The organism is Tsukamurella hominis, assembly GCF_965137015.1.
Taxonomy (GTDB): Bacteria; Actinomycetota; Actinomycetes; order Mycobacteriales; family Mycobacteriaceae; genus Tsukamurella; species Tsukamurella hominis.
On record NZ_CBCRZG010000003.1, the window covers coordinates 277,207 to 332,402 of the forward strand.

55 protein-coding genes and 2 riboswitches (2 of these 57 only partly in view) are annotated in these 55,196 nt (G+C 71.9%); of the genes, 27 read left to right on the forward strand and 28 right to left on the reverse strand.

Annotated elements, in window-relative coordinates:
• A protein-coding gene (locus tag ACM9LD_RS06060) for a LytR C-terminal domain-containing protein (protein ID WP_415675839.1) crosses the window boundary here: on the reverse strand, window positions 1-140 show its 5' portion. 328 nt of this gene lie to the left of the window's left edge; only the first 140 of its 468 coding nucleotides appear in the window; the start codon lies at window positions 138-140; its stop codon lies off the left edge, out of view.
• A 19-nt stretch (window positions 141-159) separates the two neighbouring features.
• The gene (locus ACM9LD_RS06065) at window positions 160-486 is read right to left on the reverse strand and encodes a DUF3263 domain-containing protein (RefSeq protein WP_415675840.1); all 327 of its coding nucleotides are present in this window, start codon (window positions 484-486) and stop codon (window positions 160-162) included.
• Window positions 487-657: 171 nt separating this feature from the next.
• Between ACM9LD_RS06065 and ACM9LD_RS06070 the strand changes: the two genes are divergently transcribed.
• The 3 genes from ACM9LD_RS06070 to ACM9LD_RS06080 are packed head-to-tail and all read left to right on the forward strand — an operon-like array spanning window position 658 to window position 2,274.
• The gene (locus tag ACM9LD_RS06070) at window positions 658-1,248 is read left to right on the forward strand and encodes a peptide deformylase (RefSeq protein ID WP_415675841.1); all 591 of its coding nucleotides are present in this window, start codon (window positions 658-660) and stop codon (window positions 1,246-1,248) included.
• Window position 1,249: 1 nt separating this feature from the next.
• Window positions 1,250-2,140, forward strand: coding sequence for a GNAT family N-acetyltransferase (locus ACM9LD_RS06075; protein WP_415675842.1), 891 nt, complete (start codon window positions 1,250-1,252; stop codon window positions 2,138-2,140).
• Window positions 2,137-2,274 carry a hypothetical protein gene (locus ACM9LD_RS06080; protein ID WP_415675843.1) on the forward strand — a complete coding sequence of 46 codons (138 nt, stop codon included), beginning with the start codon at window positions 2,137-2,139 and terminating at the stop codon, window positions 2,272-2,274. The genes ACM9LD_RS06075 and ACM9LD_RS06080 overlap by 4 nt, the downstream gene beginning before the upstream one ends.
• On the opposite strand, the gene ACM9LD_RS06085 is transcribed toward ACM9LD_RS06080, so the two are convergent.
• On the reverse strand, window positions 2,271-2,612 hold the full coding sequence (locus ACM9LD_RS06085; protein ID WP_415675844.1) for a GNAT family N-acetyltransferase: 342 nt from the start codon (window positions 2,610-2,612) through the stop codon (window positions 2,271-2,273). The genes ACM9LD_RS06080 and ACM9LD_RS06085 overlap by 4 nt on opposite strands.
• A 133-nt stretch (window positions 2,613-2,745) precedes the next feature.
• Here ACM9LD_RS06085 and ACM9LD_RS06090 point away from each other — a divergent pair, with 133 nt between their 5' ends.
• The 4 genes from ACM9LD_RS06090 to thiD (ACM9LD_RS06105) all read left to right on the forward strand — a co-directional run bounded on the left by ACM9LD_RS06090 (window position 2,746) and on the right by thiD (ACM9LD_RS06105) (window position 7,442).
• Window positions 2,746-3,585 carry an ABC transporter ATP-binding protein gene (locus tag ACM9LD_RS06090; protein WP_415675845.1) on the forward strand — a complete coding sequence of 280 codons (840 nt, stop codon included), beginning with the start codon at window positions 2,746-2,748 and terminating at the stop codon, window positions 3,583-3,585.
• Window positions 3,582-4,724 carry an ABC transporter permease gene (locus ACM9LD_RS06095; RefSeq protein ID WP_415675846.1) on the forward strand — a complete coding sequence of 381 codons (1,143 nt, stop codon included), beginning with the start codon at window positions 3,582-3,584 and terminating at the stop codon, window positions 4,722-4,724. The genes ACM9LD_RS06090 and ACM9LD_RS06095 overlap by 4 nt, the downstream gene beginning before the upstream one ends.
• Window positions 4,725-4,755: 31 nt before the next feature.
• A riboswitch (TPP riboswitch) is annotated at window positions 4,756-4,868 on the forward strand.
• Window positions 4,864-6,552: a phosphomethylpyrimidine synthase ThiC gene (thiC, locus tag ACM9LD_RS06100; RefSeq protein ID WP_415675847.1), complete on the forward strand. Its 1,689-nt coding sequence runs from the start codon at window positions 4,864-4,866 to the stop codon at window positions 6,550-6,552. (Overlaps the previous riboswitch by 5 nt.)
• Window positions 6,549-7,442 (forward strand): bifunctional hydroxymethylpyrimidine kinase/phosphomethylpyrimidine kinase, encoded by an 894-nt coding sequence (gene thiD / locus ACM9LD_RS06105; RefSeq protein WP_415675848.1) that lies wholly within the window; start codon window positions 6,549-6,551, stop codon window positions 7,440-7,442. Before thiC ends, thiD (ACM9LD_RS06105) begins: the two co-directional genes overlap by 4 nt.
• A 66-nt stretch (window positions 7,443-7,508) precedes the next feature.
• Here the strand turns inward: thiD (ACM9LD_RS06105) and ACM9LD_RS06110 are convergent, their stop codons facing one another.
• Window positions 7,509-7,973 carry an HNH endonuclease gene (locus ACM9LD_RS06110; RefSeq protein WP_415675849.1) on the reverse strand — a complete coding sequence of 155 codons (465 nt, stop codon included), beginning with the start codon at window positions 7,971-7,973 and terminating at the stop codon, window positions 7,509-7,511.
• Window positions 7,974-8,101: 128 nt separating this feature from the next.
• Between ACM9LD_RS06110 and thiD (ACM9LD_RS06115) the strand changes: the two genes are divergently transcribed.
• Complete coding sequence (gene thiD, locus ACM9LD_RS06115; protein ID WP_415675850.1) at window positions 8,102-8,944, forward strand: bifunctional hydroxymethylpyrimidine kinase/phosphomethylpyrimidine kinase; 843 nt, start codon at window positions 8,102-8,104, stop codon at window positions 8,942-8,944.
• On the opposite strand, the gene ACM9LD_RS06120 is transcribed toward thiD (ACM9LD_RS06115), so the two are convergent.
• From ACM9LD_RS06120 to ACM9LD_RS06130, 3 genes are all read right to left on the reverse strand, one after another.
• Complete coding sequence (locus tag ACM9LD_RS06120) at window positions 8,910-10,091, reverse strand: AbrB family transcriptional regulator (RefSeq protein WP_415675851.1); 1,182 nt, start codon at window positions 10,089-10,091, stop codon at window positions 8,910-8,912. The two genes, thiD (ACM9LD_RS06115) and ACM9LD_RS06120, sit on opposite strands and share 35 nt — an antisense overlap.
• A 107-nt stretch (window positions 10,092-10,198) precedes the next feature.
• Entirely contained in the window at window positions 10,199-10,957 is a 759-nt protein-coding gene (locus ACM9LD_RS06125) for a hypothetical protein (RefSeq protein WP_415675852.1), read from the reverse strand.
• Window positions 10,954-11,892 carry an ABC transporter ATP-binding protein gene (locus ACM9LD_RS06130; protein WP_415675853.1) on the reverse strand — a complete coding sequence of 313 codons (939 nt, stop codon included), beginning with the start codon at window positions 11,890-11,892 and terminating at the stop codon, window positions 10,954-10,956. Before ACM9LD_RS06130 ends, ACM9LD_RS06125 begins: the two co-directional genes overlap by 4 nt.
• 148 nt (window positions 11,893-12,040) lie before the next feature.
• Between ACM9LD_RS06130 and ACM9LD_RS06135 the strand changes: the two genes are divergently transcribed.
• Window positions 12,041-12,886 carry a helix-turn-helix transcriptional regulator gene (locus ACM9LD_RS06135; protein ID WP_415675854.1) on the forward strand — a complete coding sequence of 282 codons (846 nt, stop codon included), beginning with the start codon at window positions 12,041-12,043 and terminating at the stop codon, window positions 12,884-12,886.
• 150 nt (window positions 12,887-13,036) lie between these two features.
• Window positions 13,037-14,386 carry an MFS transporter gene (locus tag ACM9LD_RS06140; RefSeq protein ID WP_415675969.1) on the forward strand — a complete coding sequence of 450 codons (1,350 nt, stop codon included), beginning with the start codon at window positions 13,037-13,039 and terminating at the stop codon, window positions 14,384-14,386.
• Window positions 14,387-14,390: 4 nt separating this feature from the next.
• Here the strand turns inward: ACM9LD_RS06140 and ACM9LD_RS06145 are convergent, their stop codons facing one another.
• The 5 genes from ACM9LD_RS06145 to thiO form a co-directional block, all read right to left on the reverse strand.
• Window positions 14,391-15,758, reverse strand: a complete 1,368-nt coding sequence (locus ACM9LD_RS06145) for a TetR/AcrR family transcriptional regulator (RefSeq protein WP_415675855.1) — start codon at window positions 15,756-15,758, stop codon at window positions 14,391-14,393.
• Window positions 15,759-15,769: 11 nt separating this feature from the next.
• Window positions 15,770-17,185, reverse strand: coding sequence for an ABC1 kinase family protein (locus ACM9LD_RS06150; RefSeq protein ID WP_415675856.1), 1,416 nt, complete (start codon window positions 17,183-17,185; stop codon window positions 15,770-15,772).
• Complete coding sequence (gene thiG / locus ACM9LD_RS06155) at window positions 17,172-17,975, reverse strand: thiazole synthase (protein ID WP_415675857.1); 804 nt, start codon at window positions 17,973-17,975, stop codon at window positions 17,172-17,174. The genes ACM9LD_RS06150 and thiG overlap by 14 nt, the downstream gene beginning before the upstream one ends.
• Complete coding sequence (gene thiS, locus ACM9LD_RS06160) at window positions 17,968-18,165, reverse strand: sulfur carrier protein ThiS (RefSeq protein WP_224645278.1); 198 nt, start codon at window positions 18,163-18,165, stop codon at window positions 17,968-17,970. The genes thiG and thiS overlap by 8 nt, the downstream gene beginning before the upstream one ends.
• Entirely contained in the window at window positions 18,156-19,193 is a 1,038-nt protein-coding gene (gene thiO, locus ACM9LD_RS06165; protein WP_415675858.1) for a glycine oxidase ThiO, read from the reverse strand. Before thiO ends, thiS begins: the two co-directional genes overlap by 10 nt.
• Window positions 19,189-19,300, reverse strand: a riboswitch (TPP riboswitch). Its footprint overlaps the gene before it by 5 nt.
• Window positions 19,301-19,333: 33 nt before the next feature.
• On the opposite strand from thiO, the gene thiE reads away from it, so the two are divergent.
• Window positions 19,334-19,999 (forward strand): thiamine phosphate synthase, encoded by a 666-nt coding sequence (gene thiE / locus ACM9LD_RS06170; protein ID WP_415675859.1) that lies wholly within the window; start codon window positions 19,334-19,336, stop codon window positions 19,997-19,999.
• A 9-nt stretch (window positions 20,000-20,008) separates the two neighbouring features.
• Here the strand turns inward: thiE and ACM9LD_RS06175 are convergent, their stop codons facing one another.
• Window positions 20,009-20,287 carry a winged helix-turn-helix transcriptional regulator gene (locus ACM9LD_RS06175; RefSeq protein WP_415675860.1) on the reverse strand — a complete coding sequence of 93 codons (279 nt, stop codon included), beginning with the start codon at window positions 20,285-20,287 and terminating at the stop codon, window positions 20,009-20,011.
• Between the two features lie 136 nt (window positions 20,288-20,423).
• Here ACM9LD_RS06175 and ACM9LD_RS06180 point away from each other — a divergent pair, with 136 nt between their 5' ends.
• A complete protein-coding gene (locus ACM9LD_RS06180; RefSeq protein WP_415675861.1) occupies window positions 20,424-20,831 on the forward strand; it encodes a YybH family protein in 408 nt (135 codons plus the stop codon).
• Window positions 20,832-20,880: 49 nt separating this feature from the next.
• Here ACM9LD_RS06180 and ACM9LD_RS06185 read toward each other — a convergent pair whose 3' ends face one another.
• Complete coding sequence (locus ACM9LD_RS06185) at window positions 20,881-21,006, reverse strand: hypothetical protein (RefSeq protein WP_415675862.1); 126 nt, start codon at window positions 21,004-21,006, stop codon at window positions 20,881-20,883.
• Window positions 21,007-21,012: 6 nt separating this feature from the next.
• Window positions 21,013-21,483: an NUDIX hydrolase gene (locus ACM9LD_RS06190; protein WP_224645283.1), complete on the reverse strand. Its 471-nt coding sequence runs from the start codon at window positions 21,481-21,483 to the stop codon at window positions 21,013-21,015.
• Between the two features lie 152 nt (window positions 21,484-21,635).
• On the opposite strand from ACM9LD_RS06190, the gene ACM9LD_RS06195 reads away from it, so the two are divergent.
• Genes ACM9LD_RS06195 through ACM9LD_RS06205 form a run of 3 tightly spaced genes read left to right on the forward strand, consistent with a single transcriptional unit; the run spans window position 21,636 to window position 26,299 of the window.
• Window positions 21,636-22,973: a hypothetical protein gene (locus tag ACM9LD_RS06195; RefSeq protein ID WP_415675863.1), complete on the forward strand. Its 1,338-nt coding sequence runs from the start codon at window positions 21,636-21,638 to the stop codon at window positions 22,971-22,973.
• Entirely contained in the window at window positions 22,970-23,950 is a 981-nt protein-coding gene (locus tag ACM9LD_RS06200; RefSeq protein ID WP_415675864.1) for a glutamate ABC transporter substrate-binding protein, read from the forward strand. The genes ACM9LD_RS06195 and ACM9LD_RS06200 overlap by 4 nt, the downstream gene beginning before the upstream one ends.
• 6 nt (window positions 23,951-23,956) lie before the next feature.
• A complete protein-coding gene (locus ACM9LD_RS06205) occupies window positions 23,957-26,299 on the forward strand; it encodes a serine/threonine-protein kinase (RefSeq protein ID WP_415675865.1) in 2,343 nt (780 codons plus the stop codon).
• A gap of 12 nt (window positions 26,300-26,311) precedes the next feature.
• Here the strand turns inward: ACM9LD_RS06205 and ACM9LD_RS06210 are convergent, their stop codons facing one another.
• From ACM9LD_RS06210 to ACM9LD_RS06225, 4 genes are all read right to left on the reverse strand, one after another.
• A complete protein-coding gene (locus ACM9LD_RS06210; RefSeq protein WP_415675866.1) occupies window positions 26,312-28,180 on the reverse strand; it encodes a multicopper oxidase family protein in 1,869 nt (622 codons plus the stop codon).
• Between the two features lie 88 nt (window positions 28,181-28,268).
• Window positions 28,269-29,096, reverse strand: coding sequence for an ABC transporter ATP-binding protein (locus ACM9LD_RS06215; RefSeq protein WP_415675867.1), 828 nt, complete (start codon window positions 29,094-29,096; stop codon window positions 28,269-28,271).
• A complete protein-coding gene (locus tag ACM9LD_RS06220) occupies window positions 29,093-30,184 on the reverse strand; it encodes a FecCD family ABC transporter permease (RefSeq protein ID WP_415675868.1) in 1,092 nt (363 codons plus the stop codon). The genes ACM9LD_RS06215 and ACM9LD_RS06220 overlap by 4 nt, the downstream gene beginning before the upstream one ends.
• Window positions 30,181-31,284: a FecCD family ABC transporter permease gene (locus ACM9LD_RS06225; protein ID WP_415675869.1), complete on the reverse strand. Its 1,104-nt coding sequence runs from the start codon at window positions 31,282-31,284 to the stop codon at window positions 30,181-30,183. The genes ACM9LD_RS06220 and ACM9LD_RS06225 overlap by 4 nt, the downstream gene beginning before the upstream one ends.
• Window positions 31,285-31,327: 43 nt before the next feature.
• On the opposite strand from ACM9LD_RS06225, the gene ACM9LD_RS06230 reads away from it, so the two are divergent.
• Window positions 31,328-32,254, forward strand: coding sequence for an ABC transporter substrate-binding protein (locus tag ACM9LD_RS06230; RefSeq protein WP_415675870.1), 927 nt, complete (start codon window positions 31,328-31,330; stop codon window positions 32,252-32,254).
• A gap of 19 nt (window positions 32,255-32,273) precedes the next feature.
• On the opposite strand, the gene ACM9LD_RS06235 is transcribed toward ACM9LD_RS06230, so the two are convergent.
• The 5 genes from ACM9LD_RS06235 to ACM9LD_RS06255 form a co-directional block, all read right to left on the reverse strand.
• Window positions 32,274-33,833, reverse strand: coding sequence for an adenylate/guanylate cyclase domain-containing protein (locus tag ACM9LD_RS06235; RefSeq protein ID WP_415675871.1), 1,560 nt, complete (start codon window positions 33,831-33,833; stop codon window positions 32,274-32,276).
• Window positions 33,833-34,990: an acetate kinase gene (locus ACM9LD_RS06240; protein WP_415675872.1), complete on the reverse strand. Its 1,158-nt coding sequence runs from the start codon at window positions 34,988-34,990 to the stop codon at window positions 33,833-33,835. Before ACM9LD_RS06240 ends, ACM9LD_RS06235 begins: the two co-directional genes overlap by 1 nt.
• Complete coding sequence (gene pta, locus ACM9LD_RS06245) at window positions 34,987-37,110, reverse strand: phosphate acetyltransferase (protein WP_415675873.1); 2,124 nt, start codon at window positions 37,108-37,110, stop codon at window positions 34,987-34,989. Before pta ends, ACM9LD_RS06240 begins: the two co-directional genes overlap by 4 nt.
• A gap of 23 nt (window positions 37,111-37,133) precedes the next feature.
• Window positions 37,134-38,144 (reverse strand): glucose-6-phosphate dehydrogenase (coenzyme-F420), encoded by a 1,011-nt coding sequence (fgd, locus tag ACM9LD_RS06250; protein WP_415675874.1) that lies wholly within the window; start codon window positions 38,142-38,144, stop codon window positions 37,134-37,136.
• A gap of 85 nt (window positions 38,145-38,229) precedes the next feature.
• Entirely contained in the window at window positions 38,230-39,138 is a 909-nt protein-coding gene (locus ACM9LD_RS06255) for a SpoIID/LytB domain-containing protein (RefSeq protein WP_415675875.1), read from the reverse strand.
• A 188-nt stretch (window positions 39,139-39,326) separates the two neighbouring features.
• Between ACM9LD_RS06255 and ACM9LD_RS06260 the strand changes: the two genes are divergently transcribed.
• Entirely contained in the window at window positions 39,327-41,195 is a 1,869-nt protein-coding gene (locus tag ACM9LD_RS06260; RefSeq protein ID WP_415675876.1) for an ABC transporter ATP-binding protein, read from the forward strand.
• 19 nt (window positions 41,196-41,214) lie between these two features.
• Here the strand turns inward: ACM9LD_RS06260 and ACM9LD_RS06265 are convergent, their stop codons facing one another.
• Window positions 41,215-41,577 (reverse strand): VOC family protein, encoded by a 363-nt coding sequence (locus ACM9LD_RS06265; protein WP_415675877.1) that lies wholly within the window; start codon window positions 41,575-41,577, stop codon window positions 41,215-41,217.
• Window position 41,578: 1 nt separating this feature from the next.
• Window positions 41,579-42,403, reverse strand: a complete 825-nt coding sequence (locus ACM9LD_RS06270; protein WP_415675878.1) for a MerR family transcriptional regulator — start codon at window positions 42,401-42,403, stop codon at window positions 41,579-41,581.
• Window positions 42,404-42,469: 66 nt separating this feature from the next.
• Here ACM9LD_RS06270 and ACM9LD_RS06275 point away from each other — a divergent pair, with 66 nt between their 5' ends.
• Both ACM9LD_RS06275 and ACM9LD_RS06280 read left to right on the forward strand, forming a co-directional pair.
• Window positions 42,470-42,961 (forward strand): nucleoside deaminase, encoded by a 492-nt coding sequence (locus ACM9LD_RS06275; RefSeq protein ID WP_415675879.1) that lies wholly within the window; start codon window positions 42,470-42,472, stop codon window positions 42,959-42,961.
• Window positions 42,958-43,692: an ankyrin repeat domain-containing protein gene (locus tag ACM9LD_RS06280; protein ID WP_415675880.1), complete on the forward strand. Its 735-nt coding sequence runs from the start codon at window positions 42,958-42,960 to the stop codon at window positions 43,690-43,692. The genes ACM9LD_RS06275 and ACM9LD_RS06280 overlap by 4 nt, the downstream gene beginning before the upstream one ends.
• A 9-nt stretch (window positions 43,693-43,701) precedes the next feature.
• Here the strand turns inward: ACM9LD_RS06280 and ACM9LD_RS06285 are convergent, their stop codons facing one another.
• On the reverse strand, window positions 43,702-44,664 hold the full coding sequence (locus ACM9LD_RS06285; protein ID WP_415675881.1) for an alpha/beta hydrolase: 963 nt from the start codon (window positions 44,662-44,664) through the stop codon (window positions 43,702-43,704).
• Between the two features lie 151 nt (window positions 44,665-44,815).
• Between ACM9LD_RS06285 and ACM9LD_RS06290 the strand changes: the two genes are divergently transcribed.
• The 8 genes from ACM9LD_RS06290 (at window position 44,816) to ACM9LD_RS06325 (ending at window position 54,606) form a co-directional block, all read left to right on the forward strand.
• Complete coding sequence (locus ACM9LD_RS06290) at window positions 44,816-48,724, forward strand: Pls/PosA family non-ribosomal peptide synthetase (protein ID WP_415675882.1); 3,909 nt, start codon at window positions 44,816-44,818, stop codon at window positions 48,722-48,724.
• Between the two features lie 175 nt (window positions 48,725-48,899).
• Window positions 48,900-49,883 carry a hypothetical protein gene (locus ACM9LD_RS06295; RefSeq protein ID WP_415675883.1) on the forward strand — a complete coding sequence of 328 codons (984 nt, stop codon included), beginning with the start codon at window positions 48,900-48,902 and terminating at the stop codon, window positions 49,881-49,883.
• Window positions 49,880-50,284, forward strand: a complete 405-nt coding sequence (locus ACM9LD_RS06300; protein WP_415675884.1) for a GntR family transcriptional regulator — start codon at window positions 49,880-49,882, stop codon at window positions 50,282-50,284. The genes ACM9LD_RS06295 and ACM9LD_RS06300 overlap by 4 nt, the downstream gene beginning before the upstream one ends.
• A gap of 35 nt (window positions 50,285-50,319) precedes the next feature.
• Entirely contained in the window at window positions 50,320-50,796 is a 477-nt protein-coding gene (locus ACM9LD_RS06305; protein WP_224645312.1) for a GNAT family N-acetyltransferase, read from the forward strand.
• Window positions 50,797-50,833: 37 nt separating this feature from the next.
• The gene (locus ACM9LD_RS06310; protein WP_415675970.1) at window positions 50,834-52,198 is read left to right on the forward strand and encodes a M1 family metallopeptidase; all 1,365 of its coding nucleotides are present in this window, start codon (window positions 50,834-50,836) and stop codon (window positions 52,196-52,198) included.
• 152 nt (window positions 52,199-52,350) lie between these two features.
• Window positions 52,351-52,707 (forward strand): YciI family protein, encoded by a 357-nt coding sequence (locus ACM9LD_RS06315; protein WP_415675885.1) that lies wholly within the window; start codon window positions 52,351-52,353, stop codon window positions 52,705-52,707.
• 16 nt (window positions 52,708-52,723) lie between these two features.
• Entirely contained in the window at window positions 52,724-53,320 is a 597-nt protein-coding gene (locus tag ACM9LD_RS06320; protein ID WP_415675886.1) for a dihydrofolate reductase family protein, read from the forward strand.
• A 23-nt stretch (window positions 53,321-53,343) separates the two neighbouring features.
• On the forward strand, window positions 53,344-54,606 hold the full coding sequence (locus tag ACM9LD_RS06325; RefSeq protein ID WP_415675887.1) for an RNA polymerase sigma factor: 1,263 nt from the start codon (window positions 53,344-53,346) through the stop codon (window positions 54,604-54,606).
• Window positions 54,607-54,674: 68 nt separating this feature from the next.
• Here ACM9LD_RS06325 and ACM9LD_RS06330 read toward each other — a convergent pair whose 3' ends face one another.
• Window positions 54,675-55,196: the 3' portion of a dTDP-4-dehydrorhamnose 3,5-epimerase family protein gene (locus tag ACM9LD_RS06330; protein WP_415675888.1), read on the reverse strand. It continues 51 nt past the right edge of the window; the window shows 522 of its 573 coding nt (coding positions 52-573); the start codon falls outside the window, past its right edge — the gene reads right to left on this strand; its stop codon occupies window positions 54,675-54,677.

A 55,196-nucleotide genomic window follows, 5' to 3' on the forward strand; every position in this document is an offset into this window, starting at 1 on the left:
TGCGCGTTGAGCGCCGCCTGCGGATCGTCGTTGCGGGTCACGAGCCCATGGACCCCGACGGCCGCGAGGATGATCGCGGCCGAGATCAGGATCATGATGATGGTCCGGATCGGGACGGCGCGGGTGTTCTGAGTGCTCACGACACCCGACTGTATCGGATCACGTGATCTCGAAGCCGAGCTTGCGGGCGGCGCGGGCCTTCTGCCGGCTGGCGCGGACGCGGCGCAGACGCTTGACGAGCATCGGGTCGGCGGCCAGCGCCTCCGGCGTGTCGACCAGGGTGTTGAGCACCTGGTAGTAGCGGGTCGCGGAGAGCCCGAAGAGCTCCTTGATCGCGTCCTCCTTGGCGCCGGCGTACTTCCACCACTGGCGCTCGAAGGCCAGGATGTCGTGCTCGCGCCTGGTCAGGCCGTCCTCGCCGCGCTCGTCGACGGGCTGCGCGTCAGTTCGGACCGTCTTCTGCGCGGCCGCACCGGCGCCCTCCATGCGTTCCCCTCGCATTCGAAATAACACTTCTGTAGTTCGCGTCAATCTAACCACGGCCGGCGGCGGCGCCACGGGGCTACGGGCGCGTGTCGCGCAGCTCCCGCACCGCCGGGGCCCACGACGCCCGGTGCGCCGGTGCGTCCCGCACCGCCCCCGACTACCGTGTATGTCATGTCCGTACTCCCCATCGTCATCGTCGGCGACCCCGTGCTGCACTCCCCCACGACGCCCGTCGAGCTGGACGCGGACGGCAAGCCGTCGGCCGAGATCGTGGCGCTGCTCGACGACATGTACGAGACCATGGACGTCGCGAACGGCGTGGGCCTCGCGGGTAACCAGGTGGGCCGCGACCTGCGGCTGTTCGTCTACGACTGCCCCGACGAGGAGACCCGCGAGCGCCGCCGCGGCGAGGTGATCAACCCCGTGCTCACCACGTCCGAGATCCCCGAGACCATGCCGGACCCGGACGAGGACTGGGAGGGCTGCCTCTCCGTCCCCGGCGAGTCCTTCCCGACGGGCCGCGCCGACTGGGCCAAGGTCGTCGGCACCGACCGCAACGGCGAGAAGGTCGAGATCGAGGGCACCGGGTTCTTCGCGCGCATGTTGCAGCACGAGACCGGCCACCTCGACGGCTTCCTCTACACCGACGTCCTCACCGGCCGGTACGCGCGGCAGGCGAAGAAGTTCATCAAGAAGCAGGGCTGGAACGTGCCGGGCCTGACCTGGGTGCCGGGCACCGTCGAAGACCCCTTCGGTCACTGACGTGCCCGTGCCCGGCGACCGGGTGGTGGTCCGGCGGCTGCTGCCGTCCGGGCAGGCTTCGGACGTCATCGGGACCCTGCTGTCCGACGGTGACCCGCTGCTCGTCCGCGCCGATCGCGACGGCGCGGAGCACGCGGTTGCGCGGGCCGACCTCGTCCGCTGGAAGACGGTGCCGCCCCGCCCGGTCCGAGCGAGCGAGATCCGATCGCTCGACCTCGCGCGGGCCCGGTCCTGGTGGTCCGTGGAGCGCGAGTGGATCGACGGCTGGCTGTGCCGCGCCGCACCGGGCCTGCCCGGGCACCGCGCGAACGCCGCCGCTCCCCTGCACCCGGACGCCGCTCTCGACCGGCTCGACGGGGTGCGGGCCTGGTACGCCGCGCGTGACCTGCCGCTGCGCCTGACGCTCTCCGACCGCGTGCTGCCGGGCGCATCGGGGCTCGCGCCCGTCGTGCAGCCGACGGAGGTGCTCACCGCGCCGGCCGACGGCGACGGCGTCGACCCGCAGGTCCGCTTCGCGACGGCCCCGGCCGCCGCGTGGCTCGCCCTCACCGGCACCGTCGAACCGCTCGTGACGTCGGTCGACGGGGCAGCCCTGTTCGCGTCGATCGCCGGGCCCGACGGTGCCCTCGTGGCGGCCGGGCGCCTCGCAGTCACCGCCGACGCTGCGGGAACGGTGTGGGGCGGGATCGGCTCGATGGCCGTCGCGCCCGAGCACCGTCGACGGGGGCTCGCGACCCGGCTGCTCGGGGCGCTCCGGGCGCGCGCGGCGGACGAGGGCGCGCCGCGCGTCTTCCTCGAGGTGACCCTCGAGAACACCGGCGCCCGCGATCTCTACCGCGCCGCCGGCTTCACCCACCACCACGACTACCGCTACTGGGCCGAGGCGCGATGACGGCGCCTACCGGGCATCCCGTACGCGGCAAGGAGGCGTTCGTCGTGCACCGCGACGGTGATGCCGCACTCCTCGTCGCGCAGCGGGTGGCGCGCGCCCGGTACGTCCGAGCGCTGCGCCGCCCCGGCTCCTAGGTGTGCGCCGCCGAGGCGACGACGTCCTGGTACTGCGGGAAGCGGGCGATGAACGAGCGCACGTAGGTGCACACGGGGATCACGCGCCGGTTCCGGGAGCGCAGATCGTCCAGCACCCCCGACACGAGGGCGCGGGCGAAGCCCTGCTTGCCGAACTTCTCCATGACCACCGTGTGCAGCAGGATCACGTCACCGTGGTCGGTGACCTCGTAGCCCTCGACCCCGATGAGCTCGTCACCCGACCAGAGTTCGTACCGGTCGCGCACCGGATTGTCGAAGAGACGCAACGACTCCCCCAGTTCCAGCGTGGGCGGGGGAACCTCGACCTTGTCAGCCATGAACACCTCCATGTGATGCGGATCACCCCACCGTACGCCGGAACACCGACAAGTCGGCGTACTCGCGTCCGGTGTTTTCACATCTGTCACATTTCTCGATCGTGAATCTGTAAACGCCGCTACTGTGGAGCGCATGACGCTGGTCGCCCGCGGGCTCACGCGCACCTTCAATCAGCACGTCGCGGTCGCCGACGCGACGCTCACCCTGCCCCCGGGCCGCATCACCGGCCTGGTCGGTCCGAACGGTGCGGGCAAGACGACGCTGCTGCTCATGCTCGCCGGCCTGCTCCGGCCGTCGTCGGGCGCCATCGAGCTCGACGGTGCCACCATCGCTCCCGAGGCGCTCCGGTCCCGCGTCGGGTGGATGCCCGACGTCTTCGGCACCTGGGACTCGCTGACCCCCACCGAGATCCTGACCACCTTCGCGAAACTGTACGGCGTCCCGTCGGGCGAGGCACGCGCCCGCGCGACGGACCTGTTGGCGCGCGTGCACCTGACGGAGTTCGCAGACCGGCCCGCCCAGGTTCTCTCCCGCGGTCAGAAGCAGCGACTCGGCTTCGCCCGCGCCATGGTGCACCACCCGCCGATTCTGCTGCTCGACGAGCCGGCCTCCGGCATGGACCCGCGCTCGCGATTCGAGTTGCGCGACTCGCTGCGCGCCCTCGCCGACAGCGGCGTCGCCGTCCTCGTCTCCTCGCACATCCTCTCCGAGCTAGGCGAGATGGTCGACGACGTGGTGATGATGGCGCGCGGCCGCACCGAGGCGCCGCCGGAGTCCGCGGTCACCCGGTGGCGGATCCGGCTGCTCGGTGAACCACCGAGCGGTGGAACGTATCTCACCTTCGGCTCGGAGGCCGACGCGGCCGCGCACCTCGCGCAGGTCATCGCCGACGGTGCCCGGGTCGTCGAGTTCGCCCGCGCCACCAACGCCCTCGAGGACTCGTACTTCGCACTGGAGGCTGATCGCACATGAACGGCTTCACGCAGTGGTGGCGCACCGTCGGCGTGCTCACCGGGCTGGAACTGCGCCAACGCACCCGCGCCACCCGCTGGCGCGTGCTGCTCGGCGTGTTCTTCCTCGTGGTCTCCGCAGTGGTCTTCGGTCTCATGTGGTTCATCACCGCCACGTCGCCGGACAACGGCGGGCAGACCTTCGAGGAGAACCTGTACTTCATCGTCCTCGGTTTCGTCGGCTTCCTCGGGCTGGTGATCGCCCCGACGATGACGGCGACGTCCATCAACGGCGACCGCAAGGACGCCACCCTCGCCGTCGTGCAGGCGACGCCCGCCAGCGGCGCGCAGCTCGCGACCGGCAAGCTGCTCGGCGCGTGGATCGCCTCCTGCGCCCTGCTGGTGGTGTCGGCGCCGTACCTGATCTGGGCCATCGCCGTCGCCGAGTACCCGATCGTCTTCTCCGTGCTCGGCGTGGTGGTGACGGCGCTGATCTTCCTGTCGTACTGCGGCATCGGTCTCGGTTTCTCCGCGTTGCTCGCGCGGCCGATCGGCTCCGCCGCCGTCACGCAGCTGGCCATGCTGTTCCTGTTGATCGGTCTGCCGATCATCGCCGTCCTGCTGGTCCCCGCGACGAAGACCGAGGTCGCCGCGGACCGGCCGAACTGGACGTACTCCGAGAGCGGTGAGAGCGGCACGTGCCGGATCGAACGGACGACCGTCACCGTCGAACACACCGAGCGCGTCTGGTGGATCCTCGCGCCGAACCCCGCGGTCGTCCTAGCAGATTCCGCCGCGCAGCGGGACTACGGCCGCGACGCCGAACGGGACCGCAGGGCCTGGAAGCGCTACACGTCGGACGACCAGCGCATCCCGTCCGAATCCGGCCTCGCCGGCATCGCCGACGGGGTGTCCGACATGCGCACCCCGCCCGCGGCGAACCAGGACCGCACCTGCGGGCAGCCGGGGTTCTCCACCGGTGACGACTTCATCTACTACTCCGACTTCGGCGACCCGCGACGGACGGACGGCTACCTCGGGCACTCCTGGTACTGGGGCCTGCTGGCGAACCTGGCGCTGGGCGGGATCGGGCTGGCGTTCGCAGCCCACCGCCTGCGGGTTCCCGCGGCGAAGCTGCCCCGGGGCGTGCGGATCGCCTGAGACTCCGGCGCAGGTGCGCTACCCTCGGTAACGCACACCACACGGGAGCTCACCGCAGTGAGCTGAGAGGACGTCTAGCGCGGGCGTCGACCGTACGAACCTGTCCGGGTAATGCCGGCGTAGGGAAGAGGAGTCCCGCATGCCTGTTTCGTCGTCCACACCTGTCAGCACCGTCACCGTCGGCCCGATCGAGGGCTCGAGCAAGCAGTACCGCACCCTCCCGGGCGCCGACGGCGGCGCCGATCTCCACGTCCCGTTCCGGCGCATCGCGCTCACCAACGGCGATCACCACGACGTCTACGACACCTCCGGCCCGTACACCCAGTACACCGCCGAGGACCAGCTGCACGATCTCGCCGAGGGCCTGCCGAAGACCCGCGACGCCTGGAGCACGCCCGCGCCGGTCGACGGGGCGAGCACCCAACTCGCTTGGGCGCGAGCGGGAATCATCACCGATGAGATGCGCTTCGTCGCCGCCCGCGAGGGCTTCGATCCGGAGAAGGTGCGCGAGGAGGTGGCCTCCGGCCGCGCGGTGATCCCCGCCAACCGCAAGCACCCGGAACTGGAACCCGCCATCATCGGCAAGGCCTTCGCGGTGAAGATCAACGCGAACATCGGCAACTCGGCCGTCACCAGCTCGATCGCCGAGGAGGTCGAGAAGATGGTGTGGGCCACCCGCTGGGGCGGCGACACCATCATGGACCTCTCGACCGGCAAGGACATCCACGAGACCCGCGAGTGGATCATGCGCAACGCGCCGGTCCCTGTCGGCACCGTGCCGATCTACCAGGCGCTCGAGAAGGTCAAGGGCGATCCGACCAAGCTCACCTGGGAGATCTTCCGGGACACCGTGATCGAGCAGTGCGAGCAGGGCGTCGACTACATGACCGTGCACGCCGGCGTGCTGCTGCGCTACGTGCCGCTCGCCGCGAACCGGGTCACCGGCATCGTCAGCCGCGGCGGCTCGATCATGGCGGCGTGGTGCCTCGCGCACCACGAGGAGTCGTTCCTGTACACCCACTTCCGCGAGCTGTGCGAGATCCTCCGCGAGTACGACGTGACCTTCTCCCTCGGCGACGGCCTGCGCCCCGGCTCCATCGCGGACGCCAACGACGAGGCGCAGTTCGCGGAGCTCCGCACCCTGGGCGAGCTGACGAAGATCGCGAAGTCCTATGGCGTGCAGGTGATGATCGAGGGCCCCGGCCACGTCCCGATGCACAAGATCGTTGAGAACGTGCGGCTCGAGGAGGAGCTGTGCGAGGAGGCGCCGTTCTACACGCTCGGCCCGCTCGCCACCGACATCGCGCCGGCGTACGACCACATCACCTCCGCCATCGGCGCCGCGATCATCGCGCAGGCGGGCACGGCGATGCTCTGCTACGTCACGCCCAAGGAGCACCTGGGCCTGCCCAACCGCGACGACGTGAAGACCGGCGTCATCACGTACAAGATCGCGGCGCACGCCGCCGACCTCGCCAAGGGGCACCCCGGGGCCCAGTCCCGCGACGACGAACTGTCCAAGGCGCGCTTCGAGTTCCGTTGGGTCGACCAGTTCAACCTGTCGCTGGACCCGGACACCGCGCGCGAGTTCCACGACGAGACGCTGCCCGCCGAGCCCGCGAAGACGGCGCACTTCTGCTCGATGTGCGGTCCGAAGTTCTGCTCCATGCGGATCAGCGCCGACGTGCGCGCCTACGCCGAGGAGCACAACCTCGTGACGCAGGAGGACATCGACGCCAAGCTGGCGGCCGACATGGCGGCGAAGTCGCAGGAGTTCGCCGACGCCGGTGGGCGCGTGTACATCCCGCTCGAGCCCTCGCGGGCATGACGGGCGGGGTGACCGACCGCTCGACGGTGGCGGTCGGCGCACCGTCGCGCCTGCCCACCGCCCCGCAGGGCACCGCCCCGCGCCGCGTGCTGACGATCGCCGGCTCGGATTCCGGTGGCGGCGCGGGCATCCAGGCCGATATGCGGACCTTCGCCGTCCTCGGCCTGCACGCCTGCGTCGCGATCACCGCGGTCACGGTGCAGAACAGTGTGGGCGTGCAGGACTTCCGCGGCATCGATCCCGCGATCGTCGCGGCCCAGATCCGGTCCGTCGCCGGCGACATCGGCGTCGAGGCCGCGAAGACCGGCATGCTGGCATCCACCGAGATCATCGAGGCCGTCGCCGCCGCGGCCGACGCGGAGGGCATCGGCAAAGGCCGCTCGGTGCCGCTCGTCGTCGACCCGGTGGCCGCGTCGATGCACGGCGACCCGCTGCTGGCGACCGAGGCCCTCGACGCGCTGCGCACCGTGCTCGTCCCCCGCGCCACCCTGGTCACCCCGAACCTCGACGAGGTCCGGTTGATCACCGGGATCGACGTGGTGGACGCCGCCACGCAAGCGGCGGCCGCCGAGGCCCTGCTGGCGCTCGGCGCGCAGTGGGCGCTGGTCAAGGGCGGTCACCTGCGCGATCACCCCGAGAGCCCGGACCTGCTCACCGACGGCGCCCAGTCCGTCGAGTTCACCGCGCCGCGGGTCCCGACGGCGCACGACCACGGAGCCGGCGACACCCTCGCCGCGGCGACGACGGCGGCCCTCGCGCACGGCGCATCGGTGCCGGCCGCCGTCGCCTTCGGCAAGGCCTGGGTGACCGAGGGCCTGCGCTGGGCGTACCCGCTCGGCGCGGGCCACGGCCCCGTCAACCCCCTCTGGGCGGTCGCCACCTCCGATTGAACGATGTTTTGGAGAGGAAAACCGCAGGTCGGAATCTCCAAAACAGCGTTCAATCGGAGCAGGGGGTCAGACCGCCGCGGGGCGGAAGGGCTCACGCACCAGGCGCATGCCCGCCTCGGCCGGCGTGCGGTCGGCCTTGCGGTGGTTGCACTCCGCACAGCACGCGACGAGGTTCGTCCACGTGTTGCCGCCGCCGCGGGAGCGCGGGAAGACGTGGTCGATCGTCGTGGCCCGCGCGGCGCAGCCCACGTACTGGCAGGCGTGGTCGTCACGGCGCAGAATCTCGGACCGGCTCGCGTGGTCGGCGACGCGGCGGTAGGGCACCGCCGCGTACCGCACGAGCAGCATCGACTTGGGCACCTCGATCACCGTGCTCGGTGAGCGCAGCACCCGGGGCGGGTCGTGCGGCTCGAGGGCGAATGCCACCTCGCGCAGCATCATGCCCACGGCGTCCTGCCAGTGCACCGCGTCGAGCGGACTGTAGTCGGCGTTGAACACCCGCACCGGCGGCGCGGAGACGAACGTGCTCATCCCGCACCTCCTTCCGGTCCTCGCGCGTCGAGCACAACGACGATAGGAGCCGGCAATTGCGGCCGCAACGCCTTTTCCGCCGCCGACGCTCCCACCGACCTGCCGGTTCCCGGCGGTACTCTCAGCCCATGCAGTTCCTCCCCCTGCCCGCGGACGGCGAGACCCCCGTGCGGGTGATGACGATCGCCGGCTCCGATTCGGGCGGGGCCGCCGGTCTCCAGTCCGACCTGCGGACCTTCGCGCTCGCCGGCGTGCACGGCACCTGCGCCGTCACGGCGGTCACCGTCCAGAACAGCCTCGGCGTCACCGGATTCCACCCGATCCCGCCCGAGACGGTCGCGGGGCAGATCCGGGCGGTGGTGGAGGACATCGGGATCGGCGCGGCCAAGACGGGCATGCTCGCGACCGCGGGGATCATCGACGCGATCGCCGACACCGCCGAGGAACTCGGGATCGGCGCGCGGATCCCGTTCCTCGTCGACCCCGTCTGCGCGTCGCAGCACGGCGACCCCCTGCTCACGCCCGAGGCGCTGGAAACCCTGCTGCGCCGCCTCTTCCCGCTCGCCCACCTGGTCACCCCCAACCTCGACGAGGTGCGGCTCATCACGGGCATCGACGTGGTCGACGAGGCCACGCAGCGCGACGCCGCGCGCGCCCTGCACGCCCTCGGCCCGCGCTGGGCGCTGGTCAAGGGCGGCCACTTGCGGACCGCTTCCACCAGTACGGACGTGCTGTACGACGGTGCCGAGTTCCTCGAGTTCGAGGCGCAGCGCCTGGGCACCCGGCACGACCACGGCGCCGGCGACACGCTGGGCGCGGCCACCGTCTGCGCGCTGGCGCACGGCTACGACGTCCCGGAGGCGGTGGCCTTCGGCAAGGAGTGGGTCACCCGGTCGCTCGCGGCCGCCTACCCCGTCGGCGCCGGCCACGGGCCGGTCAACGCGTCGTGGCGGCTGCGCGAGCGTCCCTGAGGCCGGACCACCTGTTCATCGCGGCGACCACCAGCGGTAGCGCGAGCACCACGATGACGAGCCGCAGGCTCTGGACCGTCGCGATCAGTGCCATGTCGGCCTCGGCGCTGCCGGCGGCGCTGGCGACGACCGCGTTGATACCGCCGGGGGTGGTGGCGAGGTAGGCGTCGGCCAGCGGCACCCCGGTCAGGTAGGCGGCGGCGGCCGCGAGGAGGGCGACCAGCCCGCACAGGACGACGATGCCGCCCGCGATCGCCGGCAGCAGGTGCGCGAGCCGGCGCAGCAGGCGGCGATCGAACATCAGGCCCACCTCCAGCCCGACGACGATGAGCAGCAGCTCCTTGAACGCGCCCTGCGGCGCGAAGCCGCGGGTGAGCTCCGCGCCGCCGATCACCGCGGCCACCAGCATCGGGCCGATCAGCCCGCCTCCGGGCAGGCGCAGCTTGCGCCCCAGCCACATCCCGGCGAGGGCGAAGACGAACGCCGTGGACAGCCCCGCCACCTGATCCCCGCGTCCCACGATCTGCAGGTCGAGCAGCCAGGACTGCGTGGACGCCGTGGCACCGCCGGCCAGGCCCACCAAGACGAACGGCGCGGTGAGGCTGACCAGCAGCACGCGCGAGTACTGCATCACGCCGACGACGTCCTTGCGCGCTCCGAGCTCGTCGCAGAGGGTCACCACCGCCGAGGAGCCCCCGGCCATCAGGCCGAGTGTCGCCGTGCGCTGGTCGAGCCCCGAGGCCCAGCGGCTCAGCACCCACGCGGTGCCGAGGGAGAGCAACACGGTCAGCACCGAGATCGCGAGGAAGGGCGCGAGCACCGGTCCGACGGCCCGCATCGCCTCCAGATTCAGATAGCCGCCCAGCATGACGCCGATGAACGCCTGCGTCCACCTGCTGACCTCGGCGGGGACGGTGACCTCCCGCCCGATCGCCATGCGCAGCACCGCACCCAGCACGAGCGCCGCGAGCAGCGCGGGCGCCGGAATCCCGAACAGGCCCATCGCCTCGGCCAACAGCCAGGCCCCGACGAGGACCGCGAGGTACCGCACGCCCCGTCGCCCGACAGTGCGCCGCACGAGCCCCGGCGCGGGGTCCCGCGCGGGCGCGTCCGGGGCGGTCGGCGGGGCGGCGCTCTCGACGGTCACCCTTCCTATGTAGCACTGCGAACGATCGCCGGGAAGGGGCGTCGGCGAACGTTCACGCGATGCTTACATCCGCGGTGTGACCTGCATCGGTAGGCGCGACGAGTGAGTCACGCGTCACGTCGCGCGACGAGCGCCGCGCCCCCGGCCCACAGCGCGCCGATCACTACGACCAGATACACGAAGGAGACCGGAGCACCCCACGGGAAGCTCTCGTCGAAGAGGACGCCCATGAAGTTCTGCAGGTTCGACAGCGGCAGGTAGGGGCCGGCTTCCCTGGTCTGCGGGATCGTCGTGATCACGTTGTCGACCACGAACAGGTAGCCCAGCAGCAGGGTGATGGCGCCCGCGCCGTTCCGCAGCGCGCAGCCCACCGCCACGCCCAGGACCGCCGCGAAGGCCGTCCCGATCGGGAAGGCGAGGAACGAACCGGCACCCGAGCGGAGCACATCCCCGGGCGAGCCGTCCACGATGACCCCGAACAGCAGCACCGCGACGACCATCGCCACGGCGTAGGTCACGGCGCACACCACGGCGACCACGAAGGTCTTGGCCAGCAGGGCGATCCACCGGTTGGGGACGGCGAGGAAGGTCGTCCGCAGGGTGTTGTACCGGATCTCGGTGGTCACCGACAGCACGCCGATGACCCCGGCGAAGGTGATGGCGATGCCGGGCAGGGCCGCGAAGCCCGAGAGCGGCGCGAGGGCGACCACGCCGATGTCGTCGATGGTCTCCCCGATGTTCCGGACGACCAGGGCGACGATCACGGTGATGGCCAGCGCCGCCGCCGACGAACCGATCAGCAGCCACTTGGTGGCGCGGACCGTCGCGAGCTTGACGAATTCGGCCTGCACAGCGCGCACGATCATCCGATGCCTCCCGTCCCGCGGTACTCCACCGCTCCCCCCGTGAGGCGCATGAACACCTGTTCCAGCGAACTGCTCTGCGGGGCCAGTTCGGCCAGCGGCAGCCCCTCCGCCGCGGCGATCTCCCCGACGGCGTCGCTCGTCGCGCCGCGCACGGTCAGAACGATGCGTCCGCCGCCGCCGGGCGCGGCCTCCGCCGCCGCGTCGACCGCGAGGCCGCGCGAGGTGAGCGCCTGGGCCAGCTCGCGATCGCGGGGGCTGCGCACGCGCACCGTGTGCTCCGAGTTCTGCGCGATGAAGTCGGCCATGGTGCCGTTCCACACGAGGTGGCCGCGGCCGACGATGACCACGTCGTCCGCGGTGAGCGCCATCTCCGCGAGCAGGTGACTGGAGACGAAGACCGTGCGCCCCTGTGCCGCGAGGGATTTCATGAAGGTGCGCACCCAGACGATGCCCTCGGGGTCGAGGCCGTTCACGGGCTCGTCGAAGAGCAGGACGCCCGGATCCCCCAGCAGCGCACCGGCGATGCCGAGTCGCTGCGCCATGCCGAGGGAGAATCCGCCGGCCTTCTTCCGCGCGGCGTCCGTGAGGCCGACGGCCGCGAGGCATTCGTCGGCCCGCCCCACGGGGATGCCGCTCGCCACCGCGAGCCACCGCAGGTGGTCGCGCGCGGTCCGGTTGGGGTGCACCCATTTCGCGTCGAGCAACGCGCCCACCTTCGTCAGCGGGCGGTCGATGGCGCCGTACTCGCTGCCGCCGATCGTCGCGCGGCCGGCGGTGGGCCGGTCGAGCCCGAGGATGCAGCGCATCGTGGTCGACTTACCCGCGCCGTTCGGCCCCAGGAACCCGGTGACCCGACCGGGCCGCACCGCGAACGACAGGTCGTTCACCGCCTGCACGGCCCCGTAGGTCTTGGTCAAACCCGCGACTTCGATCATGTATTCACGCTAACAATTCTTCGGCCGCGCCGCCGTGATGCGCGCGCGGCCGGAGCGTCCCCCAGCACCCCCCGGGTGTGGTTCCCGTCACACGGACGAACCGGTCATGCGATGATGAATCACCCGCTGTGACCGCCCGGAGAGACCGATGACCGCCAGCACGATCGACGCCGATGCGACCCGGTCCGCCCTCCGAACAATTCGTACGCGCACAGAACTTCCCGTGGCCTTCGTCGGCCTGGTCGACGAGGATCACGTGGTCCTCGACGGCGGCGTCGGCTTGCGCACCCCGGCGCTCAGCGGCCTGCCGGTCGCGCGCGGCGCCGGCCTCGGCGGGCACGTCCTGCGCACCGGGCGCCCCACCGCCGTGGCCGACTACGGCACCGCCGGGATCACCCAGCACTACCACGCGCACGTGCAGGCGGAGGGGCTGCGCTCGATGGTCGCGGTCCCGCTCGCGGTGAACGGCATCGTGCGCGCGGTCTTCTACGCCGCCGACCGCCGCCAGTCCACGTTCGGCGACACGATCCTCGGCGCCGTCGCGCACACCGTGCGCGACCTCGCCTACGAACTGCGCGTGCGCGACGAGGTCGAACGGCGGATGCAGTTCGCCGAGGCCGCGGCGGCGGAGCGCTCCGCCCTCGGTGGCGTCGACCGCGAGCTCCTGCGCGAGGTGTTCTCCGAGCTCCGCGCCCTCGCCGGGGAGATCACCGACGGCGCCGTCCGCTCCCGCCTGGAATCGGCCTGCGGCCGCATCACCGATCTCGGCCGGCCGGCCGACGGTGCCGCCCGGCCGGAGCGCCCCCTCACCGCACGCGAGTTGGACGCCCTCGCCCACGTCGCCCTCGGTTGCACGAACGCCGAAGTCGCGCAGCGCCTCTCCATCAGCGCGGAGACGGTCAAGGCGTACCTGCGCAGCGCGGGCCAGAAGCTGGGCACCCGCACTCGGTTCGAGGCGGTCACCCGCGCGCGCAGCCTCGGCCTCCTGCCGTGACGGCCGGGCACCGTCGGGCCTACCCCCTTTCGGGGGTACCGGGGGTGTGATCGCGGTCACTACCGTTCCTGGGGTCCACCGACCCGAGGAGCGCACGTGACTGCACCCGAACTCCCCGCCGTCCCGAAAGCCCGGCTCCGCCGGGTGGCGATGGCCAGCTCGATCGGAACCACGATCGAGTTCTACGACTTCTTCATCTACGGCACCGCCGCCGCCCTGGTGTTCCCCACCATCTTCTTCTCGAACATGAGCCCCGGCGTCGCGACCCTGGCGTCCTTCGCCACCTTCGCGGTCGCCTTCTTCGCCCGGCCGGTGGGCGCGATCCTGTTCGGCCACTTCGGCGATCGGATCGGCCGCAAGCGCACGCTGGTGTGGACGCTGCTCATCATGGGCGCGGCGACGGTGATGATCGGCCTGCTGCCCGGCAGCGAGACCGGCGTCTTCGGACTGTTCCCCAACGGCATCGGCACGCTCGCGCCGGTGCTGCTCGTGGTGATGCGATTCCTCCAGGGCTTCGCCGTGGGAGGCGAGTGGGCCGGCGCCACGCTGCTCACCGCCGAGTACGCCCCGAAGGGCAAGCGCGGCCTCTACGCGATGTTCCCGCAGCTCGGGCCGTCGTTCGCGTTCTTCCTCTCCAGTGGCACGTTCCTGCTGTTCACGCTGACGGCCGGGGACACCAAGAACGCCGACAGCGCGTTCATGACCATCGGCTGGCGCGTCCCGTTCCTGCTCTCGGCGCTGCTGGTGCTCGTGGGCCTGTGGGTGCGGCTGACCGTGGAGGAGACCCCCGTCTTCACCGAGGTCCGTAAGCGCGCGATGAGCGAGATCCATCGCACCAAGCTGCCCTTCCTCGACGCGATCCGCTTCCAGTGGAAGGAGATCCTCATCGCCGCCGGTGCGCTGGCGTCGCTGTTCTCACTGTTCTACATGGGCACCGCGTTCCTCACGAACTACGCCACCAAGAACCTGGGCTTTCCGCGCACCACGGTGCTGGCGATGGGCATGGCCGGCGCGGTCTTCTTCGGGCTCGCCATCGCCGCATCGGCGATCTACTCCGACAAGATCGGCCGCCGCAAGGTCATCATGACCTCCTGCGGGCTGGCCGTGGTGTGGTCGCTCGTGCTGTTCCCGATCCTCGACACCAAGAGCCTGCCGATGTACGCCGTCGGTCTGATCGGAACGCTCATCATCTTCGGCATCGCCTACGGCCCGGCCGGCGCCGCGCTGCCCGAGATGTTCCACGAGCGCTACCGCTACACCGGCGCGGGCCTGGGCTACAACCTCGCGGGCATCCTCGGCGGCGCCATCCCGCCGCTCATCGCCGCGAAGTGGGTGGCCGACGGCAACCAGCTGTGGGTGGGTTTCATGCTGGCCGGCCTCTCCGCGGTGAGCGTGCTCTGCTGCTACCTGATGGCGGAGACCAAGGACCACGACATCGTGGAGTCCGCCGCCGCCGACCGCGACGACGCGCGCCCCGGCGAGGATCTCGCCAGCGTCTAGCCGATCACAGCGTGCGGGCCCCGCCGAGAAGCAGATTCGTGACCACACGAGCGCTCTCGGCGGGGCTCGTCACGTCGACGTCGCTGACCATCGCCGCGGCGGTGCCGAGCATGTACCCCAGCCACACCTCGGCTATGTCGCCGACGCCGAGACTCCCGTGCAGCAGGCCCGCCTCCCGCGCCCCGCCGAGGATCGCCTCGAACCTCGACGCCGCCTCCCGGTATAGGAGGAGGTAGGTGTCGAAGGCCTCGACGTCGACGCCGGGCACTTCCAGCGCGAGGAAACGGAACTCGTCCAGGCGCTCCGCGATGCCCTGGAGCACATCCCGATTCAGCGCGAACACCGCGGCCTGCAGCGCCTCGACCGTGGCCGCGGGAGGATCCGCCACCACGGCGTCGACGCGGCCCAGGACGGCCTCGCGATTGCGCTCCACGAGCACCGAGAGCATGTGCCGCTTGCTGTCGAAGTAGTTGTAGAACGTGCCGTGGCTGACCCCCGCGCGCTCGGTGATCTCCCGGACCCCGACCGCGGCGTAGCCCTTCTCGACGAACTCGGCGATCGCGGCGTCGAGCAGCTCGGCCGAGCGCCCCGCGGACCGTCCGGTGACGGGCTCCGGCACCTCGGCACCCGGCTCCACCGGGTCCCCCTCCTCCGACGGCGCCAGGGGCGGAAGCGCCTCGCGCGCATCGCCGGACAGGATTCCGCTCGCCGACATGCGGACGGCGGAGCGCACGTAGGCCTCCCGCCGCTCGGGGTCGTCGCCGTCGGTCAGCGCCATCATCATGCCGGGCACGCCGAGGGCGGGGAGCAGGCGTCCCAGGTGGACGGTCTCGGCCTCCGGGTGCTCGGTGCGGGTGACGATCCACCCGAGCTCACGGGCGTGGCCGAGGGCGCGCCCCATCATCGAGTCGAAGGTCTGGTAGAGGCCCTGGATCCGGAAGCGGAGCTCCTCGTCGACGGTGCCGGACTGCACCATCACCACCTTGAGGATGTCGGGCCGCGAGTCGAGCAGCCCGAAGAGCCGGGCCGCGACCCCCTCCACCATCTCCTCGGCGGCGGCGAGGTCGCCGCTCGCGGTCACGTCGACCACGCGGTCCGGGCCGATGGCGGTCATCAGCTCGTCGACGCAGCGGTCGAAGACCAGATCGAGGAGCTCGCGCTTGCCCTCGACGTAGCGGTACAGCGTGCCCTGCCCCATGCCGGCGCGCTTGGCGATGTCGGCGACCGAGGCGTGCTCGTAGCCCTGCTCCGCGAAGACGGTGAAGGCGGCGTCCGTCAGCTCCTCGCGGCGCCGCTCGGCGAGGCCGACGGACGGCGGGCGGCCGCGACGTGGCCTGGGGGCCTCCGCGACGCCCGACTCCGTTACCGACATGGTTGGAGATTCTATCCCGGGTCCGCCTCTCGGCGGGCCCGCCACTCTGCGATCTCAACACCCATCGGCGTCGCGGGCTCCCCCAGTTCCAGCACCTCGCAGGCGATGGCCCGCCACGGCGCGGTCGCGTGGAGCTCGCCGAGCAGCGCGACGGTCGACATGTCGGTGCGCCGGCCGAGAGCGTGCTCCGCCTGCAGCATCTGGCCCTCGAACTTGTCGTAGAAGCCACCGGCGGGGAGCGTCGCCGCGATGACGGCGTCGCGCGCCGTCTCGGGTGTGATGGTCACCGCGCCCTCGTGCAGGTGCCAGCCGACGACGTGGTCGATGTACTCGGCGAGGTCGTCGGCGTCCATCAGGTCGGGGCGGCCGATGAACCCGGCCTGGACGGCGAGGTCGTGCACCCGCTCGGTGTCGCCGCCGAGCAGCGCCGTGAACAGGTCCCGCTCGAAGGCGTGCTCCTCGTCCGTCAGGCACACCGTCATGCCGAAGTCGACGAATCCGGCGCGGCCGTCGGGCAGCACGAGCACGTTGCCGGGGTGGGGGTCGGCGCAGAACCGTCCGGTGCGGTACATCTCGCCGCAATAGAAGCGGTACACCGCCTCGCCGATCCGGTCGCGCGCCGGCCGATCCAGGGCGGAGGCGGCGGCGAAGGGCTCGCCCTCGAGGAACTCGGTCACCAGGACGCGACCGGTGCACAGCTCGTCGACGGGCGGCGGAACGACGATCCCGGGGTGCCCGGCGAAGAGGTCGGCGAAGTAGCGGTGGTGGCGCAGTTCGGCGACGAAGTCCAGCTCCGCGAGCACCTGGCGGGCGATCTCCTCGGACAGCGCGGCGGCGTTGGTGGCGGGGATGTACTTGCCCAACACCTTGAGCAGGAGCCGCATGTTCTTCAGGTCCGCGCGGACCATCGCGTCTATCCGCGGGTACTGGATCTTCACCGCCACGGCGCGGCCGTCGTCGAGGACGCCGCGGTACACCTGGCCGATCGACGCGGACGCGATCGGCCCGTCGAGCCGGACGATGCGCCCGCGCCGCTCCCCCAGTTCCCGGTCGAGCACCGTCATCATGGCCGAGTCGGTCCAGCGGGGCGCCGACCGGAACAGCGGCTGCAGGCGCTCCGCGAAGGCCTCGCGCGCCGAGTCGCCGGTGATCCCGATGTCGATGACGGCCATCAGCTGCCCCAGCTTCATGGCGGCGCCGCGCATCCCGCCGAGCACCGTCACCAGGTCGTCGGCGAGGGCGAGGATCGTCGCGTCGCGGGCTTCCCGGGCCGCCCGGTCGTCGCGGAACCGCCCGGCGGCCAGGGTGCCCGCCGTCCGGGCCGCGTGGCGCACCGCGACGCCCCCGATCTGCGCGCTGCGGCGGATCCGTCCCGACGGTGCCTCCGACGCCCCGTCCGGCCGCCGGCCCCGCTCAGGCCCCGCCACGGGCGCCTGTCGCTGCGGCCATCCGGCCGTCCATCGGCGACGAGGGCACCGCCCAGCGGCGCTCCGGGATCCGGCCGGCGCCGCGCGCCAGTCGGCCCGCCTCCACCGCGAGCCGCATCGCGGTCGCCATCGCCGCCGGGTCCGCGGCGCGGGTCACGGCGGACGCGAGTAGCACGGCGTCGCAGCCGAGTTCCATCGCGCGCGCGGCATCGCTCGCGGTCCCGATCCCCGCGTCCAGGATCACCGGCACCGGACTCTGCGCCACGATCATCTCGATGTTGTGCGGGTTGAGGATCCCGAGCCCGGTGCCGATGGGCGAACCGGCGGGCATGACCGCCGCGCAGCCCACGTCGGCGAGCCGGCGGGCGAGGATCGGGTCGTCGTTCGTGTAGGGCAGCACCGTGAATCCGTCGGCCACCAGCTCCTCCGCGGCCTCCACGAGGGCGACCGCGTCGGGCAGCAGGGTCCGCTCGTCGCCGATCACCTCGAGCTTGACCCAGTCGGTGTGCAGCGCCTCGCGGGCGAGTCGCGCCGTGAGCACCGCCTCCGCGGCGCCGAGGCAGCCGGCGGTGTTCGGCAGGGGCATGATGCCGAGCTCGCGGATGGTCTCGAGGACGCCGCCGCCCTCGGCCAGGCTGGTGCGCCGCAGCGAGACGGTGGTCAGTTCGGTGCCGGAGGCCACGAGCGCGGCCCGCAGGTGCTCGAGGTTGGCGCTGCCGCCGGTGCCCGTGATGAGCCGCGAGCCGAACTCCCGGCCGGCGATGACCAGCGGATCGGACTGCTCAGCCACCCTGGACCGCCGTCAGCACCTCGATGTCGGCATAGGCCGGCAGCGCCTCGTCCCACCGCGAGCGCGGGTGCACCGCGCCGTTCACCGCGATCGCGACGCCCTTGTCCGGCAGCCCCAGCTGCTCCAGCAGCGTCTGCGCGGATGTCCCGTCGAGCACCTGCCGGTCGTCGCCGTTCACCGTCAGCTCCATGCCTGCACCTCCTGCTTCAGAACCATATCCGCCGCTCGCTCCCCGGTCACCGGCGCGAGCAGCAATCCGTTACGCCCGTGCCCCGTCGCCGCGAAGACGCGGCCGCCGAGCGGCGCGATCACCGGGACGTTGCCCGCCGTCGTGGGCCGCAGGCCGGCCGCGACCTCGACGAACTCGTACTCGCGGAGGAAGGGCAGCACCGCGAAGGCGTCGTCCAGCAGCTCCACCACCGGGCCGATCCGCACGCCGAGGTCGCGGTCGTTCTCGTACTGCGTCGCGCCGACCACCACGCCGTCGGCGCGGGGTACGACGTACACCTGCCGGCCGCGGACGCGGGCCCGCACCGTGACCGTCGGGGGCGGCAGGCAGGTGGGGCCCCGCCGCAGCCGCACCACCTCGCCCTTCACCGGCCGCACCCCCAGCCCCGGGGCGAGCGCGGCGGAATCCGCACCCGCGCAGACGATCACCGCATCGCCATCGAGGTCCTCGAGGCCCGCGGCACCGTCGACCTCCTCGGCACGGAAGGCCACGCCCTCGGCCGCGCACGCGGCGTGGAGCGCTCGGTGCAGCAGACGGTTGTCGACCGAGATCTCGCCGGGCGCCGACGCGGCGGCCCGGATGCGCGGCGCCGCACCGGGAACCGCGCGGGCCGCTGCCGACGGGCGCAGCGGCGCGAACTGCGCGGGGTCGCCGACGGCGGCGGCCACGGTCTCCAGCTCGGCCGCGTCGCCCTCGTCGACGGCGAGGTGCACGGCGCCGCGGGAGGTGACGAGCGGGCCGTCGGCGTAGGGCTGCAGGTCGCGCGCGAAACCCTCCCACAGGCCGAGGGATTCGACGCCGAGCCGGTACAGCTCCTCCTCGCCGGGCCAGGCCTCCGAGTACGGCGCGATCATGCCGCCCGCCACCCACGACGCGCCCGACCCGGGCCGGGGATCGACGACGGTGACGGTGCCTCCGCGCCGAGCCAGCGTCCAGGCGACGGTGAGGCCGACGGTGCCTCCGCCCACGACGGTCACAGACTTCTTCACACCCATGGATCCTTCCTTCGCCGGCATTACCCGGATCAGGTCTGACGGTCAGGGGCGCGACGTGCCCCACTCTCAGCCCCGCGGCGGGAGCTCCCGTGTGTACGCGACCCAGCCTACTCCGCCGGGCCTACGCTGGGGCCATGATCTCCCCCCGCGAGCGGCTCGCCTCCGCCTCCCTGTACCTGTGCACCGACGCCCGCCGGGAGCGCGGCGACCTGGCCGAATTCGTCGCCGCGGCGCTGCGCGGCGGCGTCGACATCGTGCAGCTGCGCGACAAGGGCTCGGCGGGCGAACGGGAGTTCGGGGCGCTCGAGGCGGCGCAGGAGATCGAGCTCGTGGCGCAGCTGCGGGAGATCGCGCACGAGCACGGCGCGCTGGTCGCGGTGAACGACCGCGCCGACGTCGCGTTCGCCGCCCGCGCCGACGTACTCCACCTCGGCCAGGACGATCTTCCGGTGCCGGTGGCCAGGGAGATCGTCGGGCCGGACGTCGTGATCGGGCGGTCCACGCACGACGGTGCCCAGGCCCTCGCGGCCGCCGCCGAGGAGGGCGTCGACTACTTCTGCACCGGCCCGTGCTGGCCCACGCCCACCAAGCCGGGTCGCACCGCGCCGGGGCTGCCGCTGGTCCGCGAGACCGCCGCGGCCGCGCCCACTCGGAAGTGGTTCGCGATCGGCGGCATCGACCTGGCCCGCGTTCCCGAGGTGACCGCCGCCGGCGCGGACGCCGTCGTCGTCGTCCGCGCCATCACCGCCGCCGAGGATCCCGAGTCCGCCGCCCGCGCCCTCAAGGCCGCCCTCGGATAGCCGCCGGAGTCACAGACCGCGCTGCAGCTCCTGGAGTCGGGTTCCCGTCCGGTAGAGCTCGATCAGCAGGGGGCGAAGAGTGTTCCCCGCCTCGGTCAGCGAGTACGTCACGCGATTCGGGTAGCCGCGATGGGCGATCCGATCAGCTATGCCGCGGTCGACCAGTGCCGCCAGGCGCTCGGCGAGCACCTTGTCGGAGAGCTCGGGGAGCGCCGCTTTCAGGCCGCCGAAGGTGAGCTCGCCGCGGCTCAGTTCCCGCAGCAGGGAGCGTCGTCCACTTCCCGGCAATCGCCGCCAGCGCAGTTTCCACCGGGCAGTCGTCCGAGGGCGCGCTGTGGTTTCCCACACCGTCCGGGACGAGATCGTCGACCACCGCCGCACTCACCGTTTGGTGAGCCACGGAAACGGCTGCCAGCGTGTGCTCATGGACCACACAGCCCACGCTATCGAGCTGACCACCGAGCCGCATCTGCATCCGGACGTCTTCGCCGCGGCCTTCAACTCCGGCGATCCGGCGGCTTTGGAGCGGGTGTACGAGCCGCATGCGGTGTTCGTCACCAGCGAGGGCACCGCGGTCACCGGCGACGACCGTCGGTCCGCGAACACCGCTCTGCAGTCGCTCGGCGTCCCGATTCGCATCGTGGTGCAGCAGGTGCACGTGTTCGACGACGCACTCGCGCTGCTGATCGTCGACTGGGAGATCGTCGGGCGAACCGCCGCGGGAGACCACGTCGACGTCAGCGGAACTGCCACCGATGTGGCACGACGCGGGCGGGACGGGCGGTGGAGGTACGTCATCGACAACCCGTTCGGTGTGGCCGAACGTTCGTGACGTCGCGTACCGCCTGCCATCGACGGCGCTTGCACGAGCCGTGTGGGCATCAGTGCCGGCGGGGCGAACGCGGCCGCTCGCCGCGACGTCGCGAGCGCGGTGGGACGAGGAAGATGAGCACGACCGCGGTGACGAAGAGGACCAGCAGCAGCGCCCACAGCGCTACCCCGTACACGGGCTGTCAGTCCTCCGCGAGGGCGCGGACCTGGACCTGGAGGTCCGGCCAGGCGGCGGCGAAGGCGGGGTGCAGCTTGCGGTCGGTCACCGAGCCCAGCGAGACCCACTCCAGGGCCGTGGACTCCTCGTTGGGCACGAGATCGCGCGGCTCGACGAGACGGGCGAGCACCGTCGTATAGGTCCAGCCGACCTGCGAGCGGGCGGTGACCACCTCGGAGAGCACCTCGAGCGACGTGGGCGGGAGTCCAGTCTCCTCGAAGGCCTCGCGGAGCGCGGCGTCGGCGGCGGACTCGTGCGAGTCGCGGGCCCCGCCGGGCAGCGCCCAGGTGCCGCCCTGGTGGCTCCACCACGCGCGGTGCTGCAGTAACACCCGGCTCTCGTCCGGCGACAGAGCCAACAGACCCGCGGCGCCGAACCGGCCCCAGAACCGGGAGCCGTCCGGGTCGCGGACCCAGCCGTTCCCGTCACCCAACACGACACCCACCGTAGCCGAACGAGAGCCACTCGGGGCGACGACTCTGCGCGTCATCCCGTCTGCGGGACGGGCTCGCGCGATAGGGTCGGAGGCACGAAGTCCGCAGTGGCCCGACCCCGGCCGAAGGGTGCAACTGAGGGAAGGAGCAGACGGTGACAGCCCAGGCGTCGAAGAATCGGCAGCTGTCGTCCCTGCGCCTCCGATCCTTCCCGGAATCCTCGGTTTTCGCGGAACTGCGGGAGTTCTTCACCTCCAGCCCGGGCAAGCTCGTCTCGATGGCGCTCGTGCTCATCACGATGTGCCTCTTCGCCGGGTGGTTCACCTCCGCGGCGCAGCTCTCCCGGACCGAGGTGCTGCAGCAGAACCTGGCCGACTACGAGCCGCGCGCGCACGCCGCGCAGGTGCTCTACAGCTCGCTCTCGGCGGCCAACGAGTCCGCCAACGCCGCCTTCGTCGCGGGCGGCCTCCCGTCCGACGAGATCCAGGGCAGCTACAGCATCGCCCTCGCCACGGCGGGCAAGGCGCTCATCACCTCCGCGACGAGCCTGCCCGCCGACGACGGCCGCGCCCACGACAACCTCGACACGATCGCGATGAATCTGCCCGTCTACACCGGGTTGGTCGAGACGGCACGGACGAACAACCGGCTCGACAACTCGGTCGCGGCCGCCTATCTGGCGACGGCCTCGACCCTGATGCAGGACACCCTGCTACCCGCGGCGGAGAGCTTCTACCGCGAGGAGACCGAGAACCTGCGCCGCACCCACGATCAATTCGCCTCGCCGCCGTGGGCGACCTACGGGGTCCTCGGCATCGCGCTGGCGTCGGTGCTGCTCACCCACCAGTACCTCGCGCGCCGCACGCAGCGCCGGGTCAACCGCGGCCTGGTCGTCGCAGCCGCGGCCCTCACGATCGCGATGACCTGGGTGGTGGTCGCGGGCTTCACCTCGTCGACCTACTCGCTGCGCGCCGAGCAGCGCGGGACGGCCGCGGTCGACGCGCTCTCGCAGGCCCGCACCCTGACGCAGAAGGCCCGATCCATGGAGACGATGGCGCTGGTGCAGCGGGGCGCCGGCCGCGGCGTGCCCGCGTCGGCCTTCGCCGAGACGCTGCAGAGCGCGGAGCAGGACCTCGAGTCCGTCGGCGACTCCGACCCCCAGATCGCCGCCGCCGTCGATGCGGCGCGGGCCGACGCGCAGCGCTGGGTCACCGCGCACCAGCAGATCGCGGCGCGCGAGGCGACGGGCGATTACCTGGGCGCGACGCGCCTGGCCATCGGCACCGACCCCGGCTCCGCGGCGGTCGCCTACCGTTCGCTCGACGGGCACCTCACGGCCGCGATCGACCGGGCCCGCACCCTGTACCGCGACAACGTCAACACCGCCCGCTTCGCGATCGCCTTCTCCGGACCGGGTGCGTTCATCCTCTGCGTGCTCGCGGCCGCCGGGGTCGCCGCGGGCTTCTACCCCCGGGTCAGGGAGTACCGATGATGCGCCGCACACTGCAGGGGATCGCCCTCGCGCTCACCGTCGCGCTGGCGTCGACGGGCTGCGTCGTCACCGCGCCCGAGGCCCCCGGCGACGCGGTGACCGGCGTCGTCCAACCGGTGCCCGGCTCCGGCTCCCTCGTCCCGACCGACGCGCCCATCCCGCCCGAGGTGTCGATGTGCACCGCCACGCCGTCCCCGTCGGGCCTACCCGCGCCGGGGCAGATGGTGCCGGGCACGACGATGGCCGACATCCAGGACCGCGGCCGCCTCGTGGTCGGCATCGACATCGGCTCGAACCTGCTCTCCTTCCGCGATCCCATCACGGGCGAGATCAAGGGCTTCGACGCCGACATCGCGCACCAGATCGCCGCCGCGATCTTCGGCGACCCCGACCGCATCCACTTCCGGATCCTGTCCACCGCCGAGCGGCAGAAGGCGCTCGAGGAGGGCACCGTCGACGTGGTGGTCAAGACGATGTCGGCCACCTGCGAGCGAGCGAAGTCGGTGGCGTTCTCCGCGACCTACTTCATCGCGCAGCAGCGCATCCTCGCGCCGCGGGGCGCGCCGATCAACACCGTCGGCGACCTCTCCAGCCGGCGGGTGTGCGAGGTTCGGGGCACCACCTCGCTCGACCGGGTCCGCCGGCTGGCACCGAGCGCCTCCGTCGTCGCCGTGGACTCGTGGTCGGATTGCCTCGTGATGCTCCAGCAGTCGCAGGTGGACGCGATCTCGACCGACGACGCGATCCTGGCCGGACTCGAGGACCAGGACCCGAACCTCACCATCACCGGCCCGTCGATGGGGCTCGAGTACTACGCGGTCGGCGTCGGGAAGAACCGCACCGACCTCGTGCGTTTCATCAATGGGGTGCTCCTGCGGATGGCCTTCGACGGGACGTGGATGCGCCTGTACAACCAGTGGTTCGCGCCGTCGCTCGGCCAGGTCTGGTCGGCGCCGGCGGCGAGGTACGAGGGGTGATGAACGATGACTGACGACGTCGAGGAACACACGCAGGCCCAGGCCGTCTCCTTCGATGACGAGGACACCCCCGAACAGGGCACCGTCGGCGCGCCGATGGTCGACCTCTTCGACGACACCGAGCCCCCGCCCGTCGGCACCCAGGTGACGACGGTGCCGCCGCCCGCCCCGGCCGTCGCGACCGAGGCGACGCCGCGGTTCGGCAACGGCCCCGTCCGGACCGCGAGCACCACCCGCGTCGCGGCGCGCCGCCGCGTCGGCGGCGGCCTCGTCGAGATCCCCCGGATCACCGAGGTCGACCCGTCGGAGGCGATCCGCACCAACCCGATCATCGCCGAGGGCAAGCGGTACTGCTGGAACTGCCGCAAGCCCGTCGGCCGCGCCCACGACGGCGAGCCCGGCGCGCTGATCGGCTCGTGCCCGCACTGCGGGGCCCGCTTCTCGTTCGAGCCCGCGCTCAAGCCGGGCGACATCGTCGCCGACCAGTACGAGATCAAGGGCGCGATCGCCCACGGCGGCATGGGCTGGATCTACTTGGCCACCGACCTCAACGTGGTCGACCGGCCCGTCGTGCTCAAGGGGCTGCTCAACTCGGGCGACGCCCAGGCGCAGGCCGTCGCGGTCTCGGAGCGACGTTTCCTGGCCGAGATGACGCATCCGTCCATCGTCAAGATCTACAACTTCGTCGAGCACCCCGATCCGGACGGCACCCAGATCGGCTACATCGTCATGGAGTACGTGCCGGGCAAGACGGTCAAGGACATCCTCGCCGAGGCCGCCGCCGACGCGGGCACCGACGCGGGCGCGGGTACCAAGGTGGAGGTCGAGCAGGCCATCGCCTACATCCTCGAGGTGCTCCCCGCGCTCGGCTACCTGCACAGTCTGGGCCTGGCCTACAACGACCTCAAGCCCGACAACATCATGATCAGCGAGGAGGACGTCAAGCTCATCGACCTGGGCGCCGTCGCCCCGCTCGGCGGCTACGGATACATCTACGGCACACCGGGATTCCAGGCGCCGGAGATCGCGAAGACCGGGCCGTCGGTGGCCTCGGACGTGTACACGGTCGGCCGCACCCTGGCGGTCCTGGTCGCCAACGTGCCGATGGAGGGGGGCCGGTACGTCGACGGTCTGCCCTCCCCCACCGAGGACGACACGCTCGCGAAGTACAACTCGCTGTACCGGTTGCTGGTGAAGGCGACGGCGGAGGACCCGGACGAACGCTTCTCCTCGGCGGCGGAGCTCACCGATCAGCTGCTCGGCGTGCTGCGGGAGTGCCTGTCCACCAAGTCCGGTGAGCCGCGCCCCGGCCTGTCGGTGGTCTTCACGCCGCAGCGCTCGACCTTCGGCGTCGAGCTGATGCTGCGGGCGGTCGACCCCGATCCGGAGGTGCACGACGACCGGCTGCGCGCTCCGGAAGTGCTGGCGGCGCTGCCGATCCCGATCGCCAACCCGTCCGACCCCGCCGCCGGTGTGCTCGCGCTGACCATGCGCAGCGATCCCACCCAGATCCTCGACTCCCTCGCGGAGCTGCGCGAAGCGATGGCGGGCACCGTCGAGATCGACCTCGCCGAGGCCCGCGCGCACCTGGAACTGGGCGAGGTGGACGCGGCCACCACGCTGCTCGACTCGTTGGCCTCGCGCGAGCCGCACCGCTGGCAGGTCACCTGGTACCGCGCGGAGACGGCGCTGATGCAGGGCGACTACGCGGGGGCCTACGACTACTTCGAGACCGTGACCGACCAGGCGCCCGGCGAGGCGGCGCCCAAGCTGGCCGCCGCCGTGGCCGCCGAGTTCTGCTACGTCTCCGGCGAATCCGACCCCGAAGGCTGGCTGGACCGGGCGCGGTGCCGGTACGAGAACGTGTGGCGCACCGACCGCGGCATCATCTCGGCGGCCTTCGGCGCCGCGCGGATGCGGCGCGCGGCGGGCGACATCGTGGGCACCGTCGAGATCCTCGACCAGGTGCCGTCGACCAGCCGGCACTATCACAACGCGCTGTGCTCGTCGGTGGTCGCGCTGGTGCACGGCCGCGACCTGGCCGACGTCACGGAGGCGCAGCTGCACGAGGCGGCGCGGCGCGTGCGCACCCTGCCCAAGTCCGAGTTCCGCCGGCTGCAGCTGCGCGCGCTGGTCCTCGGCGTGGCCCTCGGCTGGGTGCAGCACCGCAACCAGCACGGCCGGCTCGACGGCACCCGCACGCTGCTCGACCACGCGCTCACCGAGCGCGGCCTGCGTAAGGCGACGGAGAAGTCCTTGCGCGACATCGCCGCCCTCGCCGAGCGCAAGCGGCAGCGGCACGCCCTGGTGGACCTGGCGAACGCGATCCGCCCTCGCACGCTGTTCTAGCGGGCCACGGAGTCAGTGGTGCTGCACGCGGATCCGCTGCATCATGTCGTGGTCCTCGTGGTCCAGGTTGTGGCAGTGCCAGACGTAGCCGCGCACCTCGGGGCGCGATCCTCCGTGGTGCCCGCTGTGCGCAGCGGAGCCGTGGTGGCCGCCCGCCACCTCGGCGTCGTGCGGGACCGGGACGGGTGCGTCGGGATCGAATCCCAACTGCTCCAACGACGGCCAGTACACGAGGATGCTCGTCACGCTGTCCTCCGGGCAGAGCACGGTGTCCTTCCAGCCGAGCTCCCAGGGCTCGGGGCCGGTGCGCCGGCTCAGCATGTCGCGCGACGGTGCCGGCGACCAGCGGGTGCCCACCCGCACCGGCGGCGGCGCGCTGAGGAAGTACCGCGCGGAGTCGAGGCGGTGCCGCTCGATCACCCGGAAGACGGCCAGGTGCAGGTGGATCGGGTGTTCGATGGGCAGGCTGTTGACGATGTCCCAGCGTTCGACGGTGCCCGCCCGCGCCACGTCCACGTCGTCGGACATGAAGTCGAGATTGTTGATGAGCATGAGCGCGCGCAGCGGCACGATCGACGAGGTCGCGGTGGCGAGGTCCCAGCCGAGGGTGACGGTGCGCCGCCGGGTCGGCCGCGCGGGAGCGGGCAGACGGGCCGGGCGGCGGGGACCGCCGCGCAGCGTCTCGGGGATCCGCGCGCTTTCGCGGGGCCCGGACAGCTGGAACCGCATGATCCTGTGCAGTGTGGGGACCATGAACAGCGCGTTGCCGATGGAGTTCTCCGCGGTGTTCATCAGGTCCACGCCGCCGCCGTCCGCAGCACCGAAGTCGACCAGGAGGTCGGCGCGCTCGCCCGGCGACATCGTGATCGACCGCACCCCCTGCGGCTCGTCGAGGAGGCCCTGGTCACTGCCGATCACCCAGAACCGCATCGAGTTCGAGAACTGCAGGCGGAAAACCCGACTGTTCGCGCCGAGCACGATGCGCAGCCGGTACACCCCGCGCGCCACCCGATGCCGCGGCCGCGCGACACCGTTGACCAGCGCCACGTCGCCGAGCTGGCCCGCCTGGTTCATGTCGTGCGGCAGGAAGTTGAACTGCCGCGCCTCCAGCGAACCGTCGGGTTTGAAGGTGCGGTCCTGCAGCACGATCGGCAACTCCCGCTCGCCCGCGGGCAGGCCCAGCGGGTTGCCCGGCTCGCCGGTGTCGTAGTCGTCGCGGACGAGGTACACGCCCGCGAGGCCGGCCTGCACGTTGAGCCTGGTGATCCCCACCGCGTGGTCGTGGTACCAGAGAGTCGCAGCCTCCTGACGGTTCCCGTACCGGTTGTGCTGCATCCCGTTCCGGCGCCAGCAGATGGTCGGGTAGCCGTCGGATTCGGGCGCGGTGGGGGCGCCGTGCAGGTGGACGGTGGTCCGCGGGTCCGTTCGATCGGCACCGGTGGTGGCCATCATCGATTCGTCGACGTACTCCGCGAGCGGGTGCGCGCCGAGCCGGTTGCCGAAGCTCAAGGCGAGCTCCTCGCCGGAGCGAGCGGTGATCGTCGGCCCGAGCAGGTGGTCGCCGTAGCCGAAGGCACTCGTCGGAGGCAGGTCGGCGTGGTACCGGTGCCGCACCGCCCGGGCGGTCAGCTCGGCGCCGGACCGGTGGGCGGGCGGAAGCCACAGGTCGTCGACGTAGGGGCGCAGCGGCGGCGACGAGGTGACCAGCGGCGAGTTCGACGGCGGCTGCGGGATCGGCCCGAGGCCGCCCGGGAAGGGCGGCAGCGGGATCGTGATCGGGTCCGCGCCGGCGGGACGCGCGGTGCGCGCAAGACCGCCGCCGAGCGCGGCGATCAGGGCGGCGCGCAGGGCGGTCCGCCGGGAGATGCTCGTGGCGCCCATGCACCGTCCTCGCGCGTCGAATCGGACATCGATCAGGCGAAGAGTAGACCGCTCACCGTTGCGATCGCAAGACGGGTGGCGTGGGCCTTCAGGCCTCGCCGGTGCGGCGGGTGCCGATCGGCACGATGCACGGCCGGCCGGGGGCGACGGGATCGTCGATCACCGTGGAGTGGAGTCCGAAGGTCTCGCGCAACATCTCCTCGCTGATGACGTCCGCCGGCGCGCCCTGGGCGACCACGGCGCCGTCCTTCATGGCGATGATGTTGTCGCTGTACCGGATGGCGAGGTTCAGGTCGTGCAGCACCATGACGACGGTCCGCCCCTGGCTGCTGAGCTCGTCCACGAGGTCCAGCACGTCGAGGGCGTGCGAGAGGTCGAGGTAGGTGGTGGGCTCGTCGAGGAGCAGCAGGTCGGTGCCCTGGGCGAGGGTCATCGAGATCCAGACCCGCTGCCGCTGGCCGCCGGAGAGGGAGTCGACGGCGCGGTCCGCGAGATCCCGGACGCCGGTCTGCTCGAGGGCGGCGTCGACCACCTCGGCGTCGTCGGAGCTCCACTGCCGCAGCCACGACTGGTGCGGGTGCCGGCCGCGGGCCACGAGGTCGGCGACGGTGAGCCCCTCGGGTGCGAGGGGGCTCTGCGGCAGCAGGCCCATGGTGGTGGCGATCTGCTTCGACTTGAGCTTGGCGATGTCGGTCCCGTCGAGCACCACGTGCCCGGACGAGGGCTTGATCAGCCGGGCCAGGGTGCGCAGCAGCGTCGACTTGCCGCAGCCGTTGGGGCCGATGATCGTGGTGACCACACCGGACGGGATGTCGAGGTCCAGGTCGTCGAGGACCGTCACCTGCCCGTAGCCGGAGGTGACCTTGCGGGCGCCCAGGCGCGACGGTGCCGTCGTCGCGGTTTCTGTTGTGGTCACTTGGCCCCCTTGAGGTTCTGGCGGACGAGGAGATAGACGAGGAACGGGCCGCCCACGGCGGCGGTGATGATGCCCACGGGCAGCGCGACGGAGAACATCGTGCGCGCCGCGAGGTCGGCGCAGGAGAGCAGCGCCGCGCCCATGAGCGCCGACGGGATGAGCGGCGGCGTGGGCAGCCGGGTCAGGCGCATCGCCAGTTGGGGCGAGACGAAGGCGATGAAGCCGATCGGACCGGCGGCGGCGACTGCGGCGGCCGCGAGCAGCACTGAGGCGATGAGCAGGACGGCGCGGTTGAGCCCGAGACGGACGCCGAGGCCCAGCGCCACGTCGTCGCCGAGCTGGACGGCCCGCAGCGGGAAGGCCGCGGCGAGCGCGAGCAGCGCTGCGGGGACGCCGAGGAAGAAGGCGATCTGCACGTCCGACCAGCTCCGACTCTCGAGCGAGCCCACGAGCCAGGTCTGCGCGCGCGCCACGTCACGGATGTCGGCCCGCACCAGCATCCAATCGACGAGCGCGCGCATGAGGAAGGTGATGGCGATGCCGACGAGGATCAGCCGCGTGCCGTCGACCCCGCCGCGCACGGCGAGCAGGTAGACCAGGCCGCCGGTGACGAGACCGCCGGTGACCGCGACGACCGAGAGGCCGTACCCGTTGTTGAGAGTCGCGGCCAAGGTGCCGGTGGAAGTGACCAGGAAGACCGCGGCCACGCCCGCGCCCGCGGTGACGCCCAGGATGTCGGGGCTGGCCAGGGGGTTCCGCGCGATCGACTGGACGATGGCGCCGGACATGCCGAGGGCCGCGCCGACGAGGAGCCCGACGAGGGCGCGCGGCATGCGCAGTTCCATGACGATGAAGTGCGTCGTCGAATCGCCGGTGCCGAGGAGAGCCTGCAGGACCTCGCCGAAGGTCATCGGGAAGGCGCCGAGGCGGATGCTCGCGCAGAAGGCGACGAACGCCACCAGCGCGAGCAGGAGCGTGACGGTGACGGGCCACGGCCGCCACACGAACGAGACGACGTTCCCGAACCGGAGGCCGGGCCGGATCGGCGGCTTCGTCTGCTCGTCGACCGTGTCGAGGGTGGTGCTCATACCTTGACCGCCTTCCGCCACCAGACGAGAGCCACGAAGAAGGGCGCGCCGAAGAGCGCCACGACGATGCCGACCTCGAGTTCGCCGGGCCGGGCGACCACGCGGCCGACGATGTCGGCGGCCAGCAGCAGCCAGGCGCCCATGAGCGCCGAATACGGCAGCAGCCAGCGGTAATCGGGGCCGGTGAAGTAGCGCACGATGTGCGGGACCATGAGCCCGAGGAAGGAGATGCTGCCGCAGGCCGCGGTGGCGCCGCCGACGAGCAGGGTCACGGCGCCGATGCCGACAGCGCGCGCCAGCCCGATGTTCAGGCCCAGGCCCTTCGCCACGTCGTCGCCCATGTTGAGCAGGTTCACCGCCGGGCCGTTCGCCAGGGCGAGGATCAGCCCGACAGCGATGAACGGCACCACCACGAGGATGACGTCGTAGCCGCGGCCGACCACGGCGCCGGCGTTCCAGAACCGGAGGGTGTCGAGCGAGGCGTTGTCGCTGAGCGCGATCGCCGAGGTCATCGAGCTGAGGAACATCGCCACGCCCATGCCCGCGAGCACGAGGGTCAGCGGGGATCCGACGCCCCGGCCCAGGCTGGAGAGCCCGAAGACGAGGATCGCGGTCAGCGCGGTTCCGAGGAAGGCGAACCAGACGTACTGGATCGGCTGGGTGAGGCCGCCGAGGAAGGTCGCGCAGACCACGGCGAAGGCGGCGCCCTGCGTGAGGCCCAGGAAGCCGGGATCGGCGACGGGGTTGCGGGTGTGGCCCTGGATCAGCGCGCCGGCGAGCGCCAGCGCCGCGCCGGCGATGAGCGCCAGCAGGGTGCGGGGCACGCGCAGCGTCTGGATGATGATCGCGGCCTGGTTCAGCTCGGGGTCGGCGGGGTTCGGACCCGTCGTGTACCGGTGCCACAGGCCGTCCCACACCAGTGAGGGCGCGAGGCTGCGGGAGCCGATCGCGAGCGAGGCGATCACGGTCACCACCAGCAGCACGAGCAGCAGCACCAGCCCGAACAGGCGGCGCTTGCGCCGGGCGGCGCCGGAGGTCGCCTCCGGCCGTGCGGGCGGGGTGCCCCCGGCGGGGGCCTCCTCAGTCGCAGATAGGGTCACAACCGTAATGATAGGCTGCCCTTCATTCCAAGGAAGGGGCGGTATGCGTCTGGTCTCGGCAGTGCTCGCGGTTCTCCTCTCGTTCGCCCTCGCGGCGTGCGGGTCGGCCTCCGATTCGAGCTCGACGAGCGAGGCACCCGCCACGCCCCAGCGGGTGGCCTCGCTGGGCCTGGGCGACGTGGACACGCTCCTCGCGCTCGGCGTGGTGCCCGTGATCGTCGCGCCGTGGGCGCAGGACGCCAAGGAGCCCGTCGGCGAGTGGGCGAAGCCGCTGCTGCAGGGGAGGAACCCGCAGATGCTGCTGGGCACCGGCACCGAAATGGACACCAAGGCCATCGAGACCCTCGCCGCCTCGAAGCCCGACGTGATCGTCGCCGTGAACTCCGGTTTCGACGACGCCACCTTCTCCCGCCTCGAGGCGATCGCGCCCGTGATCCGGCGGCCCGCGCAGTTCGCAGCCTGGGGCGTGCCCTGGGAGGATCAGGTCCGCGCCATCGCCGGCGGGGTCGGCCGCGCCGCGCAGGGCGACGCGCTGGTCACCAAGACGCAGGAGACGATCCGCCGCACCCAGGAGCAGCACCCGCAGTACCGGGGCAAGACGGCGGCCACCGTCCTGCCCAAGTCCGACGGGGGCTTCTACGCCTACGCCACCACCGACGGCCGCGGCCAGGTGCTCACGATGCTCGGCTTCACGCTGCCCGAGGCGGTGTCCTCGCTGATCCCCGCCGGGAAGTTCTTCGCCGAGATCCCCGCGGAGCGCGTGGATGTGCTGAACCTCGACGCGCTGGTCTACCTGGACTACGGCACCAAGGTCGCCGAGGACACCGCCTTCCGCTCGCTCGCCGTGAGCCGCGAGAACCGGGTCACCACCATTGACCGCACCATCGGGAACGCCATGTCGATGCCGAACCCGGTGACCATCGAGTGGGTGCTGCAGCAGCTGCCGCCGCGGCTCCCGGCCTTCGCCTGACCGCCGCCGCCGGGCCGGTTCAGCGCTTGGCGACGTACATCCGGGTCTCCTGGGTACGACCCCGCAGCACGTCGATGGGGCCGGGACGCCACCGCGCGCACTCCCCCGGGTCGGCGGTCTCGACCGCCGGGGCTGAGGCCCACGGCACCGTCGGGTCCGCTTTGGCGTAGGTCGAGAGCCGGGCGGCCTCGTTGACCGGGTCGCCGATCACGGTGTACTCGAACCGGTCCGCCGCGCCGACGTACCCGGCCACGACGACGCCGAAAGTCACGCCGCAGCCGGCCCGGACCTCCGGCACCTCGAGGGCGAGACGCCGCATCATCGCCCGCGATGCCGAGAGCGCGGCGCCGGCGGGGTCGGTCAGTGGGGCGGGCGCACCGAAGATCGCGAGCACCGCGTCGCCCTCGAACTTGTTGACCAGTCCGCCGCGGCTGTTCACCTCGGCGACGACGACGCCGCAGAACCGGTTGAGGATCTGGACGACCTCGGCGGCGGGCCGCTCGGCGGCCAGCGCCGTGGATCCGACGAGGTCGATGAAGATCACCGCGACGGTCTGCTCGACGCCGCCCAGTTCGGGTTCGCTCTCGATGGTGGCGCGGGCGACCTGCTCGCCGACCTGCCGGGCGTAGAGGTCCCGCACCCGCTCCCGCTCGCGGAGCCCCGCGGCCATGGCGTTGAAGCCCGATTGCAGATCCCCCAGGGAGGTGCCGTCGTAGACCACGACCTCCGTGTCGTACCGGCCCTCGGACACCCGGCGCATGCCGGTGGTCACGCTCTTGACCGGGGCGGAGACACGCGAGGAGGAGAGCAGGTTGAAGGTCATGCCGGAGAAGAAGCCGCCCGCGGCGAGGGCGCACATGCTCACGGCGATGCCCGGTACGGTGGCCGCCGGCTCGAACATCGCGAACAACGCCACCGTGATGACGCCGAGGAAGGGCAGCCCGGACCCCAGTAGCCACAGCCGCAGCGAGCGGCCCTGCAGGCTCTGGTGCCGCGGCTCGGGCCGGGTGACCTGCAGCGCGATCGCCGTGACGGGGCGCAGGCTGAACTCCGTCAGGACCCGCACCACGCCGGAGGTCATCAGCCCGGCACCGAGCACGACGAGCGAGACCTTGGGCACCAGGTCCGGGTCGACCCTGCCGTACAGCCAGCCGAACAGGATCGCGGCGCACAGCCAGGCGATCATCTCGAACCAGTAGAGCCGGCGCGGCAGGGCCAGGGCGTCGGAGGCCTCCTGTTGCGTCGGCGGATCGTCGCCGCCGGTCCACCGCAGCGAGCGATAGACCAGCCAGAAGGTGTAGAGGTGGCCCACGACCAGGCCCGCCGCGATGTACGACGGCACCGCCACGGTGTTGACGGTGTGCAGCTCGGGCCGCTGCACGGAGGGCTCGGGGATGCCCACCACGATCAGCATGGCCGCGAACCCGCCGCCGAGAAGCGTCGCGACGGAGGTGCTGGCGGCGATCAGCGCGACGGTGCGGGTCCTGCGCTGGCGGGCGCCGTCGGTGCGGGTGCCGAGGAGCGGCGAGCCGTAGTCGGCCCCGTCGCCCTCGATCCCCACCGCGCGCCCGAGGGGCATCAGAGTGCCGCTGCTTCGCGGGCGATCGCGAGTTCCTCGTTGGTCGGGATCACGAGCACGGCCACGGGTGCCTCGTCCGGCGAGATCCGGGCGGGCTCGGTGATACGGCCGGCGTTGCGCGCGGGATCGACGACGATGCCGAACCGCTCCAGCCCCGCGAGGGCGTCGGCGCGGACCTGCGCGGCGTTCTCGCCGACCCCGGCGGTGAAGGTGATGGCGTCGGCCCCGCCGAGGTCGACGAGGTAGGCGCCGATGTACCGGCGGAGGCGGTGGATGTACACGTCGTAGGCGAGTTTCGCGTGCTCGTCACCCTGCTCGATGAGGGTGCCCAGCGCGCGGAAGTCGTTCTCCCCGGCGAGGCCCTTGAGCCCCGAGCGGCGGTTGAGCAGGTCGTCGATCTCGTCGATGCTCATGCCGATATTGCGCCCGAGGTGCAGCACCAGGCCCGGGTCGACGTCGCCGCTGCGGGTGCCCATGACGAGGCCCTCGAGCGGGGTCAGGCCCATCGACGTGTCGACGGCGCGGCCGCCGCGGACGGCCGAGGCGGAGGCGCCGTTGCCCAGGTGCAGCACGATCTGGTCCACCTCGGCGTTCGGGCGTCCCAGGAACGCCGCGGCCTGCTGCGAGACGTACTCGTGCGAGGTGCCGTGGAATCCGTAGCGGCGCAACGCGTGCTCGGCCGCGAGCTCGCGGTCGATCGCGTAGGTGGCCGCCGCGGGCGGGAGGTCGTAGAAGAAGGCGGTGTCGAAGACCGCGACCTGCTTCACCCCGGGCAGCAACTCCCGCGCCACCTCGATGCCCTGCGCGTTCGCCGGGTTGTGCAGCGGCGCCAGCGAACTGAGCCGGCGGATCTCGGCGAGCACGTGGTCGTCGATGAGCGTGGGCGAGTGGAACGAGCGGCCGCCGTGCACCACCCGGTGGCCGACGGCGGCGATGCCCGCCGGGGAACCGGCACCGTCGGCGAGGTCGAGCCCGCGCGCGGCGAACTCCTCGAAGACCTGCCTGAGCGCGGCCTTGTGGTCCGGCACCTCGGTCTCGCCGATTCGCTCGACGATGCCGCCGTGCACCACCTCGCCCGTCTCCGGGTGCAGCAGTTGGTACTTCAGCGACGACGAGCCGGAGTTGAGGACCAGGACGGTTCCCGCGACGGCGCTCATGCCCGCCCCTCTCCCGCGGCGCGCTCCGCCGCGAAGGCCTGCGCCTGGATCGCGGTGATGGCGACGGTGTTGACGATGTCCTCGACCAGCGCGCCGCGCGAGAGGTCGTTGATCGGGGCGTTGAGCCCCTGCAGCACGGGGCCGATCGCGATGGCGCCGGCGGAGCGCTGCACGGCTTTGTAGGTGTTGTTGCCCGTGTTGAGGTCGGGGAAGACCAGCACCGTCGCCTTGCCCGCCACGGCGGAGTCGGGCATCTTCGATGCCGCGACTCCGGGGTCGACGGCCGCGTCGTACTGGATGGGGCCCTCCACCAACAGTTCCGGGGCGCGCTCGCGGACGAAGGCGGTGGCGGCGCGCACCTTGTCGACGTCGGCGCCGGTGCCGGACTCGCCCGTCGAGTAGGACAACATCGCGACCCGCGGGTCAATCCCGAACTGGGCGGCGGTCTGCGCCGAGGAGATCGCGATGTCGGCCAGCTGCGTCTCCGTCGGATCGGGCACCACGGCGCAGTCGCCGTAGGCGAGCACCTTGTCCGCCAGGCACATCAGGAAGATCGAGGACACCGTCGAGACGCCCGGCTTGGTCTTGATGATCTCGAAGGACGGCCGGATGGTGTGCGCGGTCGTGTGCGCGGCGCCGGAGACCATGCCGTCGGCCATGCCGAGGTGCACCATCATCGTGCCGAAGTAGCTGACGTCCACCACTGTCTCGGCGGCGCGCTCGAGGGTCATGCCCTTGTGCTTGCGCAGCTCGTAGTAGGCCTGTGCGAACTTGTCGACGAGGTCGGTCGCGCGTTTGGGGTCGATCACGTCGGTGTTCCCGAGATCGACGCCCAGCTCGGCGGCGCGGGCCCGCACGCGGGACTCCTGGCCGAGGATGGTCAGGTCGGCCACCTCGCGCTGCAGCAGCCGGCCGGCGGCGCGCAGGATGCGGTCGTCGCCGCCTTCGGGCAGCACGATCCGCTTGCGGTCGGCGCGGGCCCGGGCGATGAGGCTGTACTCGAACATCTGCGGGGTCACGACGCCCGGGTTGGAGACCTGCAGGGCCTCCAGCAGCGCGTCGGAGACCACGTACTTCTCGGTGAGCGCGATCGCGAGGTCCACCTTGCGCTCGGAGCCGGGGCCGACGCGGCCGCGGGTCGTCGCCGCGAGCCGGGCGGTCTCGTACGTGCCGTGCTCGACGGAGATGATCGGCACGTTGGGCTTGAGGCCGTCGACCAAAGCCGCGGTCATCGGGTGCGGCATGTACCCGCCGTTGAGGATGATTCCGGCGAGCGACGGGAAGCCGTTGGCCCGGTGGGCGGTCACCATGGCCAGCAGTACCTCCGACCGGTCGCCCGCGGCGACCACGGCGACGCCCTCGGTGATCCGCTCCAGGCTGTGCTCGGCGGTCATGCCCGCGACCAGAACGGACATCGCCTCACGGGACAGGAGTTCCGGGTCTCCCCAGAGCAGCCTGCCGCCCATGGCCTCCATCAGCTCCCCCATGGTGGGCGCGGTGAGAACGGGCTCCTCGGGGAGCACCCAGACGGGCAGGCCGGTGTCGGCCTTGAGGGCCTCGCACACCGCCTCGAGCTGCTGGGGCGCACAGCGGTTCGCGATGATCGACGCGGTGTGGGCGTGGTTCGCCTTGATCTCCGCCATCGACTGCTCGGCGACCGCGACCACCTGCTCGGGCGTCCGGTCGAGCGCCTTGACCGCGAGCAGGATCGACGCACCCAGGTTGGCGGCGATCCGCGCGTTGAAGGACAGTTCCGTCGGCGTGGTCACGTCCGTGTAGTCGGAGCCGAGGACCAGTACGAAGTCGCACTTGTCGGCGACGGCGTGGAACCGGCTCACGATCTCGGCGATCGCGGCGTCCGGATCCTCGTGGACCTGCTCGTAGCTGACGCCGACGCACTCCTCGTAGTCGAGGTCCGCCGTGGCCTGCTCGATGAGCAGCTCGAGGATGTAGTCGCGCTGCTCGCCCGTGGAACGCGGGATCGGCCGGAACACACCGATCGTCCACCCCGTCGACGTGAGGAGGTTCATCGCGCCGAGCGCGATGGTGGACTTACCCGTGTCCCCCTCGGGGGAGGCGATGTAGATGCTGGTCGTCTTCGGTGCTCGATCCGCGGCCATGGATTTACTATCGCAGCCGCGGCTCAGCCGAGCGAACGCAGGCGGGGCTCGAGATCGCGCTGGAAGTTCTCCAGGAACCGGCGCTGATCGTGGCCCGGGGCGTGGAAGACGAGGTGGTTGAGCCCGGCGTCCACGTACTGCTTGACGGCGGCGACCGCCTCGTCGGGATCGGAGGCGACGATCCAGCGCTTGGCGACCTGTTCGATCGGCAGCTCGTCGGCGAGGCGCTCCATCTCGGCGCTCGAGTTCACCGAGTGCTTCTGCTCGGCGGTGAGCGAGAGCGGCGCCCAGAAGCGCGTGTTCTCCAGCGCCAGTTCGGGATCCGGGTCGTAGCTGATCTTGATCTCGATCATCTTGTCGAGCGCGTCGAAGTCGCGGCCGGCGAGATCCGAGCCCTCCTTCGCGGCGGGGATGAGCTTGTCGGTGTAGAGCTCCATGCCCTTGCCGGAGGTGCAGATCATGCCGTCGCCCACCCGGCCCGCGTACTTGGCCACGACCGGGCCGCCGGCGGCGATGTACACCGGCACCGGCTTCTCAGGGATGTCGAAGAGGACGGCGTCCTTGGTGTGGTAGTAGTCGCCCTCGAAGTTCGTGATCTCACCGGACCACAGCTCGCGCATGAGCCGCACGGACTCCCGGAGGCGCGCGAAGCGCTCCTTGAACTCGGGCCACTCGCCCTGGAAACCGGTGGCGTACTCGTTGAGCGCCTCGCCCGTGCCGGCGCCGAGGAAGATGCGGTCCGGGTACATGCACGCCATGCTCGCGAAGGCCTGCGCGATGACCGCGGGGTTGTAGCGGAAGGTGGGCGTCATGACCGACGTGCCGATCTTGACACGCTCGGTGCGCTCGCCGACGGCGGCCATCCAGGCGAGGGAGAACGGGGCGTGGCCGCCGTTCACGCGCCAGGGCTGGAAGTGATCGCTCACCGCGACCGAGTCCATGCCCGCGGCCTCCGCCGCGACCGCGATCTCCACCAACTCGCGGGGCCCGAACTGCTCCGCCGATGCCTTGTACCCCAGCTGCAACTTCGCCATGTGACTCACACTACTGCGTCCGATCGGAGCCCGTGACGGTGCGCGTCGGCCTGGGAGTTCGCCGACGGTGACGGCGTTCGAGCGCCTACCGGGCGGCAGGGTCGTCGGCGCGGGAGGCGCCGTACTCGGTCTCGAAGACGCGGCCGTCCTTCGCCATCACCAGGCCGTAGGTGCTGACGATCACGGCGTCGGTGCGCGGGTCCTCCTTGTCGACGCCGCCGTACACCTGGGATGCCTGCGTGTCGTCGAAGGTCTCGCCCCGCTCGGCACCGCGGACGAGCACGTACGAGCGCGCCGCGATCGCCTGCGCCTGCAGCGCGGCGACGCCGCCCTGGTCGGCCCAGCCGGGCGAGTTCTCGACGGGGACCACACTGCGCACGTAGTCCTCGATGCCGACCACGTTGAGCACGGCGCCGTCGCGGGCGACGAGCCGCCCGCGGTACCGGGCGTTGTCGCTGCAGAACCGCAGCACCTGGTCGGCGGCGATGCCCTGATCGGCGGTGAGCGGGCTGATCGTGCGGTCGGCGGCCTCGACGGTGCCGAGCACCTGCCCGCCGCAGCCCTGCCGGATCGTCGCGGTGGTCCCGTCGATGCTGACGGCCTGGCCGGGCGCGACCTGCTTGCCCCCGACGAGGGCGCCGGCGGGCGCGAGCACGTCGACGCGGTTGCGCTCACTGAGGCGGACGGTGACGGGGAGGCCGGTGTGGACGGTGCCCAGCGTGGTGCCGGGGTAGTAGAAGGCGAGGATCCGCTGCGCGTCCCACCCCTGCTTGGCGTACGTGAGCGCGCCGAGCTGGCTCATGCCGCGGCCGTGCCCGCCGGAGGCTCCGGGAGCGACATCGCCCGGGGCGTCGACGAGCGTCGCCTCGGGCAACGCGCCCGTCCCCGCGAGAACTCCGCCGATGGCCAGGACGGGTACCGCCACGAGGAGCGCGGCGCGGGCGGCACGGCTGCGCCGCGATCGCCGCGGGCCGCCGTCGATCCACACGGGCATCCTCGAGTCTCCTTCAGTCGTCGGCCACGAGCCCATGGGGCTGACGTGACTGTTGTGACTACTGAGACTCAAGTAAAGATCGAGGGTTGTCAAGCGCTGGGCGTCATCGGCGCGCCCGCCGACACCGCTCTTCGCCCACGGCGAACGGACTGGACATCAACGTAACTTGAGGTCCTAGGCTTCAATGCATGAGCATGGAATCGGTCGCGTGGAGCACGCTGTATCAGACCAATCGGTCGCTCGACGCACCGTCGCGCCGCCCGAGCGAGACGATGCGCCGCATGGGCCCGTTCGCCCGGCCGCACCGCTGGCGGCTCGCCGCGTTCCTGCTGCTCTCGGTCTTCTCCGCGCTGCTCGCGGTCGCCACTCCCCTCCTCGCGGGGAAGGTCGTCGACCGGATCGTCGGCGGCGGCCCGACGAGCACCGTCGTTCAGATCGCGCTGCTCATCGCCGCCATCGCGATCGTGGGCGCCGGGGTGGACCTGCTGTCCCGCTGGTTCTCCTCCCGCATCGGCGAGGGCTTGATCTACCAGCTGCGCACCGCGGTCTTCGACCACGTCCAGACGATGCCAGTGGCCTTCTTCACCCGCACCCGCACGGGCGCGCTGGTCAGCCGCCTCAACAACGACGTGCTCGGCGCGCAGCGCGCGTTCTCCGACACCCTCGCGGGCGTGGTGACCAACGTCGTGACGCTGGCACTCACGCTGGGCGTGATGCTCAGCATCTCGTGGCAGATCACGCTGCTCGCGCTGGTGCTGCTGCCGGTCTTCATCATCCCGTCCCGCACCATGGGCCGGAAGATCGCCGCGATGTCGCGCCGCGCGGCCCGGCACAACGCGTCGATGAGCGACCAGATGACCGAGCGCTTCTCCGCGCCCGGCGCCACCCTCGTGAAGCTGTACGGCCGGCCGGAGATCGAATCGCACGAGTTCGCCTGGCGCGCCGGGGCGGTCCGCGACATCGGTGTGCGCACCGCGATGGCGCGTATGACCTTCGTGACCATGCTGACGCTGGTGAGCTCGCTCGCGCTGGCGCTGGTCTACGGCCTCGGCGGCTTCTACGCGATCCGCGGCGACCTGCAGGCCGGCGCCGTCGTCGCCCTGGCGCTGCTGCTGACCCGCCTGTACGTGCCGCTCACCGCGCTCGCCAACGCCCGGGTCGAGGTGATGACCGCGCTGGTCTCCTTCGAGCGGGTCTTCGAGGTGCTGGACCTGGAGCCGATGGTGCGCGACGCCCCCGACGCGCGCGACGTCGAGAAGGGCCCCACCGAGCTGCGGTTCGACGGCGTCGACTTCGCCTACCCCTCGGCGGAGAAGGTCTCCCTGGCTTCGCTGGAGGAGGTCGCGCAGCTCGACACCCGCGGCGGCGAGACCGTGCTGCACGGGATCGAGTTCACGGCGGCTCCGGGCTCGATGGTCGCGCTGGTCGGCAGCTCCGGCGCGGGCAAGTCGACGATCGCGCAGCTCGCCACCCGCCTGTACGACCCGGACGCGGGCGCGATCACGCTGAACGGCGTCGACCTGCGCGACATCACCGCCCGGAGCCTGCACTCCGCCGTCGGCCTGGTGACGCAGGACGGGCATCTCTTCCACGACACCAACCACGCGAACCTGCTGCTCGCGAACCCGGACGCGACCGAGGCCGACGTCCGGGGCGCGCTGCGGCGCGCCCGCCTCGAGGACCTCGTCGAGCACCTGCCGGACGGCCTGGACACCGTCGTCGGCGAGCGCGGCTACCGCCTGTCGGGCGGCGAGCGCCAGCGGCTCACCATCGCCCGCCTCCTGCTCGCGCAGCCCTCGGTCGTCATCCTCGACGAGGCCACGGCCCACCTGGATTCGACGTCCGAGGCCGCCGTGCAGGCCGCCCTCGGCGAGGCCCTGGCGGACCGCACCTCGCTCGTGATCGCGCACCGTCTCTCGACGATCCGCGCGGCGGACCAGATCCTGGTGCTGGAGGCCGGCCGCATCGTCGAGCGCGGGACGCACGAGACGCTGCTCGCGCGCGGCGGCCGGTACGCCGAGCTCTACCGCACGCAGTTCGCCGACCAGGCGGCCTGAGGCGGGGCCTCGGCGGGGCTCAGTGCCCGCCGGCGTAGGCGATGCAGAACTCGTTGCCCTCGGGGTCCTGCAGCACGGTCCACTGGATGCCCCACTCGTCGTGCTCGCGCACCGTCGTCGCGCCGAGCGCCTCGACGCGCGCGACCTCGGCGGCGCGGTCGTCCGCCACGAGGTCCAGGTGCAGGCGGTTCTTCGCGGTCTTGCCCTCGGGCACCGCGAGGAACATCATCCGCGGCAGAGCGGGATTCGCGTAGCCGATGGTGCGCATGTAGGGGTTGCCGTCGTTCTCGTCGACGGGCACGCCGAGCGCCTGCGACCAGAACGCCGCCTGCCCGGCTACGTCGGCGCAGTCGAGGTTGATCATCTGCAGCGTGAGGGTCATGTCAGTTCTCCTTCGTCGCGGCGGCCTCGACAGGCCACCAGATCTCGGTGCGCAGGTCCGCGGGATCCGCGGCGGCGCAGGGGTCCACGAGGTAGCGCTCGATGATCGGCCCGCGCGCGTCGGTCGCGTTGCGGGCCACCCACGCGCCGAGCTGGCCGTAGGTCTCGTCGAACGTCGAGTACGAGCCGTGGTGCACGGCGACGGCGCACAGCGCTCGGCCCAGCCGCCGGTTGCGCACCCGCCCGGTCACGGCGCCGGGGCCGGAGACGGGGATCAGCGCGGCGACCTGCTCGACCTCGGCGACCTGCGCCGGGTATTCGGCGAGCGAGGGGCCGGTCACCGTCAGGCCCGATGCCGCGGCGCACGCCTCGAGCTCGGAGTAGGCGGCGTCGAGGAACTCGGGGAGGCGCGCGTGCTCGACGGCGCCCGCGATCTCCAGCACGTCGATCGCCTCGAACTCGCGCAGGTGGGTCGGCGTGTGCGCGACCGGGGCCGTCGCATCCTGCAGCGCGACGATGGCCCGCTCCAGATCGGCGCGACGCTCGCGCAACGTCGCCTCGTGCTCGGCGAGGATCGCGCGGGTCACGTCGGGGTCGCGCGCCTCCAGCACCCGCGCGACGGCCGCGAGCGGCACGTCGAGGTCGCGGAGCCGGGTGAGTACCGCGGCGTCGTGCACCTGCGCCGCGTCGTAGTGCCGGTAGCCCGTCGCGGGGTCGATCGCGGCGGGCACCAGCACGCCCTGCTCGTGGTAGCGCCGCAACTGCTTGACGGAGAGCAGGGTTGCGCGCGAGAACATCCCGATCGACATCAGGCCCGGTGTGGTCACGGGTCGAGTATGGGGTCTCCCCCCGAGGGGAGGGTCAAGTCCGGCGCGGCGGGCTACGGTCGAGCGATGACCGTCACCGCGCCCACCGCCGCCGATCTGCCGTACCTGCGCCGCTGCGTCGACCTCGCCCGCACCGCTCTCGACGACGCCGACGAGCCCTTCGGCTCGCTCCTCGTCCACGAGGGCGCGATCGTCTTCGAGGACCGCAACCGGGTGTCGGGCGGCGACGCGACGCGGCACCCCGAGTTCGAGATCGCCCGCTGGGCGGCCGTACACCTCACCCCTGCGGAGCGCGCCGCGGCCGTGACCTACACGTCGGGCGAGCACTGCGCGATGTGCAGCGCCGCGCACGCCTGGGTCGGGCTGGGTCGCATCGTCTACGCCGGGAGCACGGAGCAGCTGGTCGCCTGGCACGCGGAATGGGGCGTCGCCCCGTCCCCCGTCGCGCCGCTGCCGATCCACGCCGTCGCGCCGACGGTGCCCGTCTCCGGCCCGGAGCCCTCCCTCGCCGACGAGCTGCGCACCCTGCACGCCCGCGCGGCGGGCGTCGACGCGTGAAGCGCCTCGCCGCGGTCGGTACCGCGATCCTGCTCGCCGGTTGCTCGGTCGAACAGCTCCCGCCGGCTCCCGCGAGCACGTCGGCGGCGCCGTCGGTCCCGGCAGCCTCCCCGTCGTCGACGGTGCGCCCGGCGCCGACGCCGGAGGCGACCCGGGCACTGGTCCGTGCCGTCACCGACGGTGACCTCGCGGCGACCCGCGCCGGCATCGCCGACGGCGCCGATCTGGAGGTCCGCATCACCCGGGCCCGGACGGCGGTGGTGGCGGCGACGAAGGCCGGGCACACGCAGATCGCGCTGGCCCTGCTCGACGCGGGCGCGGACCCGAACGCCCAGGACGACATCCAGGACTCCGCGTACCTCTACGCGGGCGCCGAGGGCATGACGGAGATCCTCGCGTCGACCCTGCGGCACGGCGCCGACGTGCGCAGCCTCAACCGCTACCGCGGGACGGCGCTGATTCCAGCGTGCGAGCACGGGCACGTCGAGAACGTGAAGCTGCTCATCGCCGCCGGGGTCGACGTGGACCACGTCAACAACTCGGGCTGGACCTGCCTACTGGAGGCCGTGATCCTGGGCAACGGCGACGCGAATCACGTGGAGACGGTCCGCCTGGTCCTCGACGCGGGCGCACGGCCCGATCTCGCGGACCGGCAGGGCGTCACCGCGCGACAGCACGCCGTCGCGCGCGGGCAGACCGCCGTCGTCGCGGAGTTCGACCGGCGCCGCTGAAGGACGCCGTCAGGCCGCTTCGCTGCGGGGCGCCTCCGCCTCGGTCAGGCGCTCGGAGAGGAAGGCGACCGCCGTCTTGTACGCGGCCCAGGACTCGGGCGTCAGGCCCGCGCTGACGACGAAGGCGTGCACCTGGCCGTCGTAGAGGTGCACCTCGTTCTCGACGCCGGCGCGGTCGAGCGCGGCGTGCAGCTCCAGCGAATCCAGCTCGAGCGCCTCCCGGCTCGCGGCGAACAGGATGCTCGGCGGGAAGTACCGGGCCGTCGCGTCGGTGGTCATGTCCTCCGGACCGCGCAGGTCCTCCGGGCCGCGGCCCAGCACCGTCCGCAGCTTGCGGATCTTCCCGAGCGGCAGCATCGCGTCGTGCCGCGAGGAGCGCGGCAGCCCGGCGCTGATGTCGAGGAACGGGGAGAAGCCGGCGAAGGCCGTCGGCCCCTGGATCCCGGCCTCGGCGGCGTACTGGATCACCTTGGCGCACACGAAGCCGCCGGCGGAGTCGCCCGCCACGAGGATCCGGTCGAAGTCGCCCGAGTCCAGTAGCTCGCGGTACGCGGCGAAACCGTCGGCGACGGAGGTCCCCACGCCGCCGTCGGGGTACTGCCGGTACTCGACGTTGTAGACGGGCACGCGCAGGCCGCGGGCCAGCAGCACCGCGATGCGGCGGTGGGTGTCGAGGTTGCAGCCGATGAAGGCGCCGCCGTGGTAGTAGACGAGCGCCGCGCGGGGGTGCGGGTCGGCGTCACCGTCGGGGATGATGCGCTCGGTCGGCACACCACCGAGGGTGATCTTCTCGATCCGGACGCCGCGCACCGACTGCGGCACCCGGCTGAGGTACGGCTCCGCGGCGCGCAGGATCGGCAGAGTCCGGTCACTCATCGGGAAGACGCGGAAGACGGTCTTCATCACGATCCGGACGAACCACAGCACGATCAGGGCGCGCGCACTGCGGCCACGATGGGCGATGACGGCCATGTCGAGCACTCCTTGTTACTGGCCAGTAATCTATGCCTCCAGGATAGCCCCGCCGGTCGATGCGGCGACATCCGCGTGACCTGACACAATCAACCCGAAGTTCTGTGTTCTCTGTCGTGCCCGTCTGCATAACCGGAGGAAGTCGGCCATCGTGGTCCCGAACGAGATCCCCCCGCAGTACCTGCTGTCCGCCCAGGCGCCCGAGCCGCGGACCCTGATCGACATCCTCCGCGCGACCGTCGACGCGTACCCCGAGGTCCCCGCCATCGACGACGGCGACGTGGTCCTCACCTACTCCGAGCTGTGGGAGGAGGTGCTCGAGGGCGCCGACTTCCTCGGCCGCAGCGGCGTGCAGGCCGGCGACCGCGTCGGCATCCGCATGCCGTCGGGGCACCGCTCGCTCTACGTCGCGATCCTCTCGACGCTGGCCGCGGGCGCGGCGTACGTGCCCGTCGACGCCGACGACCCGCAGGAGCGGGCCGACCTCGTCTTCGGCGAGGCGCACGCCGCCGCGATCTTCACCGGCGACGGGCTGTGGCGGGCACCGTCGACCAAGGAGCGGGCGGCCGCGATCGAGGCCGGCACCGTCGAGCCCGGCAACCGCCTGCCCGTGCCCTACGACGACTCCTGGATCATCTTCACCTCCGGATCCACCGGCACCCCGAAGGGCGTGGCCGTCACGCACCGTAACTCCGCGGCGTTCGTCGACGCCGAGGCGCGCCTGTTCCTGCAGGACGAGCCGCTGCGCCCCGGGGACCGCGTGCTCGCCGGCCTGTCGGTCGCCTTCGACGCCTCCTGCGAGGAGATGTGGCTCGCCTGGCGCCACGGCGCCTGCCTGGTGCCCGCCCCGCGCTCGCTGGTGCGGTCCGGCATGGACCTCGGGCCCTGGCTGGTCTCGCGCGACATCTCCGTGGTGTCGACGGTGCCGACCCTGGCCGCAATGTGGCCGGCCGAGGCTCTCGAGGCCGTGCGCCTGCTGATCTTCGGCGGCGAGGCCTGCCCGCCCGAGCTGGCGCAGCGGCTCGCCGTCGACGGCCGCGAGGTGTGGAACACCTACGGGCCCACCGAGGCCACCGTCGTCGCGTGCGCCGCACCGCTCGACGGCAAGGGCCCCGTCCGGATCGGGCTTCCGCTGCAGGGCTGGGACCTCGCGGTCGTGGACCCCGCCACGTCGCTGCCCGTCGCGGTCGGCGAGTCCGGCGAGCTGGTGATCGGCGGCGTGGGCCTGGCCCGCTACCTCGACCCGGCCAAGGACGCCGAGAAGTACGCGCCCATGGAGACGCTCGGCTGGGAACGCGCCTACCGCTCCGGCGACCTCGTCCGCCTCGAGCCCGAGGGCCTGCTCTTCGAGGGCCGCGCCGACGACCAGGTCAAGGTCGGCGGCCGCCGCATCGAGCTCGGCGAGGTCGACAACGCCCTGCAGAACCTGCCCGGCGTCTCCGGCGCGGCCGCGGCCGTGCGGAAGAACTCGGCCGGCACGTCGATGCTCGTCGGCTACCTCGCCTCCACCGACCCCGATTTCGACCTCAAGGCCGCCCGCGAGCTGCTCGCCGAGCAGCTGCCGGCCGCGCTGGTCCCGCGGCTCGCGCTGATGGACGAGTTGCCGACGCGCACGTCGGGCAAGGTCGACCGGAACGCGCTCCCGTGGCCGCTGCCGGGTTCCGACGACGCCGACACCGGCGATCTCGAGGGCACCGCGGCCTGGGTCGCCGAGCGCTGGTCCGGCATCCTCGGCGCGTCGATCACCAGCGAGGACGCCGACTTCTTCGCCGAGGGCGGCGGCTCGCTCAGCGCGGCCCAGCTGGTCACGGCGCTGCGCGAGCAGTACCCGTCGGTCACCGTCGCCGATCTCTACGACCACCCGCGCCTCGGATCGCTCGCCGCGTACCTCGATTCGCTGCGGCCGGCCGAGGTCGCCGAGCCGCGCGAGGTGCGGCCCACGCCGCGCTCGACGGGCGTCGCGCAGATTCTGCTGTCGGTGCCACTCACCACTCTCACGGGCCTGCAGTGGCTCACCTGGATGGCGATCGCGAACAACGTCTTCGCCTGGGCCACCGGCTCGACGCTGCTGCCCACGCTGAACTGGTGGGTCGTCCTCGCGCTGTTCCTGGTGTTCATCACCCCGATCGGGCGCATGGCGCTCTCGGTGATCGCGTGCCGCCTGCTGCTGGGCGGGCTGAAGCCCGGCGTCTACCGTCGCGGCGGCCCCGAACACCTGCGGCTGTGGATCGCCGAGCGGTTCACCGCGGCGTCGGGCGCCGAGAACCTCTCCGGCGCACCGTGGATGATCTACTACGCCCGCGCCCTCGGCGCCACCATCGGCCGTGGTGTCGACCTGCACGCGCTGCCCCCGGTCACGGGCATGCTCGAGCTGGGCGACCACGCCTCCGTGGAGCCCGAGGTCGATCTAGCCGGCCACTACCTCGACGGCGACGAGCTGCACATCGGCGCGATCAGCATCGGCGAGGAGGCCTCGATCGGGGCGCGCTCCACGCTGCTGCCCGGCGCGAAGGTCGGCAAGCGCGCCGAGGTCGGCCCCGGCTCCGCCGTGTTCGGCAAGGTCAAGGCGAAGCAGCACTGGGCCGGCTCGCCCGCCGAGAAGATCGGCAAGGCCGAGCACCCGTGGCCCGCGGAGCATCCGCCGCGCAAGCCCTACTGGGTGTTCGTGTACGGCGTCAGCTCGGTGCTCCTGGCCGGCCTGCCGATGGTCGCGATCGGAGCGGGGCTCGCCCTCCTCGGGTGGATCGTCCGCGACGACTCCAACCTCAAGGAGGCGGCGCTGCACGCCCTTCCGGGCCTGCCCGTCGCGGTGATCGTCTCGCTCACCGTGTACGCGCTCCTCACCCTCATCGCCGTCCGGCTGCTCGCGATCGGCCTCAAGCCGGGCTACCACGCCGTGCGCAGCCGCGTCGGCTGGCAGGTGTGGGCCACCGAGCGGCTCATGGACGCCGCCCGCACCTTCCTCTTCCCGCTGTACGCCTCGCTCCTGACCCCCATCTGGTTCCGCATGCTGGGCACCAAGGTGGGCAAGGACGCCGAGATCTCCACCGCCATGGTCATCCCCAAGTTCACGACGATCGGCGAGGGCTCCTTCCTCGCCGACGACACCATGGTCGGCAGCTACGAGCTCGGCGGCGGCTGGATGCGCATCGACGAGGCGAAGATCGGCAAGCGCGCCTTCCTCGGCAACTCGGGGATGACGGGGCCCGGCCGCCGCGTCCCGAAGGACGGCCTCGTGGCCGTGCTGAGCGCCACCCCGTCGAAGGCGAAGAGCGGCAGCTCCTGGCTCGGCTCTCCCCCGGTCCGCCTGCGCCGCACCGCCGGCAACACGGACTCGACGTTCACCTACAACCCGTCGTTCGCGCTGCGCGTCGCACGCGGCTCGGTCGAGACGGCGCGCCTGCTGGCCGTCTTCGTCAGCTTCGGCCTGGGCCTGGCGACGCTGGTCGCGCTGAACTACTTCGTGATCAACGTCGGATGGTGGCTCGCGGCGCTGCTGTCGGGCGTCACGCTGCTCGTCGCCGGCGCGATCGCCTGCTGCGTCGCCGCGGCCGCGAAGTGGTTGGTGGTCGGGCGGATCGGCCGCGAGGAGCACCCGCTGTGGTCCTCGTTCGTGTGGCGCAACGAGCTCTCCGACGCCTTCGTCGAGTGCGTCGCCGCGCCGTGGTTCGCGCACGCCGCCACCGGCACCCCGATCCTCAACCTGTGGCTGCGGATGCTGGGCGCGAAGATCGGCCGCGGCGTCTGGTGCGAGACCTACTGGCTGCCCGAAGCCGACCTCGTCACCCTCGGCGACGCCGCCACCGTCTCGCGCGGCTGCGTCGTCCAGACGCACCTCTTCCACGACCGGATCATGGCGATGGACACCGTGGTGCTCGGCAAGGGCGCCACCCTGGGCCCGCACTGCGTCGCACTTCCGGCGTCGTCCGTGGGAGACGGTGCCACCGTCGGCCCGGCGTCGCTGGTCATGCGCGGCGACTCGGTGCCCGCCAACACCAAGTGGCAGGGCAACCCCATCTCGCCGTGGGTGTTCAACGAGGGCAAGCGCAAGCGCGACTGACCCGACGGTCCGCCGACCCGCTGAGAACTCCGCTCGCCCCGCACGTCCGCGGGGCGAGCGGAGTTCTCTACTGTGGGCGGCCGCCGCTGCCGCGATCATGACTTGAACCAGTCGATTGACACAAGATCGAGAAGCGATCTAGTCTTGTGCCAGTCCACTGACACAAGGAGTTCGGATGCTGATTCTTCCGTTCATCGGCCTCACGGTCGTCGCGACGATCGTGACCATCACCTACGTCATCACCCGCACCCTGACACCGGACGACTCCGCGCCGCAGTCGGAGAGCTACCGTGCCTACCGGGCGACGATGCGCTCCCGGCTGAAGGCCGCCTTCCTCGTTCCCGTGGCGGCCGCGGTCGTGGCGACGATCTACGGGATCATCGCCCAGGCACTCGATCCGACCAACCCCTACCCCACCTACCGGCCCGTGAGCGTGGTCCTCGGTCTGCTCTGGTGGCCCGGCATCTTCCTGTTCCCGTTGTTGGCGATGCTGCTCACCGAGAAGACGACCCGCCCGTCGGGCCCTCGGGTCGCGACGCTCGCGCCGCGCGGCGTCCGCGAGCTGTTCCCGCGCTGGCTCCTCGTCGCGTTCGGCTCCGCCTTCGCGACCGCCGCGCTCGCGCCGTTGATCCTGTTCTCCCCGCTCGGCGCCGATCGCACCCTGCGCAGCGCGAGCAACCCTCCCGCGCAGGAGTACTCGGTGGATCCGTCGGACATCTGGATCTCCTACGGCACGTTCCTCGTCGCGGCCGTCCTCGCCCTCTCCGTGATCCTCGCCGCCGCCCGTCGACCGGACATCGACCCGCTCACCGGTAGCGACAGCTGGGGGCGCAGCGGCACCTCGGTCCGCGCCCTGTGCCTGCTCTACATCCCGGCCGTCTTCGTGATCATCGACGCCCTCGAGATTCCCCGCAACGCGGCGATGTCCTACGTCGATCACGTGCGCGCCGGCGGCGAGGCGGTCGAAGGATGGCCCGCGTGGTTGAACTCGACGACCGTCCCGTACGTCACCGACGGCATCAGCGCCCTGCTGATGCTCGGCATCGTCGTCGCGCTGGTGATCTTCGCCCGTCCGCCGGTGCCGCGCGCCCTTGCCACGGCCGCGGCCCCGGTCGCCGCCCCGCTGAACGACTCCGGCGACGAGGCCACCGCACGGTGACGGCACCCCGCATCGGCGTCGACGAGTCGGACCCCACCCCGGCGTTCGAGCAGATCCGGCGGCAGATCACCGGGCACATCGCCGCGGGCGCGCTGCCGGTCGGGGCGAAGCTGCCGCCGCTGCGCCAGCTGGCACGCGACCTGGGCATCGCGGTCGGCACCGCAGCGCACGCGTACCGGGAGCTCGAGGCGACCGGCCTCATCGAGAGCCGCCGGGGCGGCGGCACCCGCGTGATCGCGCTGCCCTCGCCCGACGCGGCGCCGCCCTACGACGCCGAGGCCCTCCGCGCGGCCGCGGCGCGGTTCGCCGAGGCGGCGCGGGGGCTCGACGCGCCACCGCAGGCCGCCCTCGATGCCGTCATCGCCGCATTCCGGACCGGGAACGCCGATCACTCCCACTAGGGTTGGCACCGACACCCCCCGACGAAAGGTCACCCGTGAGCGACGGGCTCGAGATCACCCCGTTCCAGCCGAGCGACGTGGCGGAACTGCTCGTCCTGCAGCGCTGCTGCTGGGTGCAGGAGGCGATCGCGAACGACAGCCTCGAGATCCCGCCGCTGACCGAGACCCACGACGACATCCTGCAGTGGACCTCACAGTGGGCCACCTTCGTGATGCGGCTCGACGGCCGACTGATCGGCGCCGTCCGCGGCCGAGCGGAGCCGAACCACCGCTGGCACATCGGGCGGATCATGGTGGCGCCGGACCTGGCGGGCCGCGGCCTCGGCACTGAGCTCATCGCCCTCATGGAGTCCCTCGCCCCGCAGGGCACCGAGGAGTTCATCATGTTCACCGGCGCGGGGAGCGCGCGCAACATCCGGACGTACGAGCGCGCAGGCTACGTCGTCTCCGATCCCGAACCCGCGCCGCACGGCGGCGTCGCGACGGTGACGCTGCGTAAACCGGTAAGGTGATCACCCGACCCCTGAGCGAGAAGGAAGTGGATCCGTGGTGCGCAAGTCGGCCAGGCCGAAGCTCGTCGCAGCACCGAATCCGCAGCACGCGCGCGCGGTGGACCCGTACATCCCCGGCCACGGCAATCCCGGCTACCGGGTCTCGCGGTACGACCTCGAGCTGACGTACAAGGTCGAGAGCAACCGCCTCGACGGCAAGGCGGAGATCACCGCGACGACGAACGAGCCGCTCAAGCGCTTCGCGATCGACCTCTCCGACGCGCTGACCGCCTCCAAGATCGCGATCAACGGCCGCCGTCCGCAGCGGTACTCGCAGCGGGGCGGCAAGCTGGAGCTCACCCTCGCGAACGAGGTCCCCGCCGGCGCGGCGATGACGATCTCCATCCGGTACGCGGGCACGCCGAAGCCGATCCGCTCGACGTGGGGCGAGGTCGGCTGGGAGGAGCTGTCCGAGGGCGTCATCGTCGCCTCGCAGCCGAGCGGCGCACCGTCGTGGTTCCCGTGCGACGACCATCCCGCCTCGAAGGCCTCCTACCGCATCGCGATCACCACCGATTCGCCGTACCGCGTCGTCTCCAACGGCCGGCTCGTCTCCCGCAAGGTCTCGGCCGCGCACACCACCTGGGTCTACGAGCAGGCGGCGCCGATGGCCTCGTACCTCGCCACGATCCAGATCGGCAGCTACGACCTGCTCAAGGTCGCGGAGAAGCCGGTGCCGATCCGGGCCGCCGTCCCCGCGCGCCTCACGTCGGACTTCCAACGCAGCTTCGGGAACCAGGAGCGCATCATGCGCGCCTTCACCCGCTGGTTCGGCCCGTACCCGTTCCCCGAGTACACCGTGGTCGTCACCGACGACACGCTGGAGATCCCCGTCGAGGCCCAGACCGTCTCGATCTTCGGGGCCAACCATTGCGACGGGACGCGGCACGCCGAGCGGCTCGTCGCGCACGAGCTGGCGCACCAGTGGTTCGGCAACTCGCTGACGCTGACCCGCTGGAAGGACATCTGGCTGCACGAGGGCTTCGCCTGCTACTCCGAGTGGCTGTGGGCGCAGGAGTGCGGCGAGGCGACCACCCAGCAGATGGCGGCGCGCTATTACGCCAAGCTCGCGGGCTCGCGGACCGACATCGTCGTCGGCGACCCGGGCCCGGACCTGATGTTCGACGACCGCGTCTACAAGCGCGGCGCGCTGACGGTGCACGCGCTGCGAGTCGCGCTCGGCGACCCCGCGTTCTTCACGATGCTCCACGAGTGGACGTCCGAGTTCGCCCACCAGTCGGTGACGACCGAGGACCTGATCACCCTCGCGGCGAAGCACAGCCCGGAGCCGCTGCGCAACCTCTGGCGCACCTGGTTGTACGAGACGGCGCTGCCGCCGCTCCCCGTGCTCACCGCGCTCTGACCCGATCCCGCCCGCCCGGGCGCGCGGCGGCGGAAACTTTCTGTGGGGACGATGTCGAAACGGGGTCGTCCCGTTCGACGCCTGTACGAGACACGCTCACCACCACAGAAGAAGGACTGATCGATATGCCTCGTTTCATGGGATTCGTACGGATGGCCGAAGGACCCGAGGTCGGCGCGCCGCCCAAGGCGCTCTTCGACGCGATGGACGTCTACATCGGCGAGCAGGCCGCGAAGGGCCACTTCCTCGACGGCGGTGGCCTCTACGGCTCGGAGGACGCCATCAACTTCGTCGTCCGCAAGGGCGAGATCACGCGGGTCGACGGCCCGTACGCCGAGTCGAAGGAGATCGTCGGCGGCTGGTCGCTGCTGCAGTACGACACCGTCGAGGAGGCGATCGTCGCGTCGGAGGAGTTCGCGCAGCTGCACGCCACCCACTGGCCCGAGCTGAACATGGTCTCCACGCTCCGCCAGATCGCCGACGAGCCGCCCACCCCGGCGGACGACTGACACCCGGGGTCGCGCGATGGGCATCGTTTTCAGCGACCTCTCGGTGTCGGCCGACGGGTTCGCCACCGGCCTGCACCAGAGCGAGGAGTCCCCGTTCGGCGACATCGACGAGACCTGGCTGCACGGGTGGATGTTCGACGACTCCGGCGACAATCGGGCCGAGGTCGAGGCGATCACGGCGTCCGGCGCGACCATCATGGGCCGCAACATGTTCGGGCCGGTCCGGGGCGAATGGGACAGGGAGTGGCGGGGCTGGTGGGGCCCGAACCCGCCGTACCACAACCCCGTCTTCGTCCTGACCCGTTTCCCGCGCGCGCCGATCGAGATGGAGGGCGGGACCACCTTCCACTTCGTCACCGACGGTGCCGGGCGAGCCCTGGAGCTCGCCCGGGCCGCGGCCGGCGATCGGGACGTCTCCGTCGCGGGCGGCCCCGGCACGGTCAACCAGTTCCTCACCGCCGGTCTGCTGGACGAATTGCGACTGCACGTGACACCCTGCGTCCTCGGCGCGGGCGTCCGGGTCTTCGACGGGGTTCCGGCGCAGCGACTCGACCGTGTCTCGGTGCGCGCGACCCCGCTGGTCACGCACATCGTCTACCGGCCCCGTCGCTGACGGGAGGCGATACGCTGGCGCTCGTGCCAGCCGGGACCACCGCCGAAGCGATCACCGCCACCTGGCGGGCCGAATCCACGCGCCTCGTCGGCGCGCTCACCCGCATGACCCGCAGCATCCAGCTCGCGGAGGACCTCGCGCAGGACGCGTTGGTCGCCGCGCTGGAGCAGTGGCCGGAGACGGGTGTTCCCACCAACCCGGCCGCGTGGCTCATGACCACCGCGAAGCGCCGCGGCGTCGACTCGATCCGCCGCGCCGAGAACCTGCGCCGCAAGACCGAGGAGATCGGTCGCGGCCTGCGGGAGGACGACGGTATGCCCGACCTCGACGCGCAGGTCGACTTCATCGAGGACGACGCGCTGCGCCTGATCTTCCTGTCCTGCCACCCGGCCCTCACCCCCGAATCGCGGGCGGCGCTGACCCTCCGCGTGGTCGGCGGGCTCACCACCGGCGAGATCGCGCGCGGCTTCCTGGTACCGGAAAAGACCATGGGGCAGCGCATCTCCCGCGCGAAGAAGACGCTCACCACCGCCCGCGCGGAGTTCGAACTACCCGTCGGCGAGGAGCGCACCCGCCGCCTCGACGACGTCATGGCCGTGATCTACCTGATCTTCACCGAGGGCTACTCCGCCGCCGCCGGCGACGACTGGATGCGCCCCGACCTCGCCCGCGAGGGCATCCGGCTGGCCCGCATGCTCGCCGAACTCGCGCCCGACGAGCCCGAGGCCCACGGCCTGCAGGCGCTCGTCGAGCTGCAGGGCTCCCGCATCGACGCCCGCACCGACGCCGACGGCGCCCCGGTCCTCCTGGACGACCAGGACCGGGAGCGCTGGGACCGGCTCCTAATCCGACGGGGCCTGACCGCCCTGCGCCAGGCCGAGGAACTCGCCGCCCGCGGGATCCCGGTGGGCCGCTACTACCTGCAGGCCGCGATCGCCGCGCAGCACGCCCGCGCAGCGACGCCCGCCGGCACCGACTGGCCGCGGATCGCCCGCCTGTACGACGCGCTGGCGCAGGCGGCACCCGGTCCGGTGGTGGAGGTCAATCGCGCTGTGGCGCACGGCCGGGCGTTCGGCGCCGAAGCGGGCCTGGCGGTGCTCGACGCCGTTGATCCGGCCGCCCTCGGCGACGCGCCGCTCGTGCCGAGCGTCCGGGGCGACCTGCTGGAGCGCGCCGGACGGCGCGTGGAGGCGGCGGCGCACTTCGACGAGGCCGCGCGCCGCACCCGCAACGAAGGCGAACGCACGCTCCTTCAGGGACGGGCCGCGGCGAACCGCACCCGGTGAACCGTCGACACCGCCGCGCGGCGGCACGCCGAGTGCGGGCCGCGACGGCCGTCAGACGTGTCGAACTTTCACTGCCCTTGCCACACGGGCAGGGCGCCCGAGGCGAGCGCCTCCGCCAACGACGGGGCCGCCGTGTCCTTCTCGGAGAGGATCGGCGGGACGTCGTCCGGCCAGGCGATCGCGAGCTCCGGATCCAGGGGGTCCACGCCGTGCTCGGCGGACGGGTTGTACTCGGACGAGACGTGATACGCGACGACCGCGCCGTCCGTCAGGGCGCAGAATCCGTGCCCCAGCCCCTCCGCGAGGTACACCGTGCGGTGCCCCTCGGCGTCGAGGCGCACCGTCTCGACCGCGCCGAAGGTGGGCGAGCCGACCCGCAGGTCCACGATCACGTCGAGGATCGCGCCGTGCAGGCACGCCACCAGCTTGGCCTGCCCGGGAGGGACATCCGCGTAGTGGACGCCGCGGACCGCGCCCACGCGGTTCACCGAGACGTTGGTCTGCGCCACGACGAGCTCGTGGCCCGTGGCCTCGCGGAACGCGGACGCCTTGAACAGCTCGAAGAACTCGCCGCGCGTGTCCGGCCGGAC

Bases quoted from the DNA above. Each gene is read 5' to 3' on its own strand.
- ACM9LD_RS06080 (WP_415675843.1), top strand. From the start codon at position 2,137: ATGACGGCGCCTACCGGGCATCCCGTACGCGGCAAGGAGGCGTTCGTC.
- thiE (WP_415675859.1), top strand. From the start codon at position 19,334: ATGATCTCCCCCCGCGAGCGGCTCGCCTCCGCCTCCCTGTACCTGTGC.
- ACM9LD_RS06260 (WP_415675876.1), top strand. From the start codon at position 39,327: ATGAGCATGGAATCGGTCGCGTGGAGCACGCTGTATCAGACCAATCGG.
- thiS (WP_224645278.1), bottom strand. From the start codon at position 18,165: ATGGAGCTGACGGTGAACGGCGACGACCGGCAGGTGCTCGACGGGACA.
- ACM9LD_RS06235 (WP_415675871.1), bottom strand. From the start codon at position 33,833: ATGCCCCTCGGGCGCGCGGTGGGGATCGAGGGCGACGGGGCCGACTAC.
- ACM9LD_RS06255 (WP_415675875.1), bottom strand. From the start codon at position 39,138: ATGCCCGTGTGGATCGACGGCGGCCCGCGGCGATCGCGGCGCAGCCGT.
- thiD (WP_415675848.1), top strand. From the start codon at position 6,549: ATGACGGGCGGGGTGACCGACCGCTCGACGGTGGCGGTCGGCGCACCG.
- ACM9LD_RS06125 (WP_415675852.1), bottom strand. From the start codon at position 10,957: ATGATCGTGCGCGCTGTGCAGGCCGAATTCGTCAAGCTCGCGACGGTC.
- ACM9LD_RS06085 (WP_415675844.1), bottom strand. From the start codon at position 2,612: ATGGCTGACAAGGTCGAGGTTCCCCCGCCCACGCTGGAACTGGGGGAG.
- ACM9LD_RS06205 (WP_415675865.1), top strand. From the start codon at position 23,957: ATGACTGACGACGTCGAGGAACACACGCAGGCCCAGGCCGTCTCCTTC.
- ACM9LD_RS06240 (WP_415675872.1), bottom strand. From the start codon at position 34,990: ATGAGCGCCGTCGCGGGAACCGTCCTGGTCCTCAACTCCGGCTCGTCG.
- ACM9LD_RS06320 (WP_415675886.1), top strand. From the start codon at position 52,724: ATGGGCATCGTTTTCAGCGACCTCTCGGTGTCGGCCGACGGGTTCGCC.
- ACM9LD_RS06230 (WP_415675870.1), top strand. From the start codon at position 31,328: ATGCGTCTGGTCTCGGCAGTGCTCGCGGTTCTCCTCTCGTTCGCCCTC.
- ACM9LD_RS06285 (WP_415675881.1), bottom strand. From the start codon at position 44,664: ATGGCCGTCATCGCCCATCGTGGCCGCAGTGCGCGCGCCCTGATCGTG.
- ACM9LD_RS06110 (WP_415675849.1), bottom strand. From the start codon at position 7,973: ATGAGCACGTTCGTCTCCGCGCCGCCGGTGCGGGTGTTCAACGCCGAC.
- thiD (WP_415675850.1), top strand. From the start codon at position 8,102: ATGCAGTTCCTCCCCCTGCCCGCGGACGGCGAGACCCCCGTGCGGGTG.
- ACM9LD_RS06095 (WP_415675846.1), top strand. From the start codon at position 3,582: ATGAACGGCTTCACGCAGTGGTGGCGCACCGTCGGCGTGCTCACCGGG.
- ACM9LD_RS06180 (WP_415675861.1), top strand. From the start codon at position 20,424: ATGGACCACACAGCCCACGCTATCGAGCTGACCACCGAGCCGCATCTG.
- ACM9LD_RS06265 (WP_415675877.1), bottom strand. From the start codon at position 41,577: ATGACCCTCACGCTGCAGATGATCAACCTCGACTGCGCCGACGTAGCC.
- thiC (WP_415675847.1), top strand. From the start codon at position 4,864: ATGCCTGTTTCGTCGTCCACACCTGTCAGCACCGTCACCGTCGGCCCG.
- ACM9LD_RS06275 (WP_415675879.1), top strand. From the start codon at position 42,470: ATGACCGTCACCGCGCCCACCGCCGCCGATCTGCCGTACCTGCGCCGC.
- ACM9LD_RS06140 (WP_415675969.1), top strand. From the start codon at position 13,037: ATGGCCAGCTCGATCGGAACCACGATCGAGTTCTACGACTTCTTCATC.
- ACM9LD_RS06295 (WP_415675883.1), top strand. From the start codon at position 48,900: ATGCTGATTCTTCCGTTCATCGGCCTCACGGTCGTCGCGACGATCGTG.
- ACM9LD_RS06210 (WP_415675866.1), bottom strand. From the start codon at position 28,180: ATGGGCGCCACGAGCATCTCCCGGCGGACCGCCCTGCGCGCCGCCCTG.
- ACM9LD_RS06315 (WP_415675885.1), top strand. From the start codon at position 52,351: ATGGCCGAAGGACCCGAGGTCGGCGCGCCGCCCAAGGCGCTCTTCGAC.
- ACM9LD_RS06130 (WP_415675853.1), bottom strand. From the start codon at position 11,892: ATGATCGAAGTCGCGGGTTTGACCAAGACCTACGGGGCCGTGCAGGCG.
- ACM9LD_RS06090 (WP_415675845.1), top strand. From the start codon at position 2,746: ATGACGCTGGTCGCCCGCGGGCTCACGCGCACCTTCAATCAGCACGTC.
- ACM9LD_RS06145 (WP_415675855.1), bottom strand. From the start codon at position 15,758: ATGTCGGTAACGGAGTCGGGCGTCGCGGAGGCCCCCAGGCCACGTCGC.
- ACM9LD_RS06220 (WP_415675868.1), bottom strand. From the start codon at position 30,184: ATGAGCACCACCCTCGACACGGTCGACGAGCAGACGAAGCCGCCGATC.
- ACM9LD_RS06065 (WP_415675840.1), bottom strand. From the start codon at position 486: ATGGAGGGCGCCGGTGCGGCCGCGCAGAAGACGGTCCGAACTGACGCG.
- ACM9LD_RS06070 (WP_415675841.1), top strand. From the start codon at position 658: ATGTCCGTACTCCCCATCGTCATCGTCGGCGACCCCGTGCTGCACTCC.
- ACM9LD_RS06135 (WP_415675854.1), top strand. From the start codon at position 12,041: ATGACCGCCAGCACGATCGACGCCGATGCGACCCGGTCCGCCCTCCGA.
- fgd (WP_415675874.1), bottom strand. From the start codon at position 38,144: ATGGCGAAGTTGCAGCTGGGGTACAAGGCATCGGCGGAGCAGTTCGGG.
- ACM9LD_RS06200 (WP_415675864.1), top strand. From the start codon at position 22,970: ATGATGCGCCGCACACTGCAGGGGATCGCCCTCGCGCTCACCGTCGCG.
- pta (WP_415675873.1), bottom strand. From the start codon at position 37,110: ATGGCCGCGGATCGAGCACCGAAGACGACCAGCATCTACATCGCCTCC.